This is a genomic window from Mucilaginibacter sp. P1_A3, assembly GCF_056406855.1.
In genome coordinates this window covers 403,034-460,704 of the sequence record NZ_JBFTZJ010000003.1, presented here as the reverse complement: position 1 = coordinate 460,704, position 57,671 = coordinate 403,034, and the positions used below count along the sequence as shown (strand labels likewise).

Below are 57,671 nucleotides of genomic sequence, written 5' to 3'. Positions count from 1 at the left end.
ACCTGAACCGGCTTATGCGAATACACCTTCTTAGTTGCCTGGTCCCAGTACAATTCATCAGATTTATAAGTTTCGCCCTTGGCATTGGTGGCCACTACATTTTTATGAAACTCAATCAGCTTTTGATCATCATGGGATATGCCCGTATCGGCAACAATATTACCCGATTCCTTTAATGTTTCCTTGTCGTAAAATATAACCTTTACGCCATGTGGCATTAATTTATAAGGCTTTTTGGTTTGATACTGCAACATCAATGGAGTTATCAGGTGCAGTTGAACCCGGGCAGAATCGCTCATGATCAAATCAACACCTTTTGTGGGTGATACTACCACCCCCATCTCTGTAGATGCTATTTCTTTAACCTTATTCAGGTCATTTACACATGAGGATATAAAAATGGCAAGCAGGGGCAACAACAGCAGGTGCGAGCCCTTTATATGTTTTACCCCGCTAAGCATATGTTTATTAATCAAATTTATATTTCGTGAACCACCTGTCGTTAAGCGTGAAGCCCAGGTGCAGATTAATGTAGTTTTCTTTAACAAGCCCGTTTACCAATGATCCCCTTTGACCTAACTCGGCCGAAATATTGATCTTATAAAAACTACCATTACTTGGGCGCAAAGGCAAACCTAAACCTGCAGTAATAGCGTATTTTTTTATCCTGGTATTATTAACGGTCATATAAGTTTCATCGTAAATACCGCCTATACGATAATCAACCGTAGCCAGGTAATTACGAATAGTAGCAATGTTTGGCGTATACTGCGCACCTACATTAAAAGTGCGGCTGTTTACCAAGCCTTGGTTTACATTAGATATACTCAGATCAGACCACTGTCCCATTGAATAATCGGCGCCAACCAAAAACTTGCCATCGTTTTGGAACGAGATACCAAAACGGTTTATCTGCGGAAGTTTTAACTTTCCTTTAGCATTTTGCCTGTTTACAACACTATCAACCGCAATATTGGGGTTGCCACTTGCATCATTTGTATACTGGCTTACAATGTAGCTGGTTTGCGAATTAAGCTTTGTACCTGCTGAGGCAGAATAGCCCAGGATAAGGTGCTTGGTTTCAGAAAAATCAAACGAGTATTGCAAACCGTAATCGTAATTTAAACCACCGATAGCATTGCTTTGTTCAATTTTTGAATTTAGCGTACCGGCCAGGCCAGGGATTTCGGTTGTGCTTACATCCTTAATATTACCAAATATATAAGATACGTTACCACCCAATAATAAATGCTTGCCTATACCAAAACCATAACCCAAATACGCTTTTGATAAACCACCATCACCACTGTAGTTATAATTGGTTACGTTGGTATCAACAGGCGAAGAGGAGCCTAAATTTTTAACAGATTTTTTATAGTTATAACCGCGCTCGCTATATGGCAGCAAACCAAAGCTAAGTGCCGACTTTTTGGTTACCGGTATACCAAAAGCAATGTGGCTAAGCCTAAAGTTTTTATTGCTTTGGGTGGCCTGCCCTGTTTGGTTTAAGGTTGAAAAGTTACTGTAAATACCAACATCAATAACAGTTATACCGATGGCGCCGTATGATGCAGGGTTTATAACGTTTATATTATTAAACAAACTTATCCTGTTTGTTGCCACACCAATACCGCCAATACCTATATTTTGAGGCATTAACTGTGGGTCGATATCGCCCAAACCGAACCTTGAATATGGAGAGCTTGTGGTAGATTGAGAATGTGCTGCAAATGCAATAACAGCAAATAAAAGTGTTAAAAAAAACCTGGTATATTTAATCATTATGCTTTTGTATAGCTGCGTTTAATCCTTTTAAAACCAAATAAGGTTCAATTTTTATATAGGGGGCAAAGATGCTATTTTTTAGTAGCGTATCAAAAAAAATACTGTCGCCCCCGCTCAGTACAATATTCAGTTGGGGATTGTTGGCTTTATAGCTTTCAATAAACCCGGTTAGCTCATATTTTATACCGTTTTGTACACCCGAGCGTATGGCGGTTTCTGTGTTATTGCCGTACTCCGCGGTAAAATCAGCATCGGTATTTATTAATGGCAAACCTGCTGTATAATTATTAACAGCCTTATAACGCATATTTAAACCCGGTGATATACTGCCTCCAAAATAATTGCGGTTGCTGTCAACATAGTCATATGTTATACATGTACCACCCGCAATAACCAGGCTATTTTTGCCCGGGTACATGTAGCTGGCCCCTATTACGGCTGCCAATCTATCGGTACCAAGTGTATCAGGAGTTAAATAATGGTTCTGTATACCACTGGTCATCAAATTATTAAAATAAACCAGGGATAGTTTTTTTTCTAAACCGGCTTGCCAGGGTTCAACGCGCTTTTTTACCGATGAAATTATTGCCCTGTCAGCTTCATACTTATTTAATAGTTCATCAAGCCAGCCTGCATCAACATGTTCAAACTGCTCAACCATAAGCAGCTCATCAAGCTTAAAAACCGCAACCTTTGTTAATGTGTTACCAATATCGATAACCAGGTTGGTCATCAGGCCCTTACTATTGATAGTATAGATTCAAATATTGCCAGCCCATCTTCGTTTGCCAATAAACTATCAGCAGCGCGTTCCGGGTGAGGCATTAAACCAAAAACATTACGGCTTGCATTACAAACACCAGCAATATTCTGTATTGATCCGTTAGGGTTTGCATCTTCAATGATGTTACCAAACTCATCACAATATCTAAATAATACCTGCTCATTATCATTAAGCCTTTTAATTACATCGGCATCGGCAAAATAATTACCCTCGCCATGTGCAATAGGGATCTTATAGGCCTGCTCCTGCTCTAAACCGGCTGTAAGTAATGATTTGGTTGTTTGTGGCTTTAAATAAATATTGCGGCAAATAAACTTACGGTTTGTATTGTGCAACAGAGCCCCATCCAGTAAACCAGCTTCGGCCAATATCTGGAAGCCGTTACAAATACCCATTACATAACCACCTTTTGCAGCAAATTGTATAACCTCCTGCATAATTGGCGAAAAACGTGATATAGCACCTGAACGAAGATAATCGCCAAATGAAAAACCACCTGGTAAAACAACAAAGTCAACACCCTGCAGGTCATGATCTTTATGCCATAACCTTACAACCTGCTGGCCCATTATTTTTTCTAATACGTATATGATGTCTTCATCACAGTTAGAGCCTGGAAATATAACTACGCCAAATTTCATTTGAATTGTTTTATTGTGTAATAATTGCCTTTAAAAAGACACCCAACAGGGCATCTATTTTTTAATATCATTTGCTTTTACGTTCATGTAAACTACAGCTAATGATGGTTTCGCGTTACAAAACTAATATAACCGCTGAAATTTGAACGAATGTAAAAGTTAAAATTTGTTAAACTGGAAGTAGATGATGCTGATTAGCAGCAATAAAAACAGGCTTTCGTAAAACCATTTTTTTTTCGCGTATAAAAAATAATAGGCAAAAAACACCGCAGCGGGCGCTATACACAATAAAAAATGGTTAAGGTGGAAAGATGAATTAACATAAAATGAAAAGCCTGTTATTAAAAAAATAAAAAATAACAGCTGAAAAGATTTACGGATCTGCACGTAACTTTTAAAGAAATTTTGCTGCAATTTAAAAACACAGAGCACTAATATGAGCATAACCGGTATCAGCAGCAGGTAGTTTAAAGAATTTATGCTGATATGATCCGGAAACTTTTTTGCCAGTGGAAGCCAGATTCTGTAAAAAATGGAGATCCTGTCATTCAAAAAGTAAAACACCGCTAAAAAGAAAAAAATGGTGCCGTAACCTAAAACTCCTGATATCCACTCGCGCCAGTTAAAGGGTTTAAAAAGAATAAGTCCTATCCATATAGCCAAAAACAAATAGATAAAGGGGAAATAAAGAAGCGAGCCCAATGCTACTATCATACCCACATCATACGATATTGATTTGGCATCGTCGCCTTTATACAAGCTCATTAGTTTAAAAAGCATCCAGATCAACAGAAAATTACAGATGAGCGGAGCGCTCAAAATTAAAAACGGCGAAAACAACCCTGATAGTGTTACATACATTAACGCCGGTAAAAAAGAGGGCTTACCTAATAAATTATAGCGGTTTACTAAATAGTTGAGTAATAAAGCCTGTATAAACACCAAGGCGGCAGCCAGGAATATATTTACCCCCGCCGAAAACGCGTACTCATACGCCACGGGCACCAATAGTCGCGCAAATGGTTCAACAAATACAAATTCAACCTTATCGGGCACATGCAGCAAATAGCCCAGCCGCGACAGAAACAGCACCACAACCAGCCACAAAATATTCAAAGGATTAAAAGAGCGGAAAGCCTGGATCATATACGGCGATAATTTGCGGGGGTAAAATTAGTACAAAAAGCGAAAAGAGTGGTAAGAGTTTTCTGTGCAAATGAGGTGAAACAACTTTCGATAATTTACCTCTCCCATCAGCGTTTCCCGAAAATGAGCCTCTAGCTTAATAAAGTATAAACTGCGCAGTTTATGGCCGCTTGAGTACGTTAGAGCACCTGAACCATGAAGTTAAATATGATCTAAGATAAACTTAGGATCGAGCTTGAGTTTGTTATATATTGCCTTTATAAAATATACGTCGGGCTTTCGTTTACCGGTAAGAATTTGTGAAAGCTTAGGTTTGCTAATCCCTAACTCAACAGCCAGCTTTGCCTGCGACATCTTATTTTCATACATGAACAATTCAATCACACCTGATAAGGAATCTGGTTGCCTTGTGGGTTTCAAGCCCAATACTTCATCCTCGAATTTTTCAGTCGCAACTGTCATTGCTGCCAACTCTTGCGTATCAGCACCAGTCAGATTTGCCTCCCCTTTACTCATCAGATCATAGATCATGATCATGGTTTCATGATAATGTTTTTCTGAAGTGATTGTGTATTCCATATCCATCCTATTTTTTAAATGCTATAGTACCGGCATCTATTTTATCATATGCGGCATGGGTACCAATAAAAAGTATAAACACAGTTCGTACCTTGAATATGATTAGTGCAACCAACCTGTATGAATTGCCTTTTATATTAAATACATATCTATCATTACCCACGGCATCTACGCTGTTAAAGGTATTTCTCATTTCGTTAAAATTTTTCCAGTTTACTTCTTTGGCCAACTCATACCAATCGCTCAAAGGTGTTTCTGAATCAGGATGTAACCCGGAAAAATCACGGATGACTGCCTTAGAAATGATAACCATAATACAAAAATAGCAATTTTATTTATTGAAACAATATTTCATTTATTGAAATAAAAACAAGATTAACATCATAATGTTAGACTACCTGTAAATATCCCTCTTGAATCGTCCTCTACACCATAATACTTTGCGGCCTTGCATATTGCTTTACCAAATTATCAACTATTTGCGCTGTTTCATCCGGAAAATCAACTATAATCTTCTTATCATCATGGATCCAGGCATTTAAATAGCCAACAAACTTTTCATTGATCTCGGCAACCACAGGCACTCCCATTTTTGAAGCGGCGAGAGCATTGCATTGCTGCTCATACTGCCCCTTCATGGGTATCATCATCACTTTCTTTTTCAGGAAGAGCGCTTCGGCGGGGCCTTCAAATCCGCCGCCAGTAAGCAGGCCTTCGCAACTGGCCAGGCTTTTATTAAATGCCTCATTATTTACCGGGAAGATCTCGACATTGCCGGATTGAAAATACGTTTTTTGTCGTTTTGAAAATATCTGCCATTTAACATCGCTTACTTTACTTAGGTATTTCAGTAATGTTTTATCATCATAGGCAGGCAAATAAACACTATAATGGCCCAGGTTGCTGGTTTCCATCTGCCGAATTTCGCTACGGATAACGGGGGTGTTTATAAAATTATCATAGCGCTCAAAATGGAAACCCACGTGATAGGTAGTGGGCGAATAATTTTTTAGCAGCCACTGAGCAAAAGGATCTTTTTTTTGAGGGCGCGGCGTATTTGGCGATACAAACGAGCATTGATGACTTAATGAAACGGACGGTACGCGATGAATTTTACAGGCCCAGGCGCTCACCGGTTCAAAATCATTAATGATGAGGTCGTATTGTTTTAAGGGCAGACTATACAGATCACGTATAAACTGGCGCAGGTTCATAATTTTCCAGGTTGCCCAGTTATCAACACCGCCATTGGTACCAAACACAAAGCTAACGCCATGAAATTTGTACTTGAGGGGTTGAGCCAATGATACTTCGGCCTCGGTGCCGCTCACCAGTAAATCAACCTCACCATATTGCTGCAACAAAGGCACAATTTCGCGGGCCCGGCTTATATGCCCGTTGCCGGTTCCCTGTATCGCAAACAATATTTTCATGTAGATATAATTAGGGGCAATTTAGTAAAAGGAAATGTTTTGGGGAATGAAAAAAATAGTTCAACTATATTTTCGCGCTAAAACGCAAAAAGAGGTTTGACTTTGACCATTGATCCTATCTAATCGTCATTGCGATGTATAAAATCCCCGGACTCTGCAAAGAGAATTGACGTTTTAAAAGGTTTGTCATCCTGAGACACGAAGGATCTATTCGCAGATTTACAGAGCGAAGAAGCATGGCGAATAATAGATCCATCACTTCGTTCAGGATGACAAAATTTTTTTTTGTAAAAAGAATCATAGGCAGGCATGAAGTAATGACGGAGTTAGAAGATAGCTGGGTAAAAATGCACTCATTCCGTTTCCTGCCTAAACCTGTCAAGCAGGTTTTTAACATCCATTTTGGCATCCAGGTCTTCGGCGTCGGTTTTGTCATCCTCGTCGGCATCGGTGTTAAAGTCGTCTGCATTATATTTAAATATCGTCCAGTTGCCATCCTGGTACTCTAACGCGGTAAGGCTCTCTACCCAATCGCCGGAGTTGAGGTAAAGTACTTTACCGGTTTGTTCGGTATCCTCTATCTCCCTGATCTCGGCATGGTGAATATGCCCGCATATTACGTACTGGTAGTTTTTATCAACGGCCAAATCCGCCGCGGTTTGCTCAAACTGATTTATAAATTTCACAGCCTCTTTAAAGCGAGCCTTTATTTTTTGCGAAAAGCTCATTTTTTGCCTTCCGATAGCGGTTAGCAGCCAGTTGGTAAAACTGTTGATCAATATTAAAGTATCATACCCTACAGCGCCCAATTTAGCCAGCCATTTGGAGTGCTGCATAGTAACATCAAATATATCGCCATGAAATATCCAGGCTTTTTTACCATCAATATTTAAGACTACTTTATTAAGTAGCTTAAAAGACCCCAAATCAAAATCGGCAAATTTACGCAGCATTTCATCGTGATTGCCGGTTAGGTAATATACCGGAATACCATCGGTAACAAACTTGAGGATGCGACGCACCACTTTCATATGCGCCTCGGGCCAATATGATTTACTAAACTGCCATATATCAATTATATCGCCGTTAAGGATCAACATTTTGGGCTTAATGCTTTTTAAATATTTAAGCAATTCTTTTGCGTGGCAGCCATAAGTACCAAGGTGCACGTCGGATATTACTACGATATCTACTTCACGTTTTGCCATTAAAATAAGGGGGTTAAATTCTCAGCCGGCATATTTTGCCGGTTATTTATTTGGATAGAAATACTGAACAAACGATTACTCGTCGTCGTCGTCTTCATTAACATTTAATTCATAGGGGCTGAAATAGAAAATACCTACCAACAGCAACAGAGCTATAACAACTAAATAAGTGTACTCAAAATTCATCATAAATGATTTTTACAAATATCAGAAAATCAACATTATCATACTGTTAAGACTCTGTTAAATGTAAAAGGTTTCATCACTTTGATAATTTTATTTTCACCCTCTCCAGTTGCTTTAAATGGTGTTCCAGGTGTATTCTGATGAACCTGAACCACTGCCGGGCGTTAAGCATTCCCATGCGAGGGTGCTTATAACGGCTGGCCGCAGATGATGCTTCAATGAGTGGCGCGGCATCTGCCATCCGTTTACGGCATTTGATGATCATGTTCCTGGCCTCTTCCTTACTGATCTTTACTGCAGCCATTTTACCGGCTACCGCATCGGGTACTTTAAGCTTTACCGGCGGAAAAATCCCCAGCAATAATAAAAGGCGTCCCTGCCAGGTAAGCCCCTCCTTAGTTGGCGGGCAACTGCCATGCGCGCACCGCTCCAGCGCGATAGATGACCCTAAAGTTGCCTGTAATATATGGCTGTAAACCTCGGCGTATGACCAGTGGCCGTCAGCGGGCGTTTCGGCAAACTGCTCATCAGGAATAGCATCGAGCTGTTTACGGTAATTATCAAGCGCAGCGTCAATGGCGCGGCGTTCTTTGGCAACACTCATAACATTAAAGTTAATTCTTTTAAATGAGTAATCTGCACAGACACCTTATCAGGCTTGGGTGCATTAAAAGGATTAAAATAAATGGCATCCATGCCAAAATTTAACGCACCGTAAATATCAGCTTCCAGGCTATCGCCTATCATTACACTTTCTTCAATAGTGGCGCCAGCCAGGTCTATCGCATGCTGAAATATAGCTTTATCGGGCTTGTTAACGCCCACATCTTCGGATATAATAACGTTTTGAAAATAACCCGCCAGGTTGGTACCGGCAATTTTTACCCGGGTAGAATCTTTAAACCCGTTCGAAATCAAATGCAGGGTATATTTGGATTGTAAATACTGCAATGTTTCATGCGCATGCGGAAACAGGTTTGTTTTTGTAGGACAAAGCTTTACATAGGCATCTTCAAAATCAGCTGGCATCAGGTCGGGGTGCAGGCCCAGGTCGGTAAAGGTTGCTTTAAAACGGGCATCGCGCAGTTCGTCTTTGCTGATCTCACCAACATGATACTGCGCCCAGAGCCGATGATTGTTGCGGGTATAGGTTTCAATGAATAGATCAGGTGATGTAAGGCCGATACTTTCCAGTTGATGAATATGATAAAGCTCGTGCAAAGCTTCCTCGGCATTTTTATCAAAATCCCAGATGGTATGGTCGAGATCAAAGAAAATGTGTCGGTATTTCATTTTTAACATTTAATTGTTTTCCGGCGATATTAAAGAGGGGTTTCGCCGTTTTTTTATTTCGGTTTTCTTATCCAATCCGAAAATCCAAAATTAAACATCTAAATCTCAAAATCCCAAACTGAACGTTCTAATTCCGCAATGCCTATACTTTTTCCCCAAAAGCAAGGTCGCCCGCATCACCTAAGCCTGGTACAATATATGCTTTGCTGGTCATTTCATCATCAATGGCGCAAAGCCAAAGTTTTGCTTTTGGCAAATTAGCCCTAACATGCGCCACGCCCTCAGTACTGGCAATTACGGCGGCAATGTGCAGCTCCTTTATTTCATACTGCGCCATCAGTTCCTTGCAAACGGCCACAACGCTTTGCCCGGTGGCCAGCATGGTATCGCATAAAATAAACACCTGGTCGTCCAGGTTTGGAGTGGAGATGTGATCAACCTGGATAATGAAAGCACTGTTCCTTTTCACCTTACGGTAAGCCGTAACAAATGCCGATGACGATTGATCAAAATAATTCATAAAGCCCTGGTGAAAGGGCAGGCCGGCACGCAAAATGGTTCCCAAAACAGGCTGATCTGCAGGCACATTTACATTTGTGGTACCTAAAGGCGTGTGCACTTCTTTCAACTCATATTTCAGCGTTTTACTTAATTCATAAGCCAAAATCTCGCCCAGCTTTTCCTGGTTCCGCCTAAAACGTGCTCTATCCAGCTGTGTAACGGCATCACGCAGTTCAACCAGGAATTGGTTGGCAATAGTATTGGTTTTATTGAGGACGAAAATCATAATTGTAGATTTGATTTATGAGCAACAATTGCTCATAAATATATAAAAAATTACGCCGATAAAACACTGTTGACATACGGTTGTCATTATCATGCACTTATTTTGATTTGCAAACCCTATTGTAGTATTATTTGTATTTTTACACAACACATGGATTTTAATTTAACCTCACAATACTTCCCCACCGGCGATCAGCCCGAAGCCATAAGGCAACTGGTTGAAGGTGTAAACAACGGCGATCCATTCCAAACACTTTTGGGTGTTACCGGATCTGGCAAAACGTTTACCATGGCCAATGTTATTGCGCAAACACAAAAGCCTACTTTAATACTTAGTCATAACAAAACCCTTGCGGCGCAGCTTTACGGCGAGTTCAAGCAGTTTTTTCCAGAAAACGCGGTGAACTATTTTGTATCGTACTATGATTATTACCAGCCCGAGGCGTTTATCCCTACTACCAATACTTATATAGAAAAGGACCTACAGATAAACGAGGAGATAGAGAAACTGCGTTTGCGCACTACCTCTGCCCTCATGTCGGGCAGGCGGGATGTTATCGTAGTATCATCCATATCCTGTATTTATGGTATGGGTAACCCGGAAGATTTTGCACAGTCAGTTTTTAAATTTGCTGTAGGCACCCGCATCAGCCGGAATGCTTTTTTACACCGCCTGGTTGAAATACTATATGCCCGCACCACTGCCGATTTTAAACGGGGTACTTTTAGAGTTAAGGGTGATACTGTTGATATTTTCCCGGCTTATATGGATCATGCGTATCGCATCTCTTTTTTTGGAGATGATATTGAAGAGTTGACCACTTTTGATGTGAGCACCGGCAAAACCATCGAAAAAATGACACATATGGTGGTTTACCCCGCCAACTTATATGTTGCCCCGCGCGAGCGTTTTGTACAATCCATCTGGGCCATACAGGAAGAACTGGAAACCCGCAAAAAACAGTTTATCGGCGATGGCCGTTTCCTGGAAGCCAAACGCCTGGAAGAAAGGGTTAATTACGACCTGGAGATGATTCGAGAGCTGGGCTACTGCTCTGGTATCGAAAACTATTCGCGCTTTTTTGATGGCAGGCTGCCCGGCGCACGCCCCTTCTGTTTACTGGATTATTTCCCTGATGATTACCTGATGGTAATTGATGAGAGCCACGTTACTGTTCCACAGATCAGGGCGATGTATGGCGGCGATAGATCGCGCAAGATGTCATTGGTTGATTATGGTTTCCGCTTGCCGGCCGCCTTGGATAACCGCCCGCTTAATTTCCAGGAGTTTGAACAACTTGCCCCGCAAACGGTATATGTAAGCGCAACGCCAGGCGATTTTGAGTTGGAAAAATCTGAAGGTGTAGTGGTGCAACAGGTGATACGCCCAACTGGCTTGCTTGATCCGATCATAGAGATCCGCCCGGTAATAAACCAGGTAGATGATCTGCTGGATGAGGTGGACAAGGTTATAAAAATGGGCGACCGTATACTGGTTACCACCCTTACCAAACGCATGGCCGAAGAGTTGGCCAAATACATGGACAGGCTGGGCATTAAATGCCGCTATATCCACTCGGAAGTTAAAACGCTGCAACGTGTAGAAATTTTAAGGGGGTTACGCCTTGGCGAATTTGATGTACTCATAGGCATCAACCTACTCCGTGAAGGGCTTGATTTACCTGAAGTATCATTGGTGGCTATCCTCGATGCTGATAAAGAAGGCTTCCTTCGATCTGAGCGCTCATTGATCCAAACCATTGGACGGGCAGCGCGTAATGACCGCGGCCGTGTAATTATGTATGCCGATAAAATAACCGATTCCATGCAGATAACCATGGATGAAACCAACCGCAGGCGCGAAATACAGATAGCCTATAATACAGCGCATGGCATTACACCAACTACCGTAGGTAAAAGCCGCGAGGAGATCATGGAGCAAACATCGGTTGTCGATTTTAAAGGCGGTGTGCAAAAAGCTTATGTAGAGGCCGATATGGCATCCCTGGCTGCTGACCCAATTGTACAGTACATGACCAAACCCGACCTGAAAAAATCAATCGACAACACTAAAAAAGAAATGCTTGCCGCTGCCAAAAACATGGACTTTTTATTGGCCGCCAAGCTGCGCGACGAAATGTTTGCACTGGAAAAAATGATGGAAGAGAAATTTTAATTTGAAAATTTATTGGTTTGAAAATTTGAAAATGACAGTCACAGCATCTTCAAATTTTCAAACTACCTAATTTTCAAATTACTACAAAAATCATATTCAAACAATTTTAGCGTTATATGCTTATATTTGTAAGCTTAAAGTTAAATCAAGATGCTATTAATTCGTTTCCTGATCATATCAATTTGTGTTTTATACATTATTCGCAGTTTAATGCGGTACTTAATACCTGCATTATTCCAGAGTGTAATAAACAAGGCCCAGCAACAGGCGCAACAACAACAGCACTACCGCGAACCCCGGAAGCATGAAGGCGCTATAAAGGTTGACTATATCCCCGAAGGCAAAAAAAGCAAATTACCCGACTCTGAAGGCGAGTTTGTTGATTATGAAGAAGTAAAATAAACCAGCATGCTGCCAGACGAAGTATACAAACGACGCCCAAACCACAATAATACGCCAGAGTCGATAACGCTTATCATTGCAAATTTTATTGTTTTTTCATTAGCCATTCAGCTATTTGCGGCATGTAATAAGATCAATAACTTTTTTTGGGTAATTGTAGGCGTACTGCTTATTTACAATTTTTTTAACGTTCGTAAATACCGCGAAGACTATAAAAAGCCCCAGATTATAGCCTACGTTTTAAGTATTGTTATCCTTATTGCCTTCTTTTTCCTGATGCGTGGCAGGTCCCAAAACTGTTAAGTAATTCCTTTACAACTAATAATTCCTAATCCCGTTCAAATTTCTATTTTTGAGGAATATATTATCCATTTCAAAAAACTTAGATGAATAACTGGTTCAAGCGTAATAGTGTTCACCTCATTATTGTAGCAATTTTAATAGCAATTTCCTTTGCTTATTTCCTCAGTCCTTTAACGCAGGGTAAAGTTTTATCACAAAATGATGTGGTACAGGCCCAGTCCATGCAAAAAGAGATCAATGATGTTAGGGCCGCAACCGGCCACGCCCCATTGTGGACAAATCAGATGTTTGGCGGCATGCCGGCTTACCAGATCTGGGCTTCATTTCCATCAAACATCACATCACATGTGGTTGATATTTTGAAAGCTGTTTTCCCTAACCCTGTTGATACCGTATTGCTTTACCTGTTAGGCGCTTATTTACTATTCAGCGTGTTAAGGCTTTCGCCATGGTTAGCAGCAGCGGGCGCAATAGCTTTTGCATTTTCATCGTACAATTTTATTTATATAACGGCGGGCCACTCCAACCAGGCTTATGCCATCGCCTTTTTTGCACCAATACTGGCGGGAATTATTTTAACCCTGCGCGGCAAATATTTGTTAGGGGCATCACTTACTGCTTTTTTCCTTGCTATGGAAATCAGGAGTAACCACGTGCAAATGACTTATTATTTGTTGCTGACTATTGCCATATATTTAGGCATTGAGCTTTATCATGCCATAAAAGCAAAACAAACCAAACCGTTTTTAAAAGCTATAGGCGCTTTAGCCGCGGGTACATTATTGGCCATTGCCGTAAATGCAGGTACCCTGTGGACCACCTACGAGTATAGCCAGTACACCATCAGGGGTAAAGCTAATTTAACCTCAAAAGGCACTGCCGGCCCTAGTCATGGTCTTGATAGGGACTATGCTTATACTTGGAGCCAGAGCGTGGGCGAATGCTTTACCTTTTTAATTCCGAACGCCTACGGCGGTGGTTCAAGCACTGTTGTTGGTGAAGATTCAAAGGCCGTAAAAACACTTGTTGATAATGGCGTTGACCCTGGTCAAGCGCAGGGTTTTATATCACAATCACTGTATTATGGTAATAAACCAGGTACATTTGGCCCATGGTATTTTGGTGCCGCTATATGTTTTCTGTTTGTTTTAGGATTACTGATTGTAAAGAACCGTTTAAAATGGTGGTTGTTAAGCGCTGTTTTATTAAGTATGCTCTTATCATTTGGTAAAAATCTGCCTTTCCTTTCCGATTTCTTTTTCAACTACGTACCCATGTACAACAAGTTCAGGGCGGTTGAATCAACTTTGGTTATAGCAGCGTTTTGCTTCCCGATACTTGCCTTACTGGCTATTAACGAAGTTATTACCAATACGGATAAGGCTTTGATTTTTAAACGGGCCAAGATAGCCTTCTACATAACCGGCGGTTTGCTGTTAATTATGATTGCTGTACCCGAAGTAGTTTTAAACTTTAAATCTGACGATCATTTAGGTTTCGTTAACAACCTTACCCAAATATTTAAAGGTAATACAGCGTTAGCCAATACCGTAGCCAATGGCTTAATTGAAGATAGGGTAAGCCTTGAACGCGCCGATGCTATCAGGTCGTTAATATTTGTATTGTTAACTGCCGGACTGGTATGGTTGCTCATTAAACAAAAGATTAAAGCAAACATAGCCGCATTGGTTTTGGCTGCAATTGTTTTGTTTGATATGTGGGGTGTTGATAAACGCTACCTTAAGGATGCCAATTTTGTAGCAAAATCCGACCTGGAACAGCTTTACAGTGCACCGCGCGAGGTTGATCAGTTTATCATGAAAGATCCTGATCCGAATTTCAGGGTATTTGATATGACCTCCGGAGATCCATTTCATGATTCACACTCATCTTATTTTTATAAAACAGTGGGTGGTTTTCATTCTGCCAGACTAAGAAGATTTGATGAGCTTATAGAAAGCCAATTCAGCAAAAGTGTAAATCATGATGTGTTGGATATGCTGAATACCAAGTACATTATTAACGCCGATCCAAAAACAGGAAATGCTACTATGCAGGCTAATCCTACCGCATGCGGAAATGTTTGGTTTGTTAAAAGTGTGAAATTTGCAGAGAACGCGGATGAGGAAATGCAGGCTATCAGCAGCTTTTCACCAAAAGAAGAAGCTATTGTTGACAAGCAGTATAAAAGCATGATTGATGGTAAATCTCCAGGAGCAGAACCCACTGCAACCATTAAATTAACAAGCTACACACCGGAACACCTTAAATATGAAAGCAGCAGCCCTGTAACCCAGGTAGCTGTATTCTCGGAAATTTATTACGATAAGGGATGGACGATGACTATTGATGGTAAAGAAGAACCTTATTTCCGTGCAGATTATCTTTTACGTGCTGCTGTAATACCTATTGGTAACCACAAAATAAATTTCGATTTCCACCCTACATCATACTACGCAGGCGAAAACATCTCGTTAGCAGGATCTATCCTTTTAGTACTGGCCTTAGGTGGTGCGGTTTATACCGAAACCAAAAAGAAACCAGTTGCCAAGCCGGCGACGAAGAAGGTGTAGTGAAATTTCAATGATACTAAGAAAAGCGATGGGCGGATAGTTCATCGCTTTTTGCATTTATATAAATAGCAAATATTTTGTAAATTTACGTTATGAGCGCATTGTTAGAAAGGATTACGGTTGATGCAGATATATGCCACGGCAAGGCGTGTATACGCCACATGAGGTGGCCTGTTGAAGTGATAATTGATCTGATTGCCTCAGGAATGTCTTTTGATGATATCATTAATGATCACCCCGAATTAGAAAAAGAGGATATTGTCGCATCGTTATCATATGCCAAAATCACCCTATCGGGTAAATCGTTAGAAGAAGTTAGCTAAATGAATTTTCTTATTGATGTCCATTTACCCATCAGCCTATCAAAATTTCTGAATAGTCAAGAACATTGCTCTGCAATTCATGTAAATCAAATACTGCAAAAATGGAATACTACAGATGCAGACATTTGTAAATATGCCGACCTAAATAATCTTGTTGTAATTACCAAAGATCAGGATTTTAAAAACTCGCATTTTGTAAATAAAACGCCTAAAAAAGTAATCAGGATAACTTTAGGTAATATTTCAAATAATAACTTAATTCTACTTTTTGAAAAATATATCCCACGTATTTTAACGTTGTCGTTGAACGAGACTTTTTATTTAGAAGTAAGCGATGAAAGAATTATTCTTAATGGTTGATAGCCTCAATCATTCGTCCTTTTATTTTTCAACCAATACCATCCCAAATTAAAAGCGATCACAAAATGGTTCAGAATGGTGGGGAGCAATCCATAGTTCTGTTTCATAATATTAAAACGTTCCTGCAGACTTTGCCGGTGCTTCTTTTTTGACATCCCTCCTACCAGGTATTTGGCAACGTAGCGATTTACAATTACAATTTTACTGGCTTTTTTAGCCGCCCGGATTATCCAATCAATATCCGCGCTTAGTTGATATTTATTATCATACGGTTCTGTTAGCGTCCTCCGGATATAAATAGCCTGGTGGCTGATGCTCATGCCATATTTAAAGCCTTTCCAGGTAAATTGAGTTGGAGCTTTGTGCCTCCGCTGACCCAAACTTTGGCCATCACCGGCTATCATTTCAGTTTCGCCATAATAAATATCGGCATCATTGCCAGCAGCAAACACCGCGGCAACAGTTTCGACATCATAAAACTCATCGCCGGAGTTCATGAAGATCACATAATCGCCGGTAGCCATGGCCAGGCCTTTATTCATGGCATCATAAATGCCTTTATCCTTTTCGCTGATGAACTTACTTATGCTACCTGCATACTTGTTAATCACTGCTAAAGTACCATCGGTTGATAAACCATCTACAATAATGTATTCTATATTATTATACGTTTGCCCCAATACAGAAAGCATCGTACGTTCAATATCCTGCACATTGTTATACACTACGGTAATAACGCTTAGCCTGGGGTTAAACATCAGTACCTCCTTTTAGCAAACTTTCATAAAGTGCAATATGCTTTTTTGCTATCACCTCTTCCGAAAAGGTATCCATTATGGTTTGCCGGGCCTGCTGCTGTAGCTGTGGCCTTTGTGGATGCTGAATAATCCACTCCATGCCATCAGTAAAGCTCTCTGCCGAACGATAAGTGGCCAGGTAGCCGTTATATCCATGCTGCACCATATCGGGGATACCGCCCGTAGTAAAGGCAATAACGGGTGTTCCGCAGGCAAGACTTTCCATTACCGTATAAGGAAGGTTATCTTCCAATGAAGGAATCAGGAAAGCATCGGCGGCAGCGTAGTATTGCGCCAGTTTTTCATCATTGTTTATGGTCCCTAAAAAACTGGTCTTGAAAGGAAAATCAGGAACACCTTCTGTTCCGCGATTACCAAAAACAACCAGCTCTATATTATCCGCATCGTTACCCAAACGTTGTTTCAATAGTTCCATACTTTCCAACAGGTACTGGGTACCCTTGTGCAGGTCTTTTCGCGATGGCATAAAGCCACTCAGGAAAATAAATTTATCAGCTGGTAATCCGGCCTGCTCTTTTGCCAGTTTCTTATCAATAGGTTTAAAAATATCTGTCTCCAGTGTATTGGGGATCTGGTGAACCGCCTTCCCTTTCATTAAACTACTGGCCTTCACAGAATTTTGCATCCAAGAACTGGGTGCAGCTATGGCAAAATCCAAAACCTCGTAAGCTTTATGTTTCTGTTTCCAGATTTGGTTCGAGATATCATCGTCAGCCGCATTGATCAGCAAGGGACAATTGCCGCATTGGCGCAGGTAATGATCGCAGGTATAACGTACATGGCAGCCACCGGTAAAAGCATTGCTATCATGAAAGGTCCATACAACCGGCTTGTTTAGTCTGGCAATTTCGGCAATATGCCTGGGGTCAAGAAAACCGTGATTGATCCAGTGCAGATGGATTATATCGGCATTTTTAACATCGGGATGATGAATAACCGAACGACCGAACCAGGCAAATGAAAAAGGCGTTTTCACCGGTTTTAAAAAGCGCTTGGCCAGTATCCGCTCAAATATGATCTTAAACGCGGTATATGATTTTTGAATTTTATTGGAATTAAAAGTGCCGATATGGGGGTTGTTCCCAAACTTGTAATGGACCACCATCTTTGAATCGACACCCTGCCCAAGTAATGCACGATTTAGACGCATACAACCGCGGCCCGCGCCACCATTACCATCATAGGTATTTAAATGCACTACTTTAAACATGCCTCAAAAATACATTAATCATTTAAACCCCGATGAGACAAGTTACCCTACCTTTTGCCGTACAAAACGCACCGCCCGTTGCAATAAACTGCCCTTACGGTGAGCCAGGAAATGTTTTATAGCATGATAAGCCTTTTCATTCTCCTCAATTACATCAGGGAATTTTTTAACGGGTTGCTGGGAGATATGCACATCGTACATGTTTTCTTTATTGCTATGTACTCCTGTGCCATCATGCCCTATGTTATTAACGAGGGAGCGGGATGGATTTAGCGTAAGGCCGCCTTTTAAAAATATGGAAGCATACCAGCGTATGGCCCATGAATTATTTTTGCCAGCCTTAAACTCCTGTATCTGTTTCCAGAAATTCATCTTGCCCTCAATTGAAAAACGAAGGATCTTTAAAGTATCAAACTGCGCTATCAGCTTATCAATGTCAGGTTCAAAACTATCCCAGGAATGTGCCCATGTTGCCCACCCCCAGCTGCTTGCAGCCCGGTAAAAAAATGACTCGGGCAGATCTTTTTCTTTTAGATTATACATGTAAGCACCTATATGCATCACTTTGGGTTGGTTAGCATACAGCGTTAACGCTTCATTAAAATATTGCAAAGTATAGGGCGATGATAACAGGTCATCCTCAAATACAATCACTTTACCATACTCGTATACCAATTGAGTAACGCCGCTAATGATCGATTCTGCTAAACCCAAATTATGATCGCGCAAAATAACTTTTACCGATTTAAACCCTGTTGTTTCCTTAGCTACCTGCCTCACTTCATCAACATTGGCGCGGTCGGCCTCTGTTTTGGGAGCATCGCAAAAAATGTACAAACGCGATTCATCGGCCAATACATTTTTTTGTAAATGTATAAGCGTCCGGCGCGTATGATCGGGCCGGTTGTACACAAACAAGGCTATTGGGGCAAGTTTTTGCATCGATCAAAAAAATCAAAATAATTCTGGTTGCTGACTGGCTTTTTTACACAAAACGGTATAAGCGTTTGCAAATTGTTCGCTAACCTTTTTTCCCATCAATTTACTTAATGTTTGTTTCACGGTAAACTCAGCCGCTATCCGCAGGTTTTTCAAAAGGCTCTTAGGTTTCTTTTGATTAACATACATATTAAACCTGGTTACCTCTGGCTCAATCATAGATGTAAGATCATTTTCAACCTCAAAACCCTCTGTACTCAACAGGTAACGTAAGGAGGTTGGCGTGTATACATTAATGTGCCCATAAGCCAAAAAGTGTTTAATACGGGTATCAACGCCGGTTTTATAATCGCGCGGCACCTCAATTACACAACGCTTAGCAACCCGTTTTATCTCGCGCAGCAGCATACGTTCATGCTCCACATGCTCTAATACATGCGAAAGGATGATCAAATCAAAGCTATCATCGGCAAAAGGCAATTTATAACCATCAAATACCTGTGCCGCTTTCAGATTTTTTATCCCACGCGACAAGATGTACTCCACCCCACTACCCGAAATTTCTGCCGCCTGGTATTCGGGCGCGAAGTTATTGTCAGATAAGATCTTCAAAATACTGCCGTCGCCTGCGCCAACTTCCAGCACATTGGCAAAAGTTAAGCCTTTGCATACATCAATGATGTGTTGTGCCTTATACTTTGCGCCAAGCATGCGCCAGGCCTCATCGTGTTTTTGATAAAATTGATCGTATGCGGTTTTAAATTCGCCGCCAATAATTGATTCCTGCATTATTATACGAAGGTAAAATTTTTATTGCTTATTAAAACTTTTCCGGAGCAGCTTTCCCCAGTTTACCACTAAGGCCATCATTTACTGCTGCAACTAATTTATTGTATTCTTTTTGTTTTGAACTCAGCCTGCTTACTACCCATAAATAACCGAGGTACAAGCCTTTATTTAACTTAAAAATCAGGCGGGAACGTATAGTCACCTTTGAATAAAAATACATCCGGTTACGTATGGCATAATAGGTTCTGAAACTCCACAGATCCAACAAATGCGAATGGAAAGGTTTAGGCTGATAATTGATACCCTGCGATTGATCAATATCAATAACCTTGCAAGCGGGTATTAGCCAGATGACAGCGCCTGATTGTGTGATACGATAAGTATATTCCGAATCATCTACATAAACAAAAAACTTTTCGTCGGGATAACCAATCACCTCAACTAACGAGCGATGCATCAGCAACCCACCGTAAGGTACATAGGGCATCATCGCTTTATCCTGGTAAGGTACGCCCGCTCCAAACCTGTCGTTCTTTTTATATCCCCGGTTTTTAAGGATATTAAAAATACTAAAGCCCATAAAATTATCGGGCACCAGGTAATACCTCGACGAGTTTTCGCCACGGGCTATTTTAACATGGGGCAGCCTGTCTTCGCGCAAGCAATAAAGCGCCTTTTTGTTATTCTCTCCTCCTATTTTATCCCATTGGGCAAGCAGGCCTGCAAGCGCGTTTTCGGCCGGCATATTATCATCATCAAGCAGCCACACCATATCTGCATCAGTTTGCTGATAAGCATATTCAATAGCCTGTTTATATCCCCCGGCCGAGCCTATGTTTTCTTCATTATTTAAAACAACAACACGATTATCATTCAAGCCGGCAACCTTATCATCCACACTATAAGCCGACGCGTTATTAACCACCACAACCTGTGTTACCTGCGCCAACGATAGCAGCCTGTTTAGCACCTGCTCCAAAAATTGCCACCTATTTGCATAGGTAACCGTTAACACACACACTTTATATTTTATATTTGCCATCGAATGCGTCAAAATTATCATTTTACTTCATACAATACACGGCTAAAAACTGAATGGGCATAATAAAGCAACAAACAATTAAGGGTTCCATTTATTCGTACCTGGGTGTTTTAGTTGGTTTCCTCACCGTAACTGTCCTTCAGCCTTATTCGTTAACACCGGCCCAAATAGGGCTTATAACGCTACTTGCTTCCTTATCCGCTTTATTTGCCCAATTCTTCATACTTGGCTTTAATGGTACAGCAAGGTATTTCCCTTACTTCCGCAGCGAGGAAAAGCAACATCATGGCTATTTGTTTTTGGCGTGCCTGGTAGCCCTGGTGGGTACCGTATTACTTTTACTGTTCATGTATGCATTTAAGGATGTAATAGTTGGCCGGAATGCCAAAACCATTCTATTTAAACAGTACTACTGGTACTTGTTGCCGCTTACCTTTTTCACCTTATTCTTTAATGTATTTGATCTGTATGCCCGGATGCTTTATAACATCACCACGGGCCTTATACTAAGGGAATTTACTAAAAGAATTTTCATATTAATACCCATTCTGCTGGTCTACTTTCGCTTGATTGATTTTGATTTGTTTATGATACTTTGGCTTGTAGCCAACGTGATCACCACCTTTCAAATCATGGCAAGACTCATTAAAGACAAGCAATTTTCGCTTAAGCCCAATTTTGAATTCCTGGATAAAGACATGATCAATAAATTAGTTGGTATTTGTTTTTTTACCATCTTAACAGGCTCGTCGCCTTTAATTATCCAGAATATTGATACGTTACTTATTTCAAAAAAACTGGACCTGGCCCATACTGGTGTATATGCGCTGGCTTTCAATTTTGGACTCATTATTTCATTGCCTTCGCGGTCATTATACAGCATCTCCTACACCATTGTTTCTGAATCATGGAAAACAAGCGACCTGAAAAACATCAACACTGTTTATGAGAAAAGCTGTGTAAACCAGATCATCAGCGCGCTATTTTTGTTTGTGCTGATATGGGCCAGTATTGACAATGTTTTTGCTTTTTTACCTCCCGATTTTAAGGCCGGTAAGTACGCCGTATTTTTTGTTGGCCTGGGGTATTTTATCGACTCTGCTACGGGTATTAACCTGGTGATATTGGCCACATCAAAATATTTCAGGTATGAGGCCCTGTTTAACTTACTACTTGTACCGGTTATTATTATTTTAAATTTAGTCCTGATACCTAAATATGGCATTACCGGGTCAGCCATCGCATCGGCAGCAACTTATTTTATTTTCAACCTTTTCAGGTATATATTTATCTGGGTAAAATTTAAAATGCAGCCGTTTGACTTTAAATGCTTACTGGCATTAGTAACGGGCGTGCTTGTTTATTACCTGTCGTTATGGATCATTCCGCATGTGCAGAATTATGTTGTTGATACTATTTTACGCACAGCCTTTATTACCGCGCTTTATTTACCGGCTGTTTACTTTTTAAAACTATCCGAGGATATCAACGGAATCATTGATAGCCTGCTGCTTAAACTCAAACGCTAATTTTACTAAAAAGCCGGCAAAGTATTATTGAGGTGAAGGCAGCGGCTCATACACCATATTTTCGGGAAGAATGCCTTCAAATAATTGAGCGTTGTAAATGTTGGTACCCCAGCCTGCAGGAATAATATCGGCAGGAAAAACATAGATATTGCTTAATTTATTCTCAGAATTTTTGAAATTCACTGCATTTTTGCCCATAAAAATATTTGAACTCGGCAGCCCCGAATAATTACGATAATATAAACCCACATTAGTAAAGGATTGAGCCTCGCCATATATGGTGTTATTAACTATAGACATATTACTACCCCCGGAAACGGCCATTCCATATTCACCGGGATCCACCAGTAAATTATTTTTTGCTACCATATATGAACCGCCACCATCGCCAAGCATAATGCCACCACCTGAATGACTCGGTCCGCCGCCTCTTATCCAGTTGCCTTCTATTAAAATAGGGCTTAAAGGCAACCCATTGCTTTTTAACATGCTTATAACATCTTCCGCGTAACTCTTATCTAAAACATTTTCAACTTTATTAAATCTTACCTGGTTGCCTGCTCCGCTTACATTTTTAAATTGTACAAATTGGCCTTCGGGAAAAGGCCCCAGCATATTTTTAGCCTGGCAATTGGTAACACTAATCGTTTGGCTATTTTCGGCAGATATCCCCGTCGGAACTTCGGACAGGTAGCAGCTATCGATTTTAATATTGGTACACTTGGATATATTAATGCCAGGCCTTTTTCCATTACTTACCTGGCAATGTTTAATGGTAATATTCTCACAGCTTACCAGCGTTATTTGCGATGTTGATATTCCGCTTATAATCGCATTGTGAACGGATGTCAATGTCAGCGGTTCAGAATACCTGAACTGTATGTTTTGAGTTTCAGCTGCGTACATCTCTTTGACTATGGCTGCACCTATAGTGTTATATCCAGTATCAATACTGTTGGTATTGAGTTTTCCGGTATCAGCAACAGGGGGCGCGCCATTATCGATGGCAGATTTCTTTTTGCAGGAAATAAAAAATGGAATCAATGATAAAGAGATACAGAACGCAGCAGCTTTTAATATTGAAAGTACTTTTGTACATCCACACATGCGGTTGATTTTTTGTGTAAGGTTTAATTATATTACCAAGTCAAGTACCATTGATTGCCAAAAATATGCTTTTTGGCAATCAATGGTGCATAAAAAAGTGTGCAGGTATTTACTTACCGATTTGTGATTTTTTTCATATTATTCAACGGCAAGTAATAATCTGATGGTTGTATCTATAAAATGCAACTTGCTGTTTTCGTATTTCTCTATTTTTAAGTGTTCTTCTTTTTCCCTAAAACCGTCTAAAATACTAATAGCCTTTTTCCTTGTAGTTTGTGATATAGAGACGGCATATTTTTCAACAAGGCCATATGCCTCATACCGCGACTCGTATTCATGTTCGCATAAAACCCTGATAAATGTCAGGAAATGCTTTTTCGCGTTCAGGTTATCCAACGCGTATAATAACGTTCCGGTATAACTCATTATGGACGGATCATTTATCTTTTTTACGATATATGAAACAGCCTTCTCATAACCCAGATCGGCAAAGAGCAGGGCAATCCGATTGCGCACACCTGCATCCTTGGTGACCATAAATATGCGCAGCAAGTCTTCTTTGTCGCCCTCATCAAGATTTTCGATAGTAATTGAATTTATAGCATTACTTAGTTCTTTAGTCATATAAGCATGCCATTTATAACGTCAGCGGTATTTGTTCTGCTAATATATCACAAAAAAAGCCCTCCGGGATTACCGAAGGGCTTTTGTATTTTCATTTACTAACCTATTATTGGTTTGTAAATCTCTTAGCGTTAATACGTCTTTCGTTTTCGTTCAGGAATATTTTACGTAAACGGATGCTTTGTGGTGTTACCTCAATGTATTCATCTGCCTGGATATACTCCATTGATTCTTCTAAAGAGAATTTAATAGCTGGTGCAATCCTAACGTTTGTATCACTACCTGATGCACGCATGTTGGTTAACTGCTTGCCTTTGGTTAAGTTAATAACCAAATCGTTATCGCGGATGTGCTCGCCTAATACTTGTCCTTCGTAAACATCAACTCCCGGATCAATGTGGAACCTGCCACGATCCTGTAATTTATCAATAGCGAAAGCAGTGGTTTTACCAGTATCCATTGATACCAATACACCATTTAAACGACCAGGGATAGTACCTTTCCAAGGCTCATATGCTTTAAAGCGGTGAGCCATGATAGCCTCGCCACCTGTTGCTGTTAATACGTTGTTACGTAAACCGATGATACCACGTGCCGGGATATCAAATTCTAAGTGTTGTAAATCGCCTTTAGGCTCCATTACCAACAAATCGCCTTTACGTTGTGTTACCAACTCAATTACTTTACCAGCAACGTCGCCCGGTACATCAACAATAAGGGTTTCAACCGGCTCACATTTAACACCGTCAATTTCTTTAACGATAACCTGTGGCTGACCAACCTGCAACTCATATCCTTCGCGACGCATGGTCTCGATCAATACAGATAAATGGAGAATACCACGACCATACACCAGGTATGAATCAGGCGATTCGGTTTCAACAACCTTAAGCGCCAGGTTTTTTTCCATCTCTTTGTACAAACGGTCACGTAAGTGGCGTGAAGTAACAAATTTACCTTCTTTACCAAAGAAAGGTGAAGTGTTGATGGTGAACAACATGTTCATTGTTGGCTCATCAATTTTGATAACCGCCAGTTGTTCTGGTTTTTCAAAATCAGCGATAGTATCACCAATATCGAAACCTTCGATACCAACTACAGCGCAGATATCGCCCGAACCAACTTCTGTTGCACGTACTTTACCTAAACCTTCAAAAGTATAAAGTTCTTTAATTCTTGATTTTTGGATAGTGCCATCGCGTTTTACCAAAGATACCGGTTGGTTTTCTTTAATAGTACCACGAGCTACACGACCGATAGCGATACGACCTACGAATGAAGAATAATCCAAAGAGGTGATCTGCATTTGTAAAGTACCTTCTTCTATAGGTGCAGGAGGGATGTTAGCTAATATAGCATCCATCAACGGGAAAATATCTTCTGTAGGTTGTTTCCAGTCGGTGCTCATCCAGCCTTGTTTTGATGAACCGTAGATAACCGGGAAATCCAGTTGATCTTCAGTAGCTTCAAGATTGAAGAATAATTCAAATATTTGTTCGTAAACTTCTTCAGGGCGACAGTTTTCTTTATCTACCTTGTTTACAACCACAATAGGTTTTAGGCCTAAAGCCAAAGCCTTTTGGGTTACAAAACGAGTTTGAGGCATAGCACCTTCAAAAGCATCGCAAAGTAATAATACACCATCAGCCATTTTCAATACACGCTCAACCTCGCCACCAAAATCGGCGTGACCAGGAGTATCAATAATGTTGATTTTAACGTCTTTATACATTACTGAAACGTTTTTTGATACGATGGTAATACCTCGCTCACGTTCCAGGTCATTGTTATCCAATATCAATTCACCAGTTTCCTGACCATCCCTAAAAATGGCGCAACTGTGTAAAATTTTATCAACCAAAGTGGTTTTACCGTGGTCAACGTGTGCGATAATCGCAATGTTTCTTATTTTTTGCATGAAAAATGCTCTTCTAATTTTGGCGCAAAGGTAACGTTAATATATGAGATTATAAAACGTTGTCAAGTTATTAGCCATTTAATTATTTTTTGCTGACATTTGAAACAACGATGAAAAAATGCCTAACCCTCTTATTTTCAATAGTAATTATTGCAAATACTGCAAAAGCCCAAAGCAACTGGGTAACTTACAGAGCCGACAATCGTATTTCTGTTAAATTTCCGACTGAGCCAAAAGAGCTAATAAAAGGCAGCTATGGCATGGCACTTAAGGATAGCAGTAATGCATTTGTTTTAACTGTTGTTGATTTTGAAGAGGTAGCCCATATTGATTCAACAGCACTGGCCCCATATAAATCTACACCTGAATTTGCAGCTCAATTAAAAGCAGGGATGAATAAAAGCCTGCCAAACGTAACCCTTGAAGATTTTAAGATAGGTACATGGAAAGGCTTTACAAATTACACCTCATCCGGAACGGATAATTTAAAAAATAAATACAATTTATTTATGCTCCTTATTGGCAATAAACTTTACAGCCTTTCAACTATTATAAAGAGTAACGCAACCACAAACTTAACGTCCGATTATTTTTCTTCAATTTTATTAAGTAACTAATACAATTCATCATCCAGCTATCGGCCATGAGCCCAACTCAAAAACTTACCCATTACCCTACCCCAGGTTTCGGCATTGTGATTGCCACCAACCACCTCTACATATTGAATGTCCTCGGGGCGTGAATAGCCTTTTGCTTCCAGTTCTTTGATCAAATCGATGGTATCATCAATAGCATCAATAATTCCATTCTTATTCCTATCGCTGGTTTCGTCCTTAGTACCGGTTTGCAGCCAAAATTCCAAATCTGGCTTATCAACGGTTTCTCTAACCAAAGCGTGTGCTATCCTGTCATTATCGGTATAACCTTTAGCCAGGTCTTTGCTCCTCCACCAAAACGAACCCGAGAATACGCCCACCTTATCAAATATATCCGCATTGTTCCAGCCAATATCAAAGGCTGATAATCCGCCTAAAGAAAAACCTGCAAAAGCGGTACTTTCAAATTCGTTGATGCCCGTATAATTTTTAACCTGCGGCAACAGTTCGGTGATGATGAATTGAGTATAAATATCAGCCATTGCACCGCGGTTTTTAAAATCGGGCCTGCCTGCAACACCGTATTCCTGCAAGCGGTCTTCGCCGGCATGTATGGCTACAATCAACAATGGCTTTAGGCGATTACTGTTGTATAACTGCTCCAGCGTTTGGCTCAATCCAAGACTTTCAAGCTCCTGGCCGTCGTTCAGTAACAACAGACTTAAAGGCCCTGCAATTTCCTGTTCATCGGGCATTAAAATGGTACAAGTTACCTCCCTTTTCAGCAGCCCGGAGTTTATAGTTATTATTTTTTCAGTAATCGTCATCTCTGTTTCAGCCCAGCCCAAATACATTCTATGTTAAATTTAAAGGGTGCAAAAGTACGCTATGTTTTTTATTTATTAAGCTAACGTATTAATTTATCAGTTAGTTGCCATTTTCAGTTAAACCACTTAACTTACATCTCTGAAAACATAAACCGACCATTTTGACAGAAAAATATCACCGCTGGTACTCGCCAAACTTAAACTTACACGTTGAAATGCTGGTGTTCGGCGATAAGGGATTTCCTGTTATTCTCTTCCCCACAACTAAAGGTCGTTTTCATCAAAACAAGGATTTTGGCTTGATAGATAGCGTAAAATGGTTTGTAGATGAAGGACTGGTGAAAATTTATTGCCCCGATACGCTTGATGACCGCACCTGGTATGACAAAGGCATTCACCCTGCCGACCGCGCCCGCAATTACAGCTGGTACGATAAAATGCTGGTAAACGAACTTGCACCCTGGGCCATGCATGAAACCGGCGTAAACAAAGTGGCTATGGCAGGCTGCAGTTTCGGTGGGTATCATGCTGCCAACTTCGCTTTTAAACATCCCGAAAAAGTGGCGCATTTATTCACCATGGGTGGCGCATTTGATATCAAAATGTTTACCGATGGATTTTACAACGATGATATTTTTTATAACAACCCTGTAGATTACCTGCCGGGCAGCGACCGGCGCGAATTATGGGAGATGAATATCATCCTCGGCACATCCGAGCGGGACATCTGCAAAGATTATAATATCCAGCTATCAAACATTTTAAACAAAAAAGGCATTAACCATTGGCTGGATATTCGCCCAAATGCCAATCACGACTGGCCGATATGGAAGGAAATGTTTCCGCATTACTTATCCACGATAAAATAGAATCAAGAAACAAGAGTCAGGAATCAAGACAAAAGACGATAAAATCTAAAACTAAAATCTACACATAAACAGCCAGGAGCCCCAAATGCAAACTGCAAACAGGCAACTGCAAACTGAACAACACTATGAAAAAAATAGGCATCTTATTCGGACAGGAAAATTCATTCCCGCAGGCATTTGTGGATAGGATAAACCAAAAGGCTGAGAAAAACATTTCGGCAGAATTTGTACGCATTGATAAAGTTATACAGGCCGAACCACTGGATTACGCCGTGATCGTCGACCGGATCTCTCAGAATGTTCCCTTCTATCGCGCGGCATTAAAAAACGCAGCTATTTGTGGTACCGCCGTTATTAACAACCCTTTTTGGTGGAGCGCCGACGAAAAATTTTTCAACAATGCCCTTGCTGTAAAAATTGGCATTCCGGTTCCCAAAACCGTAATTCTGCCCTCAAAGGATCTGCCCGATGATACTACCGATAAATCGTTCCGTAACCTGGCCTATCCGTTGCACTGGGAAGGAATCTTTGACTACGTTGGATTCCCGGCCTATATGAAACCTTTTGATGGCGGTGGCTGGAAAGAAGTTTATAGATTAGAAAACAAGGAAGACTTTTTTGCCAAATACAACAAAACCAAGCAATATGTAATGATGTTGCAGGAGGAGGTTGTTTTTGACGATTATTTCCGTTGCTATTGCATTGGTGGTAAACATGTGCGCATTATGCAGTACGAACCACGCAACCCACATCACCTGCGCTATGAGCACGGTAAGGCACCTGCGTCTAAAAAGCTATTAGAAACCATTAAGGATTATGTAATTAAGCTTAACCAGTTTTTAGGCTATGATTTTAATACCGTTGAGTTTGCTATCCGCGATGGTATCCCATACGCTATTGATTTTTGCAACCCCGCGCCCGATGCCGAAGTGACCAGTGTAGGCCAGGAAAACTTTGAATGGGTAGTTGAAACTGCTGCTGATTACGCCATTGAACGCGCCAAAAAACAAAAAGACGGTTTAGATAACCTTACCTGGGGCGAATATGTAAAAACATCTGCTGCAAAAACACCGTTGGTTAGTGTAAAAGCAAAACCCGTTAAAGCAGATGTAACTGTTGCCGCAGTTGACCATACTATTGAGGCAGAAGGAAAAGTGAAGAAAGAGAAAGTAGTGAAAGCGAAAAAAGTAGAAGAACCGAAGAAAGCCAAAAAATAAACGAATGTCATTTCGAACGAGGTACGAGGAGAAATCTTATACTGTTTGCTAATCCGACTATGTAAATGGCGGGCCAGGCGTAGAAGATTTCTCCTCACACCTGGGCTCAAAGCCAGCCCCCGTTCGTTCGAAATGACAACTTGTTTTTAACAATTATATCCCGTTGCCTGTGTCCTCACAGGCAACTATTATGATCGCCTGTGAGGACACAGGCGATAGGTAAAATATAACCTAACCAATTATGAACAAGTTTACCTTAGGTGTTGAAGAAGAATTTATGGTGATTGACCCTGTTACCAGGGAACTAAAATCGCATGAGCAAAAAATTGTGGATAGCGCGCAAAAGATCCATGAAGACCAGGTGAAGGCCGAAATGCACCAGGCCGTAGTAGAAGTGGGTACCCACATTTGTAAAAACACACAGGAAGCCCGCAAGGAAGTAGGTAAACTGCGTTCCACCGTTGCACAACTGGCTGGTGATATCGGTTTGCGGATTGGCGCAGCGGGAACGCACCCGTTCTCGCACTGGCAACACCAGTTGATTACCGATCATCCACGCTATTTTGAAATAGTGGATGAAATGCAGGATGCTGCACGCTCAAATCTTATTTTCGGGCTCCATGTTCACGTGGGCATCCAATCGCGGGATATGGCTATTCATATTGCCAACCAGGTACGGTACTTTTTACCGCACGTTTACGCGCTATCAACCAATTCGCCTTTTTGGGAAGGCCGCAATACAGGCTTTAAATCATTCCGGACAAAGGTATTTGATAAATTTCCACGTACCGGCATTCCCGATTACTTCAGCAGCATTGAGGAGTATGATAATTACATCAAGCTGTTGGTAAAAACCAATTGTATCGATAACGCCAAAAAAATCTGGTGGGATATCCGGGTACACCCGTTTTTCGAAACCATTGAATTCCGCATTTGCGATTGCCCCATGCTGGTTGATGAAACCATTGCTTTTACAGCGCTTTTCCAGGCTTTGTGCGCCAAACTTTATAAGCTGAGGCAACAAAACATGAAATTTATTACCTACTCCCGCGCACTCATAAACGAAAATAAATGGCGTGCCGCACGTTATGGTATCGATGGTAAAATGATCGACTTTGGTAAAGAAATGGAAGTAAATACACGGTCGTTGGTACTGGAACTACTTGATTTTGTTGACGATGTAGTTGACGAACTTGGCTCGCGCGATGACTTGCAATACGTGCATAAAATACTAGAACATGGCACAGGCGCCGACAGGCAGTTGGCCGTTTACCAGCAAAACAATAACTTTGAAGACGTGGTTGATTACATTACCTCGCAAACTTTAAAGGGGTTGTAGACAGCCCAACCCCTCTCCGTTAGTTAACGGAAGGGCTTTTATATATATTAAAAAACGAAAGTCTCTCCGCCTGCTGGCGGAGGAGATTTAGAGGGGGCTTATGAAACCGGAAATAAAAGTAGCCATACTTGATCTGTACAATGGGATAGCAAACGAGGGGATGCGCGGTTTCCAGGATATTTTAAACAGGTATAAGGCGCAGCACAATTTAAATATTACCTACAAAATTTTTGATGTTCGCAGGGGTTGCGAAGTACCGGGGCTTGATTTTGATATCTACATTTCGAGCGGTGGCCCAGGTAGTCCGCTGGACGAAGGAACGGAGTGGGAGAAAAAATTCTTCAGGCTGACAGACAGATTGGAAGATCATAACCTATCCAATACAACAGATAAAAAGCATGGCCTGTTTGTTTGCCATTCCTTCCAGCTGATGTGCCGTAAGTACGAATTGGGCGATATTAATACCCGTCGTTCCCCCTCATTTGGCGTATTACCCGTACATAAAACTGAACAAGGCTTTAACGAGCCTGTTTTTGAAGGCCTTGCCGAACCTTTCTATGCCGTGGATTCGCGCAGCTGGCAGGTGATCAACCCCAACCAAAACCGGTTTAAGGAATTAAACATGCAATTGGTAGCTATTGAAAAAGAGCGTCCTCATATTGATTTACCGAGGGCTTTGATGGCTATCCGTTTTAATGAGTATTTTTTTTCGACCCAGTTTCACCCCGAGGCTGATGCCAACGGAATGCGAAACCTGTTGTTAAAAGACGAAAAGAAACAAGAAGTGATCAACGAGCATGGTGATGTAAAATATAAAGAAATGCTGCAGCACCTTGCCGATCCTGAAAAGATAACCCATACGCAAAAAACCCTGATCCCTAACTTTTTAGATCAGGCTGTGATGAGCTTGCAGGGGGTAATGTAACCCATACTATCCATCTCATTTGTCATCCTGAGTCGTAAAATCCGGTGGCCTCTGAAGGAGAAAATGCCGTAACAAAAATGGCTGTCATCCTGAGCCTGTCGAAGGATAGCGGGCAAAGGCCTCTCCGCGCGAGTCTTCGACAGGCTCAGACTGACAGACCCACACGCCTCAAAATCCAATACGTCATGGTTAACATAGTGAAAAATCTGTTATCGAACTATGCATATCGTATAAGCTTGGTGCACATTACTATTACAATGACAAAGTTTCTAATCCCCATTAACCAACAAAGCCGCAACCTTAAATGGTCGCGGCTTTGTTATTATATAGATAATTACTCCTTAGTTACTCTTGCCATCCTTATTATCCGGATTAAATAACTTCGCTTTGTCAACCTTTTCAACCACCATGCCATCGGCAAGTGTTTTTGATATGGCTGCATACGGAGCCGATACAACTTCATCGCCACTTTTAAGGCCGCTTAGTACCTGGATGTAAGTATCATTCTGAATACCGGTAGTTACCTGTATTTGTTTAAGCTTGGTGCCGTTTAACACAAAAACATATTCTTTTGATGGTTGTGTTAACTGCGGTTTGCTTTTATCATCATCTTTCTTTGGCGGACCATTCTGTTCTTTTTTCTCCTCGCGGGTTGTAACCGATTGAATAGGCACCGATAATGATTTAACCTGGTTTGTATTAATATCAACAGTAGCTGTCAATCCCGGGCGGAAAGGAGAAGGGTTATCGGCAGTTTTTTTAAGCAAAGCCACATATGATGCAGCATTGATACGCACCTTAACCGTGAAGTTAGTTACCTGATCGGCAGTTGTACCAACTACGTTGGCCGAGCTTCCTATTTCAGAAACTACTCCGGTAAACTTCTTGCCTAAAAACGCGTCGATCTCGATATTTGAAGAATCACCTAAAGAGATGCGGTTAATATCGTTTTCATTCACATCCACGTTCACATCCATTTTGCTCAGGTCAGATATGGTCATGATCTCGGTACCTGCAAACTGCTGGGTTCCTAAAACACGCTCGCCCAATTCAATTGAGAGCTTTGATACCACACCATCAACCGGAGAGTAGATGGTTGTTTTGGCCAGGTTATCCTGTGCTTCTTTAACTGATGCTGATGATTGTGCCAAACCATACTGAGAACCTATAACGTTTTGTTTTGCTGCTTCAAGTGATGCTTTTGCACCTTCAAAAGCCGCTTTAGCGTTTTCGTATTCTGATACGGTAAGTACCTTATTTTTATAAAGTTCCTGGCTGCGTTTAAAAATACCAGCCTGGTTGTTAAAAGTTGCCTCGGCTTGTTTCAACATCTGGCCAGAGTTACCTACACTTGCCTTTTGGGTATTGTATGATGCAATGGCACGATCATAACCAGACTTTAAAATGTCCGGACGGATTTTACATAGCAACTGGCCTTTTTTAACCACGTCGCCTTCCTTTATAGGCAATTCAACTACCTCGCCAGATACTTCCGGGCTTATCTTAACTTCAATATGTGGTTTAATTTTACCACTGGCAGATACCGTTTCATTAATTTCACGTACATCGGCTTTTTCGGTAGCAACCTGTGTTAAAGGAGGTTTACCAATTAAGCCGGTCGCTTTAGCTATGATTAGCAGAACGACCAGAGCGCCAAGCCCTATCAGAATATATTTAGTAGTTTTTCCCATGATTATGAGTTTGGATATTTACGGTTTTAGATTTTTTTATTTATAATGATATCGGTTTGCCAAGATAGTAATCAATCACTTTTGCCCTAAACACAACCATATATTGTGCGTTGATCATATCAAACTGCGATTTATTAAGGTTGGTTAAAGAGGTATTATAGTCAAGCGAGTTTACCAAACCAACATTATAGCGCTGTTGGGTAATATTAAAAGCCTCTTTATTAGCCTGGTAAGTTTGCGTATATGACAGGTATGATTTTTCGGCAGCTTTTACATCCAATACGGCCTGGTAAATGATCTTGCTCAGGTTGTTGCGGGCCAGCTGTGTGGTTAACCTTGCACTTTCGTATTGAATTTTTGCTTTACGTACCGATGTACGTGCACTAAAACGGTTGAATATAGGGATCTGTAAACTAACCCCTGCCGATTGATTAAAGTTATCGCTAAGCTGTTTAAAAAATGGGTACTTATTATATACCGGGGCAACATTAGGTAATGTTGCGGGTTGGTTGCGGTTACCATTCACAAAGCCAATGGTATCTACCCTGCCTGTAGGTGTAACGCCGCCAAACAAAGTACGTGCATCAGAATAGTTTGAACCCAATTGCCCAAATAATACCAGGCTTGGGTAATAATTACCCTGGGCTATTTTAATTCCCTGTTGGGTAGCTTTTTCCCTTTGCTCTGCCAACAGCAGGTCAGGATTAACTAATTGAGCGGTTTTTAAAACCTCCTCCGCATTATATAATGTTTGAATGTCAGTTAGCTTACTGATATCCGGTTTCTCAACAACTATATTTTCCTGCGGGCCCATTTCCATATATTGCTTTAACGTGAGCAATGAAATTTCATAGGCATTTTGGGCATTGGTATAGTTCAGGTCTGCAGTAGATACAGTTGCTTTAGCCTGAGACAGATCTGCCAGTGTTTGGTTGCCAACATCAAAGTTTTTTTGAGCCCTGTCTAAAGTTATCTTCGATACATCAATTTGCTGCTGGGCGGCTACTACCAAATCCTGGTTGGTTAAAACCTGCAAATAAGTAGTAACCACATTTAAAATAAGATCGTTCCTTACTTTTGCAGTTGCTGTTTTATCCGCATCCAATAATAACTTGTTCTGAATGATGGTATTGCGCAGCTGCCCACCCTGGAACAAGGTTACCTGGCTTTGTATGGTACCGTTTAAGGCAAAAATACGCTGATTGATAAACTGGTTGGTTGAAGGGTCAATATTACGGCCAAAGTTAAATGAAGCTTGAGGACCTGCCGTAAGGTTTGGCAACCGGTTATATTTTGATTGTTTTAAGGTTTCATCATCCAAAGCCTCAGTAAATTGCGATTGCTTGATGTTAAGGTTGCGCTCCAAAGCCAGGTTTACTGCTTTTTGCAAGGATATCACTTCCTGCGCCTTAGCCCTGAAGCTTAGCGACGAAAACAGTATGGTGCAAATAACAGTTGCTTTAAGTGATAATAGTAATTTTGGTTTCATAAGGTTTTTCTATACAATGGTAAGCAACTGTTTACTACATTGCAATGTTGATTTCTATATATCGGAAAATTTAACATTTATTTTTTTATTTGATATGTACCTGGTTAAAACTCCATGGCTGTTAAAAAAGCTCTATCCCGAACTAATTTGGAACGTAAACCAAAGCAACCGTTGCATTTATCTCACTTTTGACGATGGACCTATACCTATTGTTACACCCTTTGTATTAAATATTTTAAAACAATATGAGGCCAAAGGCACATTCTTTTGCATTGGCGATAATGTGGACAAGCATCCGGATATTTTTGAGCAGGTTGTAAAAGATGGTCATGCCATAGGCAACCATACCTATAATCACCTCAAAGGATGGAAAACAGATAACAAAACCTACCTCGATAATTTTTTACTCACCGATAAATTATTGGATACCGATCTTTTTCGTCCGCCGTATGGGCGCATTAAAAAACAGCAGGTGAAAGATTTGAAAACAGCACGCCCCAATGTCAAGATCATCATGTGGAACGTGCTAAGCGGCGATTTCGACATCAACTTAAAACCCGAAGATTGCCTTAAAAATGTATTGAAACATACCCAAGCCGGATCAATAGTAGTTTTTCATGATAGTTTGAAAGCTTTTGAGAGGCTGGAATATGTTTTGCCAAGGGCGATGGAGATTTGGAGTAAAGCGGGATATAGTTTTAACGCCCTAATCCCTAAAGAATTTATTTAATTGTGGGTTCAAAATTCTTCCGGCAACGATTGCGTAGTTTTAATTGACCATATTCTTTTTTTGTTGTTCAGTAGTAATTAATCTTGTCAGCGGTATAAAATTATTCGATCAATTTATTGATTGACAGAACAATTACGCCATCATAGCCTAAAAAGTAACATACTTAAACCACAATGAAAAAGACAATCCTTCCAATTTTGTTCATGCTCATCGTTTCTGCTGCATTAGCACAGGAAACTGCTATTAAATACCTGTCGGGTACGGATAAAGATCATACCGTGCAATGGGATTTCTTTTGCACCGGCGGGAGAAACAGCAATAAATGGACAAAAATTAACGTCCCCTCTAACTGGGAACTACAGGGTTTTGGCACATACAACTATGGGCACGATAAAGTTAAAGCTAACGAACAGGGATTATATAAACACGAATTTACTGCGGGTAACTGGAAGGATAAGAAAATATTTATTGTTTTTGAAGGCTCGATGACTGATACCAAAGTGATGGTTAATGGCAAGCAAGCCGGGCCGGTACACCAGGGCAGTTTCTATCGCTTCAAATACGATATCACCGAATTGATAAAACCCAATGCGCAAAACCTGCTCGAGGTTACTGTTGATAAAACATCGGCAAATTCATCTGTAAATGATGCAGAACGCCGGAACAGTGATTTCTGGGTTTTTGGAGGCATTTACCGTCCTGTTTACCTGGAAGTTGTACCGGCCACTTTTATTGAAAGGCTTGCCGTAAATGCCAAGGCCGATGGTTCATTTCAGCTTGACGTATATCCGCAAAACTTAAAAGGCGACGAAACTATTGAAGCCCAGGTACAAAAGCTAAATGGCGAAAATTTAGGTAAACCATTTGCTATTAAAGCAAACACCACAGATGAACACCTGGAGCTGAAATCGAACTTTAGCAAGCCCTTATTATGGAGTGCCGAATTTCCTAATTTGTACCAGGTGATAGTGGCTATAAAAAACAAACAGGGGGTTATTCATCGCGTTAAGCAAAAGTTTGGCTTCCGCACAGTTGAGTTAAGGCCAAATGATGCGCTTTATGTAAATGGCGCAAAAATAATGATGAAAGGTAGCAATCGCCATAGTTTCTGGCCCGAAAGCGGTCGCACTTTAAGCCACAATATTCATTTAATGGATGTTAAGCTAATGAAGCAGATGAACATGAACGCGGTACGCATGTCGCACTATCCGCCCGATGCGGATTTTTTGGATGTGTGCGACTCCTTGGGGCTTTATGTGCTGGATGAACTAACTGGCTGGCAAGCCAAATATGATACTACGGCAGGCCGTAAATTAGTTAAAGAGCTGGTTATAAGAGATGTAAATCACCCTTCAATCCTTTTTTGGGATAATGGCAACGAGGGCGGCTGGAACCGGGGATTAGACAACGACTATGCCTTATACGACCCTCAAAAACGTACGGTGATACACCCCTGGGAAAAGTTTAACGGTACCGATACCAAGCATTACCCAGATTACAATTACATTGTTAACGCGGTGGCTACCGGGCAGGAAGTTTTTTTCCCTACAGAATTTATGCACGGCCTTTACGACGGTGGCGCGGCGGCCGGGCTGGATGACTTTTGGGGCCTTATGGTGAAACACCCTCATGGAGGCGGTGGTTTTATATGGGCGCTTTTGGATGAAGCGGTTATCCGTACAGATAAAAATAATACCTATGATTCTGACGGTAACCATGCACCTGATGGCATTGTTGGGCCGCACCGCGAAAAGGAAGGCAGTTTTTATGCCATTAAAGAGATCTGGTCGCCGGTTTATATAAACCCACAGCCTGTTAACGCAAACTTCAACGGAAAAATCCCCGTCGAAAACAGGTATTCCTTTACTAACCTTAACCAATGCTCATTTAAATGGAAACTGGTTAAATTTCCATCGGCACATGAAAAAACTACAGCAGCCATTGTAAATGCAACCGGCTTACCGGCAGCCCCCGATCTAAAGCCAGGCGAAAAAGGGTTATTAAATTTAGCCTTACCAACATCGTGGTCAAAAAGCGATGCGCTTTATCTTACCGCTTACGGGCCGGATAAGAAAGAAATATTTACATGGAGCTGGGCAATCACCAGTCCGGCAACTATCGCCGGTAAAATTGCGTCAATGCCCGTTAAATCAGCAATAAAAACAGACGAAACAGATCAATCCCTTCGTGTACAATGCGATGGGATAAGCTATTATTTTGATAAAGCTACCGGGTATATTCAAAAGGTTGTTAAACCTGCAGGCACTATCTCTTTATCAGGCGGACCAGTTTTGGCAGGCGTAAATACCAGCTTAAAATTATTTACGCATAAAGCTGTTAACAAACAATATATTATTGAAGCCGACTACCAGGGCGGAGGAGCATTACACATAAAATGGACATTCACCCCCGGCCACCCCGTTAAACTGGAATATCAACATACCCAGCAGGGTGATGCCGATTTTACCGGAATCACATTCAATTATCCCGAAGAAAAAATTACCGGCATGAAATGGCTTGGCCAGGGACCTTACCGGGTTTGGAAAAACAGGCTGAAAGGGCAACAGTTTGGCGTTTGGCATAAAGCTTATAATAACGCTATTACAGGTGAAACCTGGGGATACCCCGAGTTTAAAGGTTACCATTCCGAAGTTAATTGGGTAGTGATAGAAAATAAAGAATCACCGTTCACTGTTTATACAGCAGATAAAAACATGTACCTGCAAATGCTGCACCCAGCCAGGGAAAAAGATGCACTTAGCAACAATAACGTTGAGCCCGCTTTTCCCGAGGGTAGTATCGGGTTTTTAAATACCATAAGCCCTATTGGCACCAAGTTTCAGGCGGCAAAAGTAATGGGGCCACAAAGCCAAACAAATCATATTAACGGCGAACCGGTAAACGGCACGCTATGGTTTGATTTTACGCGTTGATCATAACCAAAATATTAAACCAATCAATACAAATAAAACCCTATGAAAAAACATCTTCCTTTAACCGCCCTATTGTGTTTGGGCATTGCGGCATGTGTATTGCCGTCCTATGTTTTACACGAAATAAAGCCGGTTAAAAAAAGCGACGAGCCAGCTCTCATTACGTTAAAAGTACAACCCATTGCTGATAAATTGTACTCGCCAACAGCCCTAACATTTCCTGGCAATGGCGATATCTGGGTTACTGAGCAACCCGGAAAAATACGGGTAATAAAAAATGGAAAGTTAATTGAAGAGCCTTTGCTTGACCTCAGGAGCAAAATGCTAAAAGTAAATAAAGGATATGAAGAGCGCGGATTGTTAGGGATTTGCCTGCACCCACAATTTAAATCCAATAAAAAATTCTATGTATTTTACAGCGCGGCGTCAAGCCAGGCATCGGATCACAAGGATGTTATAGCCGAATATAAATTGTCGCCAAATTCAAACCAGGTTGACGTTAACAGCGGCAGGATCATACTCTCAGCCGAGAAGCCGGCCGGAAATCATGATGGTGGCTGTATACAGTTTGGCAAAGATGGTTATTTGTACATTTCATTTGGGGATGGCGGCGGCCAGGGTGATAAGCATGGCGACTTTGGGAACGGGCAAAGTATCAATACCTGGCTTGGCAAAATCCTGAGGGTTGATGTTAATACAGCATCTGGATACGTAGTACCCAAAAGCAATCCATTTGTTGACCGAAAAGATGCAAAGCCAGAAATATGGGCGTATGGTTTCCGTAACCCTTATCGGTTTTCTTTTGATAAGGCATCCGGGCAATTGTTTGCCGGTGATGTAGGTCAGGATTTGTGGGAAGAAGTTGATATTGTTACAAAGGGCGCCAACTACGGTTGGAGGCTAATGGAAGGGACGCATTGCTATAATCCAGCCAGCGGTTGTGATGTCAAGGGTATTACCATGCCAATTACCGAATATAGCCATACTGAGGGCATATCTGTTATAGGTGGTTATGTTTATAACGGCACACAATTGCCCGCTTTAAAAAGCAAATATGTGTTTGCCGATTGGGTAGGAAAAGTGTTTTATTTACAAAAAGCAGGCACTAAATGGCTACGTGGTAAAATTACTTTGCAAAACATCCCCGCCAACTCAAAAATACTGGGATTTGGCGAAGACCCTGCAGGCGAAGTGTATGTACTTACCAATGCCGATACCGGGCCTGAAAATGCAAATGGTGGCATTTATAAGCTGGTGAAAAACTAAACAGGGAAGCAACTTATTTAGAATTTCTCCAAATAACATTTACCCAATTGACTAACAGCTTTTAGTTGTAATTTTTGTAAATTCGCCGCACTACGCTCCTGTCAAGGGGTTTAGTGTCAATTCTTTTACTTTTCACCTAAAAATCAAATACAAATGGCTTTTGATTTAGATATGATCAAAAAAGTTTACGACCGCTACAGCACCCGTGTGGATGCTGCCCGTAAAGCGACTGGTAAACATTTAACTTTAACCGAAAAAATACTATACGCCCACCTTTCTGAAGGCGATGCCCAAAAAGCATTTGGCCGTGGTGTTGACTATGTTGACTTTGCTCCAGACCGTGTAGCCATGCAGGATGCAACGGCGCAAATGGCTTTATTGCAGTTTATGCAGGCTGGCCGTCCGCAGGTTGCTGTACCATCTACCGTACATTGCGATCACCTTATACAGGCAAAAGTTGGCGCGGTTGAAGATTTACATACAGCTATCGATATCAACCGTGAAGTTTATGATTTCCTGGCTTCGGTATCAGATAAATATGGTATTGGTTTCTGGAAAGCGGGAGCCGGTATTATTCACCAGGTTGTTCTTGAAAACTACGCCTTCCCGGGTGGTATGATGATCGGTACCGATTCACATACACCAAACGCGGGTGGTTTAGGTATGATAGCCATTGGTGTTGGTGGCGCCGATGCCTGTGATGTTATGGCCGGCTTACCATGGGAGCTTAAATTCCCTAAGCTTATCGGTGTTAAATTAACCGGTAAATTATCTGGCTGGACATCAGCTAAAGACGTTATTTTGAAAGTAGCAGGTATCCTTACTGTAAAAGGTGGTACCGGTGCTATTGTTGAATATTTTGGCGAAGGTGCACGTTCACTTTCTGCAACAGGTAAAGGTACCATCTGTAACATGGGTGCCGAAATTGGCGCAACCACTTCTGTATTTGGTTACGATGAAAAAATCGCTACCTACTTAAGCGGAACAAAACGCGCTGATATTGCCGAGCTTGCAAATGCCGTTGCTGAGCACTTAACCGGCGACGACGAAGTTTACGCAAACCCTGAGCAATATTTTGACCAGGTTATCGAAATCAACCTATCTGAACTGGAACCACATATCAATGGTCCTTTTACACCAGATTTGGCCTGGCCTATCTCTAAATTTGCTACCGCGGTTAAAGAAAACAACTGGCCTGCAAAATTAGAAGTTGGCTTGATAGGTTCTTGTACCAACTCATCTTACGAAGATATCACCCGTTCTGCATCTATTGCAAAACAGGCTATTGATAAACACCTTACTACCAAGGCAGAGTTTACCATTACACCAGGATCAGAACTGGTACGTTACACCGTTGAGCGTGATGGCTACCTGGATACATTTACCCAAATGGGCGGTGTTGTATTGGCTAATGCCTGCGGACCATGTATTGGTCAATGGGCACGTCATACAGACGATCCTACCCGTAAAAATTCTATCATCACATCGTTTAACCGTAACTTCGCTAAACGCCAGGATGGTAACCCTAACACACACGCGTTTGTAGCATCTCCGGAGATTGTAACAGCTTTGGCTATTGCAGGTGATTTGACTTTTAACCCGCTTACTGATACTTTAACTAACCTTAATGGCGAACAAGTTAAGCTTGATGAACCATTAGGTATTGAAATGCCGGTTAAAGGTTATGCTGTTGAAGATGCCGGTTACCAGGCCCCTGCCGAAGATGGCAGCCAGGTGCAGGTATTGGTTGATCCAAAATCAGCCCGTTTGCAATTATTGGAGCCGTTTACCGCATGGGAAGGTACCGATATTAAAGGCTTGAAATTGCTGATTAAAGCAAAAGGCAAATGTACTACCGATCATATCTCTATGGCTGGCCCGTGGTTAAAATTCCGTGGTCACCTGGATAACATATCAAACAATATGCTGATTGGTGCTATCAACTACTTTAACAACACTGCCGATAGCGTTAAAAATGAATTAACCGGCGAATACGGACCTGTACCAGCTACTCAACGCGATTACAAAGCAAATGGCATTGGTTCAATAGTAGTAGGCGACGAAAACTATGGCGAAGGTTCTTCACGTGAGCACGCGGCCATGGAGCCACGTCACTTGGGCGTACGTGCCATACTGGTAAAATCATTTGCCCGTATCCACGAAACCAACCTGAAGAAACAAGGTATGCTGGGTATCACCTTTGCAGATAACAACGACTACGATAAGATCCAGGAAGACGATGTGATTGATATCAACGGCTTAACAACATTTGCCCCAGGCAAACAGTTAACCGTAGTATTAAACCATAAAGACGGTTCTGTTGATTCATTCGCGGTAAACCATACTTATAACGCTCAGCAAATTGAGTGGTTTAAAGCAGGTGGCGCATTGAACATCATTCGTAAACAAATGGCATCTTAATAAGGCTGAAAGCCGAAAGGTTAAAGCTGAAAGCTAATTATATGAGCCTCCCTTTGGGGAGGCTTTTTTGTTGGCCAATTAACTAACTTTACTATGCCTATAATCAATACACTATGCGAACCATACCGGGTATTCTTATTTTATTGCTAATTACGATTCATACACATGCACAGCAGAATTTAGTTAAACAGTCTCGTGTAAGCCCAATAAATTCAGTTAGCAGCGTTAAATACCATGGAGATAGTATTTCAATCAATCAAATGGTTATTGTTAAAAATAAAAACTTGCAGGCATTTATTACTGATCTTCAAAAAACAAGTTTGTCTTCGTCCAATAAATTGGGGGATATGCCAGGATTTGTTAAGTCCTTTTTAGAATCCTTTGGCAATGTCAACTTTACCATAGCAGAACCCGGGCAAGATTGGAATTGCTGCTGCGACCAAAACGATCAATTACCAAACCGGCAGCTTATTTGCCAGGGCAAAAATAAAAATCTATATTTTATCAGTTATCTTACAGGAGGATTTGCAGAAACTCAACACCTTGTTTTGATACGATATAAAAATGAAATAATAACAGATTTTTGGACCGGAACATTACAAGGGCATTAACAACCAAACCCGCTATTATTAAATATTTAATAAAGAGCAAAAATGAACACTACTCATTAAGTATTTAAATTCCAACCTACGCTCGCTACGAATTTAAAAAGCCTGAAGCTAATTGCTCCACTTTTCGCAGTTTTTTATTGGTTATTAATAATGATTAATTTAAATTTCTTCCGTTTATCTCGTATTTTGTGATCAATGGGGTTATTTGATATATTTAAAAAGAAAGAACCGACCTTTGAAGCTTTGCTAAAAAAGGCCGTCGTCGAACCTGCATATCGAATAGACATTTATGCAAGAATACTCTCTGAAAAATTCTTTGTATTGACCGAAGAAGGTATGTTTCCGCAAGGCTCATTTATTACAAACGGCAACACAAAGGCCCAGGTTCGAACATTAAACAACGGTAGTGTACCGATCTTTACTTCAACGGACAGAATTTTTGATGGCGGAGTAATTAAAACAGAGGTTTGCTTTTTAGAACTCGAGGGGAAAGACCTCTTAAAGATGTCGACTGGAAAAGCACTGATCATTAACCCCTATTCCGATTTCGGAAAAGAAATTCTCCCTTCAGAAATTGAACAAATATTAGATGGGAGTATTTTAACGTAAAACCAACTTAAGCTCGTTATGATAAGTGCTCATATGGAATAGCGTTTATAATACGATGGAAGAATAATGAAATATTCTTCATAACCCAAACGATGTCATCGCGAAACCAAGCTAAGCGTCTCTTATAAATGAGTGCAAGAAGATTGTACTATCACTTTTACACAATATTCAGTAAACCACCCGGCTGTATCTTAGTCTAACTAATCTAAACAATCGGGCCATGAAAAATCATTATTCATTTACTGCAGGTATTTGCTTATTGTTATCTTCCTGTGCTGTTCCTATTACTTATTTTGGCGATAGGCTGTCCCCTACAACATTTGTAGAAATCTATTATTCTACCCATGATGTTAAAAGGGAATACAAGGTTATCGGCCATTTAACCTGCGAAAATTATCCGAAGCAGGAAGCTGTAAAGCAAAGACTATCAGAATACGCCAAAACCGTTGGTGCAGATGCCGTAGTTATTTTAGGCACCGATGCCACCAAGAATAACCAGGCAGCTATAGTAAATGCCGATGCGTTGAAGTATACAGATAAATAATACAGTGACAATCTATGTGACCGCGCCCTTTATAGACTGTATTGACACGTCTTTTGATTCTTATCAATTAATAAAACCGATTGTCATTTCGAGCGAACCAGAGGAGGAATTGAGCGCTGGCGGTGAGGAGAAATCTTATATAAGCGACAAGCGAACATGCAGGTCGTATAAAACTTCTCCTCCCCCCCTTCTTTTTCCCCACGCCTGTTCGGTCGAAATGACATTTTCTTTCACTAAAAAGCTATCTCCTCACAGTAGTTCCTTTCAAGCGTTTAAAGCCCCTTCACCACCCTCTTCAACACCAACAGATTTTGCCCGTTTAAACTATAACCCGAGATATTATTCTGATATAAATTCACCAGCTTATCATAATACAATACCAATACCGGCGATTGCTCCATCACCAGGTTATCCATTTGCTGGTACAGCGCATAGCGGGCCGAATCATTTTTTACGTGGTAAGTTTGTTCAAACAACGTATCAAACTTTTTATTGTTAAAGCCGGTATAATTAGGCCCATAAGGAATTTTGTTTTTGGAGTAGAAAACCGACAGGTAGTTTTCACCATCCGGGTAATCGGCTATCCATTGCCCGTAAAAAAAGTTAATTCCGTTTTTGGATACTAACTCACGCAAACTGGCGCCCTGCGTAATTTCTACGCTGGTTTTAATACCGATCCTATCCAGCTGACCTTGTACATACTCTATCAGGCTGCGATAGCCAACTGTGGTGGCTAATGATATTTCGGGTAGGTTTTTACCGTCTGGGAAACCGGCCTCTGCGAGCAATCTTCGCGCTTTTTCCGGATCGTAGGAATACCCTTTAACACATTTACCATCAAAACCAGGCATGCCCTGCGGTATAAAGCCCGAGTACCCCGGTGTACCCATGCTATTGCGCAGATACTTGATCATCTTTTGCCTGTCGATAGCATAGTTTATAGCCTGCCGCACTTTCAATATTTTCAGGGGCGATTTTTTTACAATGGCCAGGTTACTATCCACCAGGATCCCCAGATACATGGTATTTAAATACGGCGCCGTATTCAGGATGAACTTACCCTTATATTTTTGCGTTACCTTGCCCGATTTGGTAAGAATATCATCGCGGTAGCTGCCATCAATATCATTCAAAAAGTCGAGCTTCTTTTTCACAAACTCCAAAAAGGAGGTTTGCTTATCGGCAATAAAAGTAGCCCTGACGGCATCCAGGTATGGCAAGCGTTTACCCTTTTTATCAAACTCCCAATACTTATCATTTTTAAGCAGTACCAGCACTTCACCCTCTTTCCAATACTTCAGCTTAAAAGGACCGGTACCTATGGGATGACTTCTGAAATCCTTACCATAAAACTCCACCACCTCTTTTGGCACTACAGAGCAATACTGGGCCGTAAGCATACTCAAAAATGGCGCGAAGGGCTGTTTAAGCTTTATTAAGAACGTGCTATCATCAGGGGCAGAGAATGCACGCTTATCATCCACCTTATCGCTAAAGATCCAGGAGCCGGATGAAGCCACTTTTGGATCAATCAACCGGCCAAAGCTGTAAACAAAATCTGCCGCTACAGCTTTGCGCCCGATGCCATTTGCAAAATGGGGATCGTCATGAAAATAAACATCATTGCGCAGGTGGAAAGTGTAAAGTAAACCATCGGCAGATACCTGCCAGCTTTTGGCAATGCAGGGAGTAACTTTTAAACTATCATTAATCTGTACCAGCCCGTTAAAAACCTGGTTATCCATCCAAATGGTATAATGGTTGCGGCAAAAAGCCGGATCGAGCGAGGTGAGGCCTTCCTCCAGGTTAATATTAAAAACTGCCTTGCCCGAACTGGGCGATTTTGTATAGCAAGCCGAAAGCTGAAACATCAGCACCAATAGCAGCAATACAACCAGTTTATTCATCAAAAGCTAATGTAATAATTATTGAATTAGCGACTTAGTGAGTTAGCGATTTATTACTTAAAGATGAAGTTTTTAATTAGTGAGTGGTTGGATTAGGTTGATTAGGTGAGTGGTTATAGTTTGTTGGTAAAGGCACCAACGTATTAAAGGTGTTCGCTTTTATGAGGGTATTGTCATCAATGGATCCCCATTAAAAACAACATTTCTGATAATCAATTAATTAAGTGTTCTGATTATTCAGATCAAAAAATAATGTATTGATAATCAACAAGTTAATTTTCGTAAAACAACCCGATCCGAACATCCCGAACACTTGATTTTTGAAAGTCCGAACACTGACATGATCCTGTCAGTTTAAATAAATCCATAAAAAAAGGCCTCCCAAAACAGAAGGCCTTTTATATCTATAAAAATCCGAAATCGAAATTCCGAAATCCGAAATCAAAACTATACCTCGGCTAAATGCTCGCCGGTAACGGTTTCTTTAATTTTAGCTTCCAGTTCTTCCATCAGTTCCGGATTGTCCAATATCAGTTGTTTAACCGCATCACGACCTTGGCCAAGGCGGGTTTCGCCATAGCTGAACCATGAACCTGCTTTTTTAATGATGTTATATTCAACACCTAAGTCGATAATCTCGCCGGCTTTGGAAATACCTTCACCAAACATAATATCAAACTCAGCAATACGGAACGGCGGCGCCACTTTATTTTTAACGATCTTCACTTTTACGCGGTTACCAGAAACCTCGTCGGTATCCTTAATCTGCGAAATACGGCGTACATCTAAACGCACCGAAGCGTAGAACTTTAAGGCGTTACCACCTGTTGTAGTTTCGGGGTTACCAAACATCACACCAATTTTATCACGCAACTGGTTGATAAAAATACAGCAACATCCGGTTTTGCTGATGGTACCGGTTAACTTACGTAAAGCCTGTGACATTAAACGTGCATGAAGACCCATTTTTGAGTCACCCATTTCTCCTTCAATCTCCGCTTTAGGAACTAACGCGGCAACAGAGTCAATAACTAAAATATCAATAGCTCCTGAACGGATCAGGTTATCAGCAATTTCCAGGGCCTGCTCACCATTATCAGGTTGAGAGATCAATAGGTTCTCCACATCAACGCCCAATTTCTTGGCATAAAAACGATCGAAAGCATGCTCCGCATCAATAAATGCCGCGATGCCACCTTTCTTTTGCGATTCGGCAATGGCATGAATAGCCAATGTGGTTTTACCAGATGATTCAGGGCCATATATTTCAATAACTCTACCTTTAGGTAAGCCACCAACACCTAAGGCGATATCAAGCCCTAAAGAGCCGGTTGATATAACTTCTGTAGGCTCAATAACGGAATCACCCAATTTCATGATGGTACCTTTTCCGTATGATTTTTCAAGCTTATCCAGTGTAAGCTGTAATGCTTTTAATTTATCCGAGTTATTTTTATCTATGTTAGCCATCTTCAAATTTTCTTCAACAAATATAAATGTTTTATTTTAAAATACTAATTTTTTTAGTAATTTATTTAAAAAGCGTCATTGCGAGGTACGAAGCAATCTCCAAACTATACAGTACAGGCCATGCAAGTCCGATCTGCTTATGTAGAGATTGCTTCGTGCCTCGCAATGACGGGTGGGTTTATTATTTATGTTGAAATTAATCAACCTAATAATACCAATCAAATATCTTTATCCACACTACGCTTCTTCAATTCTTTACTAATCACGTTTAAAGCCTTTTTCTTTTTAGCTTCTTTTACTTTTTTGATTTTGGCAGCTTCGGCGCGTAATAGTGCGGCCTCGGTATTGTTACGTTCATAATACCTGCAAAACCAGGTTAGCGGGCATATCTCGCACTTAGGGCTGCGGGCCACACATATATAACGGCCATGTAATATCAGCCAGTGATGGGCAACGCCTATATATTCTTTTGGGATGTGTTGAATCAACTGCTTTTCTACTGCCAACGGGGTGGTAGCGTTGTTGGTTAAACCTATCCGGTTGCTTACCCTGAAAACATGGGTATCAACAGCCATTGCAGGCTCATCAAACACTACCGAAGCTATAACGTTTGCCGTTTTTCGACCAACACCCGGCATTTTTTGTAAATTTTCTATTCCTGAAGGTACTTCGCCGTTGAAAACTTCAACCAGCATTTTACCCATACCAACCAAATGTTTGGCTTTATTGTTAGGATAGCTCACACTACGGATATAAGTAAAAACTTCTTCGGGTGTAGAAGCTGCCAGATCCTCCGGCGTAGGGAAACGTTCAAAAAGAGCAGGCGTAACCTGGTTAATTCGCTTATCTGTGCATTGTGCCGATAAAATGACCGCCACCAGCAACTGGAAGGGGTTATCATAATGAAGTTCGGTAACAGGGTTAGGTTGACTTTTAGAAAAATATTCAACAAAATGGCGGTAACGGTCGGCTTTCAGCATGTTAGTTCATTGGTTCGCTTGTTCATTAGTTCATTGGTAGCTGCATAATCCATTAACCTGGCTGCTTATTAGCTTATAATAATAATGCGGCATATCCAATACATTGCAATTATGCTCAATAAATCGCAATTGGCAAAACCGTTGAAATATCAGCTATAAAAATTTATCGAACTACTCACCGATGAACCAGTGAACTAATGAACCAATGAACTATTAAATAGAAAGGTTCATAAATCACTTATTGGCTTTTGGTTATTTCGATTCACATCGGGTAACCTTAATCAACAATTGTGATCTATGAACCAGTGAGGTTAGTAATGCTTACCGTAAACTCTTCGAGTAGTCCAAAATCTGGTGTATAGTTTGCACTTTGGGCTTCTTTTTCAGAAGGTCCAAATCGGCACGGATAGAGTTATAAAAAATCATATCATCCGCATCCAGATATTCATGTACGTTATCGTTCATCTGAGCTTGGTTAGCAGTTCCATTTAATGTTTTTGTAAAGGTTTCATCCATAAGCTTTTTTAATATAAATTTTATACGATTTATAACGGTGGCTTAAAGATAATATTTTGTTAAATGAAAATTAAATGAAATTTTTTTATTCTGCCATTTACTTATTAGTTACTAAGTATTTGATTTTTTGCTTGATAAGGACATTAACACAGAAAATCCGATTAACTGATAATTAATCAGCAACCGGATCTACATATAAAAATACCTAAACTTAATATTAATTTTTTAAACTCATTTCCTTGCCCTGCATCATCTTGCGCAGGTTATTGAGCGCATAGCGCATACGGCCAAGAGCGGTATTAATGCTCACCTCAGTTATATCGGCTATTTCCTTGAAACTCATATCGCCAAAGTGGCGCATAATCAATACTTCCTTTTGTTCGGAAGGTAACAGCTGTATCAACGATTTAAGGTCCTTATAGGTTTGGTCTCTAACCATCTTATCCTCGGTACTTTCATCGTAATTACCCAACACTTCAAAAATATCAAAGTCGTCGCCATTACTTACCATTGGAGCACGTTTTTCGCGTCGAAAATGGTCAATGACCAAATTATGCGCAATACGCGTTACCCAAGGTAAAAATTTACCTTCTTCGTTATACTTACCGGCTTTAAGGGTATTTATTACTTTTATAAAAGCATCCTGAAAAATATCCTCGGCAAGGTATTCGTCTTTTACCAAAAGATAAATAGAGGTGTATATTTTTGACTGATATCGTCTTATCAATTCTACCAATCCTGCTTCATCACCGGCAATATATTGATGGATTAGATCCTGATCACTCTTCAATTGAAAATCCATAGAACGTACTACTTTAAACTTAATTTTAGTTAAAATCTTCTTACAAGTAAAGTATCTTCTATAGTATGCTCCTTAGGGGTTAAGAAATTGTTACCTCAAATAAAACAATTTCTATCTTAAAAAGCAAATTATATTTTTTATTTACTTCTGTCTATCAGGTTAATTGCTGTAAATAAGCATCGGGGCATAAAATATTTTGACGCTTACCTGTTCGACGATTCTTTGTAAAAAAGGTTTAATTGCGATTCAAATAATCCTCACAATATATGCATCTAAAAATTTATCGTAAACAATTAAAAGTCAGTAAACTGTAAAGTCGATACCTAATTCAATATAAACAACCAAACAAAGTAAAACCAATTTGGATACTGCTAAATATTTTAGGATTTTTGCACTCGCAAAAAGTTCATAGTTAACAGATCATAGTTTATGGCAAATTTTTTGCCATTTTCTTCTGTTTAACTAATCCCTATGATCCATGAACTATGAACCATGAACTAATTCGAAGAATGAGTAAAGAAGCAGAAAAAGATCCGTCGAAACATATCATTATAAAAGGGGCACGTGTTCATAACCTTAAAAACATGGATGTGGCTATCCCCAAAAACAAGCTGGTTGTGGTTACGGGCATGTCGGGTTCGGGTAAGTCATCTCTAGCATTTGATACACTTTATGCCGAAGGTCAGCGCCGTTATGTAGAGAGCCTGTCATCATACGCACGCCAGTTTTTGGGCCGTATGAACAAGCCCGATGTAGATTATATTAAGGGCATTGCGCCCGCCATCGCTATAGAGCAAAAGGTGATTACCTCAAACCCGCGTTCAACAGTGGGTACCTCAACCGAGATTTACGATTACCTGAAGTTACTTTTCTCGCGCATCGGCAAAACCATTTCGCCTGTATCGGGCCTCCCGGTAAAAAAGGATTCGGTGACCGATGTGGTCAATTTTATACTATCGCTGCCAAATGAAACCCAGGTAACTTTATTAGCGCCATTATATCCGCATAATAACCGCAGCTTAAAAGAAGAGCTTGCCGTGTTAATGCAAAAGGGTTTTGTGAGGGTAGAGTACCAGGGCAAACTATCAAAAATAGAAGCTTTATTAGAAGATGCCAGCATAGTTGATGATGGCTCATGGCTTATTGAGGAAGCGAAAGGCGAAACCTTAAAGCTGAAAACTAAAAGCAAAAAAAAGGAAGTTGAAGCAGATACCGAAACTAACCTTACCACGCACCAGTCATCACTTACCTCCTACTCGGCAGTAAGAATTGTGGTCGACCGCATACATAAAAACGAAGAAGATGAAACTGTAAGCCGCCTTGGCGATTCTATACAGACCACCTTTTTTGAGGGGAAAGGCGATTGCTACGTGCGTTACCAGGAACCGGATGCCGACCAGGAAACGGAACGCTTTTTTTGCGACCGTTTTGAATTGGATGGCATAAAATTCGAAGAGCCGAGCCCCAATTTCTTCAGCTTTAATAACCCTTACGGCGCCTGCAAAAAATGCGAAGGCTATGGCAAGGTTATTGGCATTGATGAAGACCTGGTTATCCCGGATAAAAGCAAATCTGTTTATGAAGGTGCCATTGCACCCTGGCGCGGCGAAAAAATGCGCGAGTGGAACGATAATTTAGTAAAACATGCGTTAAAATTTGATTTTCCGATCCATCGCCAGTATAACCAACTTACGGCCAAAGAGCAAAGGCTGTTGTGGACGGGTAATAAGTTTTTCCGTGGCCTTGATGAATTTTTCAAGGAGATGGAGGCGCAAACCTATAAAATCCAATACCGTGTTTTGCTATCGCGATACAGGGGTAAAACCAACTGCCCCGAATGTAAGGGCAGCCGTTTACGCCAGGATGCCTCATACGTAAAGATCAGCGAACGCTCCATTACCGATGTGGTATTGATGCCTTTGGATAAAGCGCTGGAGTTTTTCCAGGGTTTAAAGCTAACCGAAACAGATTTAAAAATCGGCAAGCGTTTGCTCATGGAGATAACCAACCGCCTGGTGTTCCTGAATGATGTAGGCTTAGGCTATTTAACCCTTAACCGGTTATCAAACACCCTATCGGGCGGCGAATCACAGCGCATTAACCTGGCTACGTCCCTAGGCAGCAGCCTGGTAGGCTCCATATATGTATTAGATGAGCCAAGCATCGGTTTACACCCCCGCGATACCCAGCGGTTGATAGGGGTACTTAAATCCCTTCGTGATGTAGGCAATACCGTTTTGGTAGTTGAACACGAAGAAGAGATCATGAAGGCAGCCGATCATATTATTGATATTGGCCCGGAAGCAGGTACTCATGGAGGCGAGCTGATATTTACCGGCACCTATGACGAAATTATAAAGGACGATAACAGTTTAACCGGCAGATATTTGAGTGGTAAAGAAGAAATTGCTATACCCGCCACTCGCCGAAAATGGAATGATTTTATTGAGATAAAAGGCGCCCGCGAAAACAACCTGCAACACGTTAACGCTAAATTTCCGTTAGGCGTGCTTACGGTGGTTACGGGTGTATCCGGCTCGGGCAAAACCAGCCTGGTTAAACGTATTTTAGCACCCGCACTCCAAAAAACGCTGGGCAATTACTCTGGCGAGCAAACCGGATCATACGACAGCATTGATGGCGATTATGCTAAAATTGAACAGGTAGAAATGGTGGATCAAAACCCTATCGGCCGTTCGTCGCGCTCAAACCCGGTTACTTATGTAAAAGCCTGGGATGAGATTCGTAACTTGTATGCCTCTCAACCAGTAGCCAAAGCAGCAGGCTTAAAGCCATCAGCATTCTCGTTTAACGTAGAGGGTGGCCGCTGTGATGTTTGCCAGGGCGAGGGCGAGGTGAAGATAGAGATGCAGTTTATGGCCGATATCTTTTTAACCTGCGAAACCTGCGGCGGCAACCGCTTTAAGCAGCATATCCTCGATATCACCTACAACGAAAAAAACGTTGCCGAAGTGCTGCATATGACCATTGATGAAGCACTCCTGTTCTTCGCCAAAGAGCCTAAGATCATCGCTAAAATAAAACCTTTGGTTGATGTTGGCTTGGGCTACGTGCAATTAGGTCAATCATCAAATACATTATCAGGCGGCGAGGCACAGCGTATTAAGCTGGCATCTTTCCTGGTAAAGGGTAACAACACCCATAAAACACTTTTCATTTTTGATGAGCCAACTACGGGCTTACACTTTGCCGATATCAAAAAACTGCTTAAATCCTTTGATGCACTGCTGGATCATGGCAACACCATTATTGTAATTGAACACAATATGGATGTAATAAAATGTGCCGACTGGGTTATTGACATCGGCCCAGAAGGTGGCGACCGTGGCGGTAAAGTTGTTTTTGAAGGCGTGCCCGAGACATTGATCAAAGAAAAAAAATCACATACCGGCCATTATTTAAAAGAACGATTCGGAAAATAAAACCGCTGCTTTTTTTTCTGAACCAGATTAAGCAGACTTTCCAAATTATAGAATTTCCCTTTGTTAGAGGCGCAAAATATGCGCCTCTAACTATATACAGCGTACATTCCAGTTTGAATTTCCACGCCGGAGACACCCTCTACGCACTCCACATTAAAAATAATTTCAGCTTGAATTTTATTTTGATATTCCAATCAGGAATATTTACATTTGATACACAAAGCCAATAAACTAATCTATCTCCCTTTTAAACAAGCCTTTAGCTTGCATATTTTTCTTTTATTGTTAACCACTAATCTATAAGATCATGCCAGGTACAAAAGAATTTTATGACGATGTCCGCCCCATGTTTGGCGGTCATATTTCACAAAGCCAGATTGATGGCATCGAAAACATTTTAAAAGCTATCGCAGAAGCCGGTATCACTGATGAACGCAAAGCAGCCTACATGCTGGCTACTGTTTTTCATGAATGTGCCAAAACCATGGAACCCATTGCCGAATTTGGTAAAGGCGCCGGGCACCCTTATGGTCAAAAGTTTAAAATGGGGAGTGGCCCTGGTCATCGCGTTGCCTACAGTTCCCCGGATAAATTATACTATGGCCGGGGTTATGTACAATTAACCTGGTATGAGAATTATGAAAGCATGGGCCGCTTGCTGCACGTTGATTTGCTCAACAACCCCGAAATGGCCTTGCAGCCCGAAATTGCCGCAGCCATCCTGGTGAAAGGAATGAGCGGTGGCTTTTTCACTGGTGCCGGTTTGGGTAAATATTTTAATGATAAAGTTACCGACTGGGTAAATGCCCGTAAAATAATTAATGGCCTTGATGCCGCCGAAATGATAGCCGGCTATGCGCAGGTTTTTCATAAAGGTTTAACCGAAGAAGTGGCTATGGCGTAGTGAAACCCGTGATTGCCAAAACTAAAATCTGGAGGAGAGGTTCCTATGATTTAATGAAACGCGTCGAGTTTTAAAATCAGGTGGCCTCTGAAGGAGAAATTGATGTAACAAAAATGGCTGTCATCCTGAGCCTGTCGAAGGATAGCGGGCAGAGGCCTCTCCGCGCGAGTCTTCGACAGGCTCAGACTGACAGGCCTACCCTCCTCGAGACATAAGCGTCATAGGTAGGCACGAAGCAATGCCGGGTGTTTTTTTGTTTTAACCCGATTTTTCAATAAAATCTCAGGTACTTAATTAAAGGATTTTTATTAGCCCAATCAGCCAACCAACCTACTTACCGCCTGTTTTTATGTACATGTAAACTATACCTCCAATAACGGTAATAGCTAATACAATAAGCCCGGTAACTCCTTTTTTCTTATCCTGGCGCATCAGCCAAACTAAAAATACAACCAGTGGCAGTACAAATACCGCCCAGAATATTAATGATGGAATGTTCATATAGCCCCCTAACCCCCTAAAGGGGGAATGTTAAATTTATACAAAGTTAATGATTACTATTCAAGCCTCCTCCCCTTTAGGGGCTGGGGGGCTTAAAATATCATCCTCGCCATAGGTGCAATTTCCTGCCCTACAAATTCTCCTTTTAAATATTTATAGTAACCTGCAATGGCAATCATGGCCGCATTATCAGTACAATACTCCATTTTTGGAATAAAACTTTCCCAACCATTTTTTTCACAAAGATCTGCTAAACCTAATCTTAAACCGGTATTTGCCGATACTCCACCTGCCAAAGCTAACTGCTTTATACCATATTCATTTGCAGGTTTCTGTAGCTTATTCAGTAATATCGTAACTATCCGTTTTTCAACAGAGGCGCAAATATCCGGCAGGTTTTGACTTATAAAATCAGGGTTCTTTGCCACATTATCTCTTATGAAATATAGTATGGATGTTTTTAGGCCGCTAAAACTAAAGTTAAATCCGGGGATCTGTGGTTCCGGAAATTTATACGCATTAGGATTACCCTGGCGTGCGTATTTATCAATCAACGGCCCACCCGGATATGGCAAGCCCAAAATCTTACTGGTTTTATCCATGGCCTCGCCGGCAGCGTCATCTAAAGTCTGGCCAATGATCTCCATATCAAAATAATCTTTCACCAACACTATTTGCGTGTGCCCGCCAGATACCGTAAGGCACAAAAAAGGGAATATTGGTTTATGATCACCAATAAAATGCGCCAATATGTGGGCTTGCATGTGGTTTATTTCAATAAGCGGAGCCTTTTGAGCCAGCGCAAATCCCTTTGCGAACGATACCCCAACTAAAAGTGAGCCTAAAAGTCCCGGACCGCGCGTAAAAGCTACTGCATCAATATCATTTTTGTTTACTTTTGCGTTCAATAATGCTTGTTGAACGGCCGGAACAATGTTTTGCTGATGAACTCTTGAGGCAAGCTCAGGAACAACGCCCCCATATGCTTCGTGAATGCTTTGATTGGCAATAACATTGCTCAATATTACACCATCAACGCAAACAGAGGCCGAGGTATCATCACATGAAGATTCAATTCCTAATATTACAGGCACGATTATGAATTATTGATTTATTGAATCAGCTAATTTGCGATTTATGAATATTTCCCAAACTATCATTCAATTAGATTGTAAATGAAGGGAAAAGCTCACTAAGTCAACAATTCAGCAATTCACTAATTAAAAAACACAAAGTTATTAAAAAAGCACTCAAAATAGTATTCGGGCTGGTGTTGTTGATATTATTGACACTGAGCATACTTTTATTGGCTTTTCAATATAAACCCGTGCAAACCTGGGCCGCTAAAAAAGCGGCCAAATATTTGTCGGATGAATTGAAAACCACCGTATCTATAAAAACCCTGTACATAAGGCCTTTTAGCTCCGTTGTTATTGAGGGATTATATATCCTTGATAAAAAAAAGGATACCCTGTTAAACACACCTAAGCTTGCTGTAGATATCAACGGTTTCTCGCTGTTTAACAGCATAAAAAAGCGTGTTATCAATTTTGAAAATATTGAGCTGGACAACGGCTCCTTTTACCTCAAAAAACAAAAAGATAGCACCACCAACCTTAAATTTATTATTGATTACTTCAACTCGGGCGGTACTGCCAAAAGCGATACCGCCAAAACTATCAGTAAACCCTGGACGCTTAATTTTGATAAGATTGTTATTAACAACTTTCATTTCAGGTATAAAAATCAGCTGGTTGATACAGTAATGCCACAGGTTAATTTTGAGGATATCGATGTTAAACACTTCAGCACGGTATTATTGGGAATGGACCTCAAAAACCACCTGTTTAAGGCCAATGTGCAAAAATTAACGCTGCAGGAAAAAAGTGGTTTCTATGTTAAAAACCTACGCTCCAATCTCACTATTGATACCAACCAGATCCTGGCGCAAAACCTTCATATTAAAACAGGGCACTCCGATCTGAAAGATTATTTCAGGATGCGGTTTAAATCATTTAACGATTTTAATGAATTTACAAGTAAGGTTTACATGGATGCCGATTTTAAATCATCACGTGTATCATCGGCAGATATAGCTTACTTTACAAGTGGACTTGAAAAGGTAAGCTTTGATCTTGGCTTAGAAGGACGCGCTCGGGGGCCGGTAAGCAATCTAAAATCCAAAGGTGTCACCATCACTGCCGGCCAGGCTACGTTTATAAAGGGTGATTTTAATTTAAGAGGTTTGCCGGATTGGAACAACACCGTTCTTGAACTAAAGTTCGACCAGATCGCTTCCAATAAAAAAGATATTGACTATCTCATAAGCCATTTTTCCGGTCAGCCAAACCTTAAAGTTCCCGATATTGTAAATAAGTTCGGCAATATCAATTTCACCGGCAGGTTCACAGGTTTACAAAATGATTTTGTAGCATATGGTATTTTTAAAACCAAACTTGGCCGCTTCGATTCAGACATCAATTTAAAGATAGACAAAAAAGGCAACCCCAGCTATAGCGGCAAACTGGATGCCTTCAACTTTGACCTTGGAACGCTGCTTGACGAGAGTTCTCTGGGCCGCACCACTTTTACATCAAATATAAAAGGCAGTGGAAACGACATCAAAACACTGAGCGAACAGGGAGATGCCCGAATCAAATACATCGACTTTAATAACTACACCTATAATAACCTAACAATCAAAGGCTCTTTTATAAAAAAACAGGCTAACGGGCATATCACCATTAATGATAAAAACGTAAAGCTTGATTTGAATGGAAAAGTTAATTTAAACCCCGAACTTCCATCCTATGATCTTACGGCAACCATTAAGGACGCCAAATTAAATGCATTAAAACTCATAAAGGATACCATTACCATAAGCGCCCAGTTAAAAACAGCTTTCTCTGGTAATGATCTTAAAAACTTACAGGGCAATATCCTGCTATCGCCGGTTAGAGTGATTGACCCACGCAATAACTACCTGGTTGATTCGCTGTATATTTCTGCAAATGGCATGGGCGAATCGAGAGAAATAGCCCTGAATTCTGATTTTGCAGATGCCAATATTAAAGGCAGCTTTGACCTGGCAACACTGCCATCGTACTTTAAAACCATCGTTAAAAAA

At 40.9% G+C, this 57,671-nt stretch carries 52 protein-coding genes (2 of these 52 running past the window's edge); 22 read left to right on the top strand and 30 right to left on the bottom strand.

Annotation, left to right across the window (positions count from 1 at the left end; all coding sequences use genetic code 11):
• The 12 genes from lptC to upp form a co-directional block, all read right to left on the bottom strand.
• On the bottom strand, positions 1-461 hold the 5' portion of the coding sequence (gene lptC / locus AC1D0K_RS08600) for an LPS export ABC transporter periplasmic protein LptC (protein WP_477441619.1). 121 nt of this gene lie to the left of the window's left edge; 461 of the gene's 582 nt are visible here — the first part of the coding sequence; it begins with the start codon at positions 459-461; its stop codon lies off the left edge, out of view.
• A gap of 7 nt (positions 462-468) precedes the next feature.
• Positions 469-1,782: a BamG family beta-barrel-assembly machinery protein gene (bamG, locus tag AC1D0K_RS08595; protein WP_477391709.1), complete on the bottom strand. Its 1,314-nt coding sequence runs from the start codon at positions 1,780-1,782 to the stop codon at positions 469-471.
• Positions 1,775-2,518, bottom strand: coding sequence for a type III pantothenate kinase (locus tag AC1D0K_RS08590; protein ID WP_477391710.1), 744 nt, complete (start codon positions 2,516-2,518; stop codon positions 1,775-1,777). The genes bamG and AC1D0K_RS08590 overlap by 8 nt, the downstream gene beginning before the upstream one ends.
• Positions 2,518-3,210 carry a phosphoribosylformylglycinamidine synthase subunit PurQ gene (purQ, locus tag AC1D0K_RS08585; protein WP_295721286.1) on the bottom strand — a complete coding sequence of 231 codons (693 nt, stop codon included), beginning with the start codon at positions 3,208-3,210 and terminating at the stop codon, positions 2,518-2,520. The genes AC1D0K_RS08590 and purQ overlap by 1 nt, the downstream gene beginning before the upstream one ends.
• Before the next feature lie 159 nt (positions 3,211-3,369).
• A complete protein-coding gene (locus AC1D0K_RS08580; RefSeq protein ID WP_477441621.1) occupies positions 3,370-4,356 on the bottom strand; it encodes a DUF6427 family protein in 987 nt (328 codons plus the stop codon).
• Between the two features lie 201 nt (positions 4,357-4,557).
• Positions 4,558-4,935 (bottom strand): helix-turn-helix domain-containing protein, encoded by a 378-nt coding sequence (locus AC1D0K_RS08575; RefSeq protein WP_477391712.1) that lies wholly within the window; start codon positions 4,933-4,935, stop codon positions 4,558-4,560.
• 7 nt (positions 4,936-4,942) lie between these two features.
• A complete protein-coding gene (locus tag AC1D0K_RS08570) occupies positions 4,943-5,248 on the bottom strand; it encodes a type II toxin-antitoxin system HigB family toxin (RefSeq protein WP_477391713.1) in 306 nt (101 codons plus the stop codon).
• A gap of 112 nt (positions 5,249-5,360) precedes the next feature.
• Complete coding sequence (locus tag AC1D0K_RS08565; protein ID WP_477391714.1) at positions 5,361-6,368, bottom strand: glycosyltransferase family protein; 1,008 nt, start codon at positions 6,366-6,368, stop codon at positions 5,361-5,363.
• 353 nt (positions 6,369-6,721) lie between these two features.
• On the bottom strand, positions 6,722-7,576 hold the full coding sequence (locus tag AC1D0K_RS08560; protein WP_477391715.1) for a UDP-2,3-diacylglucosamine diphosphatase: 855 nt from the start codon (positions 7,574-7,576) through the stop codon (positions 6,722-6,724).
• Between the two features lie 262 nt (positions 7,577-7,838).
• Complete coding sequence (locus AC1D0K_RS08555; protein WP_477391716.1) at positions 7,839-8,366, bottom strand: DinB family protein; 528 nt, start codon at positions 8,364-8,366, stop codon at positions 7,839-7,841.
• A complete protein-coding gene (locus AC1D0K_RS08550) occupies positions 8,363-9,055 on the bottom strand; it encodes a YjjG family noncanonical pyrimidine nucleotidase (protein ID WP_477391717.1) in 693 nt (230 codons plus the stop codon). The genes AC1D0K_RS08555 and AC1D0K_RS08550 overlap by 4 nt, the downstream gene beginning before the upstream one ends.
• A 142-nt stretch (positions 9,056-9,197) precedes the next feature.
• Positions 9,198-9,842, bottom strand: a complete 645-nt coding sequence (upp, locus tag AC1D0K_RS08545) for a uracil phosphoribosyltransferase (protein WP_477391718.1) — start codon at positions 9,840-9,842, stop codon at positions 9,198-9,200.
• 150 nt (positions 9,843-9,992) lie between these two features.
• On the opposite strand from upp, the gene uvrB reads away from it, so the two are divergent.
• From uvrB to AC1D0K_RS08515, 6 genes are all read left to right on the top strand, one after another.
• Positions 9,993-12,017 (top strand): excinuclease ABC subunit UvrB, encoded by a 2,025-nt coding sequence (gene uvrB / locus AC1D0K_RS08540; RefSeq protein ID WP_477441623.1) that lies wholly within the window; start codon positions 9,993-9,995, stop codon positions 12,015-12,017.
• Between the two features lie 150 nt (positions 12,018-12,167).
• Positions 12,168-12,419 carry a DUF4834 family protein gene (locus AC1D0K_RS08535; RefSeq protein WP_295721271.1) on the top strand — a complete coding sequence of 84 codons (252 nt, stop codon included), beginning with the start codon at positions 12,168-12,170 and terminating at the stop codon, positions 12,417-12,419.
• 6 nt (positions 12,420-12,425) lie between these two features.
• Complete coding sequence (locus AC1D0K_RS08530) at positions 12,426-12,722, top strand: hypothetical protein (protein ID WP_477391720.1); 297 nt, start codon at positions 12,426-12,428, stop codon at positions 12,720-12,722.
• Between the two features lie 83 nt (positions 12,723-12,805).
• On the top strand, positions 12,806-15,295 hold the full coding sequence (locus AC1D0K_RS08525; protein ID WP_477391721.1) for a YfhO family protein: 2,490 nt from the start codon (positions 12,806-12,808) through the stop codon (positions 15,293-15,295).
• 92 nt (positions 15,296-15,387) lie between these two features.
• The gene (locus tag AC1D0K_RS08520; protein WP_477391722.1) at positions 15,388-15,618 is read left to right on the top strand and encodes a DUF433 domain-containing protein; all 231 of its coding nucleotides are present in this window, start codon (positions 15,388-15,390) and stop codon (positions 15,616-15,618) included.
• Positions 15,619-15,978 (top strand): DUF5615 family PIN-like protein, encoded by a 360-nt coding sequence (locus AC1D0K_RS08515; protein ID WP_477391723.1) that lies wholly within the window; start codon positions 15,619-15,621, stop codon positions 15,976-15,978.
• Between the two features lie 5 nt (positions 15,979-15,983).
• Here the strand turns inward: AC1D0K_RS08515 and AC1D0K_RS08510 are convergent, their stop codons facing one another.
• The 5 genes from AC1D0K_RS08510 to AC1D0K_RS08490 are packed head-to-tail and all read right to left on the bottom strand — an operon-like array spanning position 15,984 to position 20,776.
• Entirely contained in the window at positions 15,984-16,736 is a 753-nt protein-coding gene (locus tag AC1D0K_RS08510) for a glycosyltransferase family 2 protein (protein ID WP_477391724.1), read from the bottom strand.
• Complete coding sequence (locus AC1D0K_RS08505) at positions 16,729-18,006, bottom strand: glycosyltransferase family 4 protein (protein WP_477391725.1); 1,278 nt, start codon at positions 18,004-18,006, stop codon at positions 16,729-16,731. Before AC1D0K_RS08505 ends, AC1D0K_RS08510 begins: the two co-directional genes overlap by 8 nt.
• Positions 18,007-18,048: 42 nt before the next feature.
• Positions 18,049-18,948 (bottom strand): sugar transferase, encoded by a 900-nt coding sequence (locus AC1D0K_RS08500; RefSeq protein WP_477391726.1) that lies wholly within the window; start codon positions 18,946-18,948, stop codon positions 18,049-18,051.
• 12 nt (positions 18,949-18,960) lie between these two features.
• Positions 18,961-19,734, bottom strand: a complete 774-nt coding sequence (locus AC1D0K_RS08495) for a class I SAM-dependent methyltransferase (protein ID WP_477391727.1) — start codon at positions 19,732-19,734, stop codon at positions 18,961-18,963.
• A gap of 31 nt (positions 19,735-19,765) precedes the next feature.
• Positions 19,766-20,776 carry a glycosyltransferase gene (locus AC1D0K_RS08490; RefSeq protein ID WP_477391728.1) on the bottom strand — a complete coding sequence of 337 codons (1,011 nt, stop codon included), beginning with the start codon at positions 20,774-20,776 and terminating at the stop codon, positions 19,766-19,768.
• Between the two features lie 53 nt (positions 20,777-20,829).
• Between AC1D0K_RS08490 and AC1D0K_RS08485 the strand changes: the two genes are divergently transcribed.
• Entirely contained in the window at positions 20,830-22,305 is a 1,476-nt protein-coding gene (locus tag AC1D0K_RS08485) for a lipopolysaccharide biosynthesis protein (protein WP_477391729.1), read from the top strand.
• Between the two features lie 24 nt (positions 22,306-22,329).
• Here the strand turns inward: AC1D0K_RS08485 and AC1D0K_RS08480 are convergent, their stop codons facing one another.
• The 3 genes from AC1D0K_RS08480 to typA form a co-directional block, all read right to left on the bottom strand.
• Positions 22,330-23,412, bottom strand: coding sequence for a right-handed parallel beta-helix repeat-containing protein (locus AC1D0K_RS08480; RefSeq protein ID WP_477391730.1), 1,083 nt, complete (start codon positions 23,410-23,412; stop codon positions 22,330-22,332).
• 138 nt (positions 23,413-23,550) lie between these two features.
• Positions 23,551-24,036, bottom strand: coding sequence for a hypothetical protein (locus AC1D0K_RS08475; RefSeq protein ID WP_477391731.1), 486 nt, complete (start codon positions 24,034-24,036; stop codon positions 23,551-23,553).
• Between the two features lie 106 nt (positions 24,037-24,142).
• The gene (gene typA, locus AC1D0K_RS08470; RefSeq protein WP_477391732.1) at positions 24,143-25,954 is read right to left on the bottom strand and encodes a translational GTPase TypA; all 1,812 of its coding nucleotides are present in this window, start codon (positions 25,952-25,954) and stop codon (positions 24,143-24,145) included.
• 110 nt (positions 25,955-26,064) lie between these two features.
• On the opposite strand from typA, the gene AC1D0K_RS08465 reads away from it, so the two are divergent.
• The gene (locus AC1D0K_RS08465) at positions 26,065-26,571 is read left to right on the top strand and encodes a hypothetical protein (RefSeq protein ID WP_477391733.1); all 507 of its coding nucleotides are present in this window, start codon (positions 26,065-26,067) and stop codon (positions 26,569-26,571) included.
• A gap of 17 nt (positions 26,572-26,588) precedes the next feature.
• Here AC1D0K_RS08465 and AC1D0K_RS08460 read toward each other — a convergent pair whose 3' ends face one another.
• Positions 26,589-27,377, bottom strand: coding sequence for an alpha/beta hydrolase (locus tag AC1D0K_RS08460; RefSeq protein WP_477391734.1), 789 nt, complete (start codon positions 27,375-27,377; stop codon positions 26,589-26,591).
• A 161-nt stretch (positions 27,378-27,538) separates the two neighbouring features.
• Between AC1D0K_RS08460 and AC1D0K_RS08455 the strand changes: the two genes are divergently transcribed.
• From AC1D0K_RS08455 to AC1D0K_RS08440, 4 genes are all read left to right on the top strand, one after another.
• Positions 27,539-28,246: an alpha/beta fold hydrolase gene (locus tag AC1D0K_RS08455; protein ID WP_477391735.1), complete on the top strand. Its 708-nt coding sequence runs from the start codon at positions 27,539-27,541 to the stop codon at positions 28,244-28,246.
• 125 nt (positions 28,247-28,371) lie between these two features.
• Positions 28,372-29,463, top strand: a complete 1,092-nt coding sequence (locus AC1D0K_RS08450) for an ATP-grasp domain-containing protein (protein ID WP_477391736.1) — start codon at positions 28,372-28,374, stop codon at positions 29,461-29,463.
• A 241-nt stretch (positions 29,464-29,704) separates the two neighbouring features.
• Positions 29,705-30,802, top strand: coding sequence for a carboxylate-amine ligase (locus AC1D0K_RS08445; RefSeq protein WP_295720968.1), 1,098 nt, complete (start codon positions 29,705-29,707; stop codon positions 30,800-30,802).
• A gap of 100 nt (positions 30,803-30,902) precedes the next feature.
• On the top strand, positions 30,903-31,727 hold the full coding sequence (locus AC1D0K_RS08440) for a type 1 glutamine amidotransferase (protein WP_477391737.1): 825 nt from the start codon (positions 30,903-30,905) through the stop codon (positions 31,725-31,727).
• A gap of 341 nt (positions 31,728-32,068) precedes the next feature.
• Here the strand turns inward: AC1D0K_RS08440 and AC1D0K_RS08435 are convergent, their stop codons facing one another.
• Positions 32,069-33,418 carry an efflux RND transporter periplasmic adaptor subunit gene (locus AC1D0K_RS08435; RefSeq protein WP_477391738.1) on the bottom strand — a complete coding sequence of 450 codons (1,350 nt, stop codon included), beginning with the start codon at positions 33,416-33,418 and terminating at the stop codon, positions 32,069-32,071.
• Between the two features lie 40 nt (positions 33,419-33,458).
• Entirely contained in the window at positions 33,459-34,907 is a 1,449-nt protein-coding gene (locus tag AC1D0K_RS08430) for a TolC family protein (protein ID WP_477391739.1), read from the bottom strand.
• A 94-nt stretch (positions 34,908-35,001) separates the two neighbouring features.
• On the opposite strand from AC1D0K_RS08430, the gene AC1D0K_RS08425 reads away from it, so the two are divergent.
• From AC1D0K_RS08425 to AC1D0K_RS08395, 7 genes are all read left to right on the top strand, one after another.
• Complete coding sequence (locus tag AC1D0K_RS08425) at positions 35,002-35,637, top strand: polysaccharide deacetylase family protein (RefSeq protein WP_477391740.1); 636 nt, start codon at positions 35,002-35,004, stop codon at positions 35,635-35,637.
• Between the two features lie 173 nt (positions 35,638-35,810).
• Positions 35,811-38,570, top strand: coding sequence for a glycoside hydrolase family 2 protein (locus tag AC1D0K_RS08420; RefSeq protein WP_477391741.1), 2,760 nt, complete (start codon positions 35,811-35,813; stop codon positions 38,568-38,570).
• A 42-nt stretch (positions 38,571-38,612) separates the two neighbouring features.
• Positions 38,613-39,836, top strand: a complete 1,224-nt coding sequence (locus AC1D0K_RS08415; RefSeq protein WP_477391742.1) for a PQQ-dependent sugar dehydrogenase — start codon at positions 38,613-38,615, stop codon at positions 39,834-39,836.
• Between the two features lie 153 nt (positions 39,837-39,989).
• The gene (locus tag AC1D0K_RS08410) at positions 39,990-42,257 is read left to right on the top strand and encodes an aconitate hydratase (protein WP_477391743.1); all 2,268 of its coding nucleotides are present in this window, start codon (positions 39,990-39,992) and stop codon (positions 42,255-42,257) included.
• Positions 42,258-42,370: 113 nt separating this feature from the next.
• Complete coding sequence (locus AC1D0K_RS08405; RefSeq protein WP_477391744.1) at positions 42,371-42,868, top strand: hypothetical protein; 498 nt, start codon at positions 42,371-42,373, stop codon at positions 42,866-42,868.
• A 195-nt stretch (positions 42,869-43,063) separates the two neighbouring features.
• Complete coding sequence (locus AC1D0K_RS08400) at positions 43,064-43,477, top strand: SseB family protein (RefSeq protein WP_477391745.1); 414 nt, start codon at positions 43,064-43,066, stop codon at positions 43,475-43,477.
• A 220-nt stretch (positions 43,478-43,697) separates the two neighbouring features.
• Complete coding sequence (locus AC1D0K_RS08395) at positions 43,698-44,021, top strand: hypothetical protein (protein ID WP_477391746.1); 324 nt, start codon at positions 43,698-43,700, stop codon at positions 44,019-44,021.
• Positions 44,022-44,293: 272 nt separating this feature from the next.
• On the opposite strand, the gene AC1D0K_RS08390 is transcribed toward AC1D0K_RS08395, so the two are convergent.
• From AC1D0K_RS08390 to AC1D0K_RS08370, 5 genes are all read right to left on the bottom strand, one after another.
• A complete protein-coding gene (locus tag AC1D0K_RS08390; RefSeq protein WP_477391747.1) occupies positions 44,294-45,928 on the bottom strand; it encodes an ABC transporter substrate-binding protein in 1,635 nt (544 codons plus the stop codon).
• Between the two features lie 447 nt (positions 45,929-46,375).
• Entirely contained in the window at positions 46,376-47,398 is a 1,023-nt protein-coding gene (recA, locus tag AC1D0K_RS08385) for a recombinase RecA (protein WP_295720980.1), read from the bottom strand.
• 218 nt (positions 47,399-47,616) lie between these two features.
• A complete protein-coding gene (gene nth / locus AC1D0K_RS08380; protein WP_477391748.1) occupies positions 47,617-48,378 on the bottom strand; it encodes an endonuclease III in 762 nt (253 codons plus the stop codon).
• A gap of 321 nt (positions 48,379-48,699) precedes the next feature.
• The gene (locus tag AC1D0K_RS08375; RefSeq protein ID WP_295720982.1) at positions 48,700-48,843 is read right to left on the bottom strand and encodes a hypothetical protein; all 144 of its coding nucleotides are present in this window, start codon (positions 48,841-48,843) and stop codon (positions 48,700-48,702) included.
• Positions 48,844-49,111: 268 nt separating this feature from the next.
• The gene (locus tag AC1D0K_RS08370; RefSeq protein WP_295720983.1) at positions 49,112-49,696 is read right to left on the bottom strand and encodes an RNA polymerase sigma factor; all 585 of its coding nucleotides are present in this window, start codon (positions 49,694-49,696) and stop codon (positions 49,112-49,114) included.
• 509 nt (positions 49,697-50,205) lie between these two features.
• Here AC1D0K_RS08370 and uvrA point away from each other — a divergent pair.
• Entirely contained in the window at positions 50,206-53,139 is a 2,934-nt protein-coding gene (gene uvrA, locus AC1D0K_RS08365; protein WP_477441296.1) for an excinuclease ABC subunit UvrA, read from the top strand.
• 307 nt (positions 53,140-53,446) lie between these two features.
• Positions 53,447-54,043, top strand: a complete 597-nt coding sequence (locus tag AC1D0K_RS08360) for a glycoside hydrolase family 19 protein (RefSeq protein ID WP_295720985.1) — start codon at positions 53,447-53,449, stop codon at positions 54,041-54,043.
• Positions 54,044-54,373: 330 nt separating this feature from the next.
• Here the strand turns inward: AC1D0K_RS08360 and AC1D0K_RS08355 are convergent, their stop codons facing one another.
• A complete protein-coding gene (locus tag AC1D0K_RS08355; protein ID WP_295720986.1) occupies positions 54,374-54,544 on the bottom strand; it encodes a hypothetical protein in 171 nt (56 codons plus the stop codon).
• Between the two features lie 92 nt (positions 54,545-54,636).
• Entirely contained in the window at positions 54,637-55,638 is a 1,002-nt protein-coding gene (tsaD, locus tag AC1D0K_RS08350; RefSeq protein WP_477393242.1) for a tRNA (adenosine(37)-N6)-threonylcarbamoyltransferase complex transferase subunit TsaD, read from the bottom strand.
• 233 nt (positions 55,639-55,871) lie between these two features.
• Between tsaD and AC1D0K_RS08345 the strand changes: the two genes are divergently transcribed.
• Positions 55,872-57,671, top strand: partial view of a translocation/assembly module TamB domain-containing protein gene (locus AC1D0K_RS08345; protein ID WP_477393240.1) — the beginning only. Its footprint extends 2,589 nt past the window's final position; 1,800 of the gene's 4,389 nt are visible here — the first part of the coding sequence; the start codon lies at positions 55,872-55,874; its stop codon lies off the right edge, out of view.

Bases quoted from the DNA above. Each gene is read 5' to 3' on its own strand.
- AC1D0K_RS08590 (WP_477391710.1), bottom strand. From the start codon at position 2,518: ATGACCAACCTGGTTATCGATATTGGTAACACATTAACAAAGGTTGCG.
- AC1D0K_RS08410 (WP_477391743.1), top strand. From the start codon at position 39,990: ATGGCTTTTGATTTAGATATGATCAAAAAAGTTTACGACCGCTACAGC.
- AC1D0K_RS08375 (WP_295720982.1), bottom strand. From the start codon at position 48,843: ATGAACGATAACGTACATGAATATCTGGATGCGGATGATATGATTTTT.
- AC1D0K_RS08580 (WP_477441621.1), bottom strand. From the start codon at position 4,356: ATGATCCAGGCTTTCCGCTCTTTTAATCCTTTGAATATTTTGTGGCTG.
- AC1D0K_RS08390 (WP_477391747.1), bottom strand. From the start codon at position 45,928: ATGAATAAACTGGTTGTATTGCTGCTATTGGTGCTGATGTTTCAGCTT.
- AC1D0K_RS08445 (WP_295720968.1), top strand. From the start codon at position 29,705: ATGAACAAGTTTACCTTAGGTGTTGAAGAAGAATTTATGGTGATTGAC.
- AC1D0K_RS08400 (WP_477391745.1), top strand. From the start codon at position 43,064: ATGGGGTTATTTGATATATTTAAAAAGAAAGAACCGACCTTTGAAGCT.
- AC1D0K_RS08550 (WP_477391717.1), bottom strand. From the start codon at position 9,055: ATGAAATACCGACACATTTTCTTTGATCTCGACCATACCATCTGGGAT.
- AC1D0K_RS08490 (WP_477391728.1), bottom strand. From the start codon at position 20,776: ATGGCAAATATAAAATATAAAGTGTGTGTGTTAACGGTTACCTATGCA.
- AC1D0K_RS08575 (WP_477391712.1), bottom strand. From the start codon at position 4,935: ATGGAATACACAATCACTTCAGAAAAACATTATCATGAAACCATGATC.
- AC1D0K_RS08565 (WP_477391714.1), bottom strand. From the start codon at position 6,368: ATGAAAATATTGTTTGCGATACAGGGAACCGGCAACGGGCATATAAGC.
- AC1D0K_RS08420 (WP_477391741.1), top strand. From the start codon at position 35,811: ATGAAAAAGACAATCCTTCCAATTTTGTTCATGCTCATCGTTTCTGCT.
- AC1D0K_RS08535 (WP_295721271.1), top strand. From the start codon at position 12,168: ATGCTATTAATTCGTTTCCTGATCATATCAATTTGTGTTTTATACATT.
- AC1D0K_RS08520 (WP_477391722.1), top strand. From the start codon at position 15,388: ATGAGCGCATTGTTAGAAAGGATTACGGTTGATGCAGATATATGCCAC.
- AC1D0K_RS08360 (WP_295720985.1), top strand. From the start codon at position 53,447: ATGCCAGGTACAAAAGAATTTTATGACGATGTCCGCCCCATGTTTGGC.
- AC1D0K_RS08560 (WP_477391715.1), bottom strand. From the start codon at position 7,576: ATGGCAAAACGTGAAGTAGATATCGTAGTAATATCCGACGTGCACCTT.
- AC1D0K_RS08370 (WP_295720983.1), bottom strand. From the start codon at position 49,696: ATGGATTTTCAATTGAAGAGTGATCAGGATCTAATCCATCAATATATT.
- AC1D0K_RS08450 (WP_477391736.1), top strand. From the start codon at position 28,372: ATGAAAAAAATAGGCATCTTATTCGGACAGGAAAATTCATTCCCGCAG.
- uvrB (WP_477441623.1), top strand. From the start codon at position 9,993: ATGGATTTTAATTTAACCTCACAATACTTCCCCACCGGCGATCAGCCC.
- AC1D0K_RS08355 (WP_295720986.1), bottom strand. From the start codon at position 54,544: ATGAACATTCCATCATTAATATTCTGGGCGGTATTTGTACTGCCACTG.
- AC1D0K_RS08465 (WP_477391733.1), top strand. From the start codon at position 26,065: ATGAAAAAATGCCTAACCCTCTTATTTTCAATAGTAATTATTGCAAAT.
- purQ (WP_295721286.1), bottom strand. From the start codon at position 3,210: ATGAAATTTGGCGTAGTTATATTTCCAGGCTCTAACTGTGATGAAGAC.
- AC1D0K_RS08475 (WP_477391731.1), bottom strand. From the start codon at position 24,036: ATGACTAAAGAACTAAGTAATGCTATAAATTCAATTACTATCGAAAAT.
- AC1D0K_RS08485 (WP_477391729.1), top strand. From the start codon at position 20,830: ATGGGCATAATAAAGCAACAAACAATTAAGGGTTCCATTTATTCGTAC.
- AC1D0K_RS08495 (WP_477391727.1), bottom strand. From the start codon at position 19,734: ATGCAGGAATCAATTATTGGCGGCGAATTTAAAACCGCATACGATCAA.
- AC1D0K_RS08425 (WP_477391740.1), top strand. From the start codon at position 35,002: ATGTACCTGGTTAAAACTCCATGGCTGTTAAAAAAGCTCTATCCCGAA.
- upp (WP_477391718.1), bottom strand. From the start codon at position 9,842: ATGATTTTCGTCCTCAATAAAACCAATACTATTGCCAACCAATTCCTG.
- AC1D0K_RS08570 (WP_477391713.1), bottom strand. From the start codon at position 5,248: ATGGTTATCATTTCTAAGGCAGTCATCCGTGATTTTTCCGGGTTACAT.
- nth (WP_477391748.1), bottom strand. From the start codon at position 48,378: ATGCTGAAAGCCGACCGTTACCGCCATTTTGTTGAATATTTTTCTAAA.
- AC1D0K_RS08480 (WP_477391730.1), bottom strand. From the start codon at position 23,412: ATGTGTGGATGTACAAAAGTACTTTCAATATTAAAAGCTGCTGCGTTC.
- AC1D0K_RS08430 (WP_477391739.1), bottom strand. From the start codon at position 34,907: ATGAAACCAAAATTACTATTATCACTTAAAGCAACTGTTATTTGCACC.
- AC1D0K_RS08505 (WP_477391725.1), bottom strand. From the start codon at position 18,006: ATGTTTAAAGTAGTGCATTTAAATACCTATGATGGTAATGGTGGCGCG.
- AC1D0K_RS08500 (WP_477391726.1), bottom strand. From the start codon at position 18,948: ATGCAAAAACTTGCCCCAATAGCCTTGTTTGTGTACAACCGGCCCGAT.
- AC1D0K_RS08415 (WP_477391742.1), top strand. From the start codon at position 38,613: ATGAAAAAACATCTTCCTTTAACCGCCCTATTGTGTTTGGGCATTGCG.
- typA (WP_477391732.1), bottom strand. From the start codon at position 25,954: ATGCAAAAAATAAGAAACATTGCGATTATCGCACACGTTGACCACGGT.
- AC1D0K_RS08515 (WP_477391723.1), top strand. From the start codon at position 15,619: ATGAATTTTCTTATTGATGTCCATTTACCCATCAGCCTATCAAAATTT.
- AC1D0K_RS08555 (WP_477391716.1), bottom strand. From the start codon at position 8,366: ATGAGTGTTGCCAAAGAACGCCGCGCCATTGACGCTGCGCTTGATAAT.
- AC1D0K_RS08530 (WP_477391720.1), top strand. From the start codon at position 12,426: ATGCTGCCAGACGAAGTATACAAACGACGCCCAAACCACAATAATACG.
- AC1D0K_RS08525 (WP_477391721.1), top strand. From the start codon at position 12,806: ATGAATAACTGGTTCAAGCGTAATAGTGTTCACCTCATTATTGTAGCA.
- AC1D0K_RS08440 (WP_477391737.1), top strand. From the start codon at position 30,903: ATGAAACCGGAAATAAAAGTAGCCATACTTGATCTGTACAATGGGATA.
- uvrA (WP_477441296.1), top strand. From the start codon at position 50,206: ATGAGTAAAGAAGCAGAAAAAGATCCGTCGAAACATATCATTATAAAA.
- AC1D0K_RS08405 (WP_477391744.1), top strand. From the start codon at position 42,371: ATGCGAACCATACCGGGTATTCTTATTTTATTGCTAATTACGATTCAT.
- AC1D0K_RS08460 (WP_477391734.1), bottom strand. From the start codon at position 27,377: ATGACGATTACTGAAAAAATAATAACTATAAACTCCGGGCTGCTGAAA.
- recA (WP_295720980.1), bottom strand. From the start codon at position 47,398: ATGGCTAACATAGATAAAAATAACTCGGATAAATTAAAAGCATTACAG.
- bamG (WP_477391709.1), bottom strand. From the start codon at position 1,782: ATGATTAAATATACCAGGTTTTTTTTAACACTTTTATTTGCTGTTATT.
- AC1D0K_RS08395 (WP_477391746.1), top strand. From the start codon at position 43,698: ATGAAAAATCATTATTCATTTACTGCAGGTATTTGCTTATTGTTATCT.
- AC1D0K_RS08510 (WP_477391724.1), bottom strand. From the start codon at position 16,736: ATGTTTAACCCCAGGCTAAGCGTTATTACCGTAGTGTATAACAATGTG.
- AC1D0K_RS08435 (WP_477391738.1), bottom strand. From the start codon at position 33,418: ATGGGAAAAACTACTAAATATATTCTGATAGGGCTTGGCGCTCTGGTC.